The following is a 45,557-nucleotide window of genomic DNA, read 5'->3' as shown; positions in this document are numbered from 1 at the left end:
AAAAAGGCGGTATCCCGCCAGATTTCAGATGCTCTGGTCTCTGGTAACTTGTTGCCGAGTAGTTCACAGACTAGCCAATATATGTGTTTGAAACATCTGGTAAATCCAAAAACTTCCCACACCGATATGGTATGGGAAGTTTTTGAATATTATTTCTGGTAAAATTCCTGAATACGATCCATCTGGGATGTCATATTGGAAAAAAGTGCATCCACGACCGCCAGGGCGCACATGGACTCTACAACAACAACGGCTCTCGGCACGATAACAGGATCATGGCGGCCATGGATCTCAAGAGAAGTTTCCTCTCCGCTGTCTGTGACGGTATTCTGTGGCTGGCTGATCGATGGGGTCGGTTTGACCGCAGCGCGGAGGATGATCTCACTTCCGTCACTCATTCCACCCATAATGCCGCCGGCGTGATTGGAATTCTTGGTGATCTGTCCGTTTTCCATATGGAAACCATCGTTGTCCTCGGAGCCTTTCATCGCAGAAACCTGGATTCCATCGCCAATCTCCACCGCTTTGACAGCACCGATCGACATGACTGCCTCGGCAAGAACGGCGTCCAGTTTTTCAAAGACCGGATTTCCGAGACCGGCAGGAACGTTTTTGATTCGGCATTCGATGATACCGCCTGCGCTGTCCTGATTCTTCATGCATTCTTCTAGATAAGCCCCTGCTGCCTCGGCTGCCTTGGCGTCCGGCATATAGAAAGCGTTTTTGCTGATCTCTTCTGCATCAAAACTTTCGATCTTTACAGGTCCAATAGATTTGGTGTAGGTGTAGAAAGAGATCTCGAGAGTTTCAAGAATCTTTGCTGCGATCGCCCCTGCTGCCACACGACCGATCGTCTCACGTCCTGAAGAACGGCCGCCTCCGCGGTAATCACGGAAACCATATTTGGCATCAAACGTAAAATCGGCATGTCCCGGACGATAGGTGTAAGCAATGTTGCCGTAATCCCTGGAACGCTGGTCTGTGTTTCTGACTATGAGTGAGATCGGAGTTCCGGTTGTTTTTCCCTCAAAGACACCAGAGAGGATCTCTACAAGATCGCCTTCCTTACGTGCGGTGGTGTAGCGGCTCTGACCAGGCTTACGGCGGTCAAGGAATTTCTGGATATCTTCTTCGTTGAGAGAAAGACCGGCAGGGCAGCCGTCTACGACAGCTCCGAGAGCCTTGCCATGGGATTCTCCCCAGGTGGTAACGGTAAAATGATTCCCAAAACTTGATTTATTCATAAATATATGATTCCTTCCTGAAATATACTGTCCGATATGGTAAAAACCATGCAGACAACCATATTTTAACACGTTAACCCGTGAAAAACAACAGGATAGACAAGGTTTCCGGTGCTTCTATTAAAATTGTGTAAATCCAAAACGGTTGGAATTGACAAAGAACAACACACAACTTATAATGAAAATTGTGTTTGACCTATGGGTTAACAAAAGTTGCTGTGAATGAAATGAGCGGCAACAGACAAATAAGAGTGGAAGGGGAGTGGAATCGTGGTTAGAATGTTTCGAACATCAGATGGAGCGATCCATGAGATTCAGGAACCGCAGGACGGCTGCTGGGTTGCACTGACAAATCCGACAGCGACAGAGATTTTTGAAATTTCAGAACAGTTCCAGATTGAGGTCGACGACCTGCGAGCTCCTTTGGATGAGGAAGAGCGTTCCCGTATCGAGGTAGAGGACACTTACACACTGATCCTGGTGGATGTCCCGATGATCGAGGAGCGTAATGATAAGGACTGGTATGGTACTATTCCGCTTGGTATCATTGTCACAGACAAAATGATCTTTACGATCTGCCTGGAAGACACACAGGTACTGACGAGATTTATGGAAGGGCGTGTCCGCAATTTCTTTACTTATATGAAGACACGTTTTATCCTGCAGATCTTGTACAGAAATGCAAGTATGTACCTGCGCTATCTGCGTATTATTGACAAGAAGAGTGAACAGGTGGAGGAGAAACTACACTTTTCACCGCGAAATCAGGAGCTGATCGAGCTTCTGGAACTGGAGAAATCACTGGTATACTTTACGACATCTCTTCGTTCCAATGAAGCTGTTCTGGAGAAACTGATCAAGATCGAGAGCATCAAGAAGTATCCGGAGGACACCGAACTTCTTGAGGATGTTATCATCGAGAACACGCAGGCGATCGAGATGGCGAATATCTACAGTGGTATCCTTGCCAACATGATGGATGCGTTTGCGTCAGTTATTTCCAACAACCTGAATGACGTCATGAAGATCCTGTCTGTGATCACGATCGTTATGAGTATCCCGACGATCGTGTTCAGCGCTTATGGAATGAATCTGAATCCCTCAGGTATGCCGTTTTCCAGCATACAGTGGGGATTCCTGATCGTCATACTGCTTTCGATCGTGGCAAGTATCGTGGCGGCGATCTTCCTGTCAAAAAAGAAATATTTCTAACATTTCTAGCAGGGGGATTCATCTTTCCAAACAGTATAATGACTGAAAAGGAGAAAAAGTGATTTTATGAATTGGATTGATAAACTGGAACGTAAGTTTGGACGATTCGGGGTTGAGAACCTGACGATGTATGTGATCATCTGTTATGTGGTGGGGTATTTTCTGACTTACCTGAATCCGAATCTGATGGATATGATGAGCCTTGATGTGGCAAAGATCCTTCACGGACAGGTTTGGAGACTTGTGACCTGGGTGATCTACCCGCCAAGCACAGGAAATTTCCTGCTGTTTGTGATCTCTATCCTGTTTTTCTATTATCCGATTGGAACTTCTCTGGAACGTACCTGGGGTGCTTTTCGATATACCCTGTATATTTTTTCCGGACTGTTCTTTGTGCTGATCGCCGCTTTTCTGACTTATTTTATAACAGGTGGTTATGTTACGATCGGTGGAGTGAGCTACATGATTGGCGGCGGAGTGTTTACGACATATTACGTCAGCCTTTCTGTATTTCTTGCTTATGCGATGTCATGCCCGGATATGCAGATCCTTTTGTGGTTTGTGATCCCGATCAAGATGAAATGGATGGCGATCGTCTATGGTGCGATCATTCTTTATGATATGATCACTTATCTGAGAATGGGACTCTGGGTATATGTGGTTCCGATCATTGCCTCTCTTCTGAACTTCGTGCTGTTCTTCTTCAGCACAAGAAACATGCAGCGATATAATCCTAAGGAAGTTCACAGAAGAAGAGAGTTCAAGAAAGCGGTCGCACAGAGCAGGGTCAATCCGGCAACAGGCGGTATCACCAAGCACAAATGCGCAATCTGCGGCAGAACAGAGAAGGACGATCCGAACCTGGAATTCAGATTCTGTTCCAAATGCAATGGAAATTATGAGTATTGTCAGGATCATCTGTTTACGCATCAGCATGTGAAATAACAGGTAATAATAAAAACGAGGAGATATACATTATGAAAAAAGAGCCGTTTGTAACATTAGACAAGCTGAAAGAGATTACAGCACAGTATCCGACACCGTTTCATCTCTACGATGAAAAAGGAATCCGCGAGAATGCAAAAGCATTAAAAGAAGCATTCGCATGGAACAAAGGCTTCAAAGAATTTTTTGCTGTAAAGGCAACTCCGAACCCGTATCTGATCCAGATCCTTCAGGAGTACGGCTGTGGCTGCGACTGCTCTTCCATGACAGAGCTGATGCTTTCCAAGGCGATCGGATGCAAAAAAGGTGATATCATGTTCTCTTCCAACGATACTCCGGAAGCAGAATTCCGTTATGCAGATGAGATCGGCGGAATCATCAACCTGGATGATATCACACATATCGAAGCAGTAGAGCGTGCTGTAGGCAAGATACCGGAGACGATCAGTTGCCGTTACAATCCGGGCGGTGTGTTCAAGATCAGCAATGATATCATGGACAACCCTGGAGATGCAAAATACGGAATGACAACAGAGCAGATCTTTGATGCTTTCCGTATCCTCAAATCCAAAGGAGCCAAGAATTTCGGTATCCATGCATTCCTTGCCAGCAATACCGTAACAAATGAGTATTATCCGATGCTTGCAAAAGTAATGTTCGAACTGGCAGTAAAACTTCACGAAGAGACAGGAGCAGACATCAAGTTCATCAATCTTTCCGGTGGAATCGGAATCCCGTACAGACCAGATCAGACTCCGAATGATATCCGAGTGATCGGTGAAGGTGTCCGCAAGGTATATGAGGAAGTTCTTGTTCCGGCTGGAATGGACGACATTGCGATCTATACAGAACTTGGACGTTTCATGATGGGACCGTATGGCTGCCTGGTAACAAAAGCCATCCATGAGAAACACACCCACAAAGAATATGTCGGTGTAGATGCCTGCGCAGTAAACCTGATGCGTCCGGCTATGTATGGTGCATACCATCATATCACCGTTATGGGCAAAGAGGACAAACCATGCGATCATCTCTACGACATCACAGGATCTCTCTGCGAGAATAACGACAAATTTGCGATCGACCGTTACCTTCCGGAGATCGAGATGGGCGACCTGCTTGTAATCCACGATACAGGAGCACACGGATTTGCAATGGGTTACAATTACAATGGTAAACTCAAATCCGCAGAGATCCTTCTCCATGAGGATGGAAGCTTCGAGATGATCCGAAGAGCAGAGACACCGAAGGATTATTTTGCAACTTTCGACAGCTTCCCGATCTATGAGAAACTTCTTGAGGACGAAGATAAACTTTACAAATAATTTTTGTTATTATTACAGATAATTCCAAAAAACACTTGCAGGGAACCGGAAATTATGATAATATAATTTTCGGTTCTTGTGCCGCTGTGGCGGAATTGGCAGACGCACTTGACTCAAAATCAAGCGGGAAACCGTGCCGGTTCGAGTCCGGCCAGCGGCACTTTAAAAGCCTTGAGTTTTCAAGGCTTTTTTCTTTTGTGAGAACTTTCGTGAGAACCACCTGACAACAAATCTTCGAAATGCTCATTTGCGAGTTTGTTCATTTCCTGTGCTTTGTCTGATAGAGCATGTCTGTAAACTGCTTTAAGTGTTCCATCATTTCCCCAACCGCCGCGTTGCATGATATAAACATCTGGAATTCCCAACGCATGAAGAATAGACGCTGAGTAGTGTCTTAGATCATGGAAGCGGAAATGAGGTAAGTTACATTTCTTTAGGCACTTTTCGAATTTGTCGGTAAGCTGTCCTGGATTCAGACTGACAACCCTTCCTGGTCGGCCTGGTAATTTCCTGATCACGTCATCTGGAAAATCGATATATCGATCGCCAGCAAAAGATTTCGGTGTTTTTATGATCCACCGGTTGTCAATCGTGCGGACCATGTTCTTGCAGACATGAATGACATTGCCGTTTATGTCTGAATGTTCCAGAGCACAGATTTCACCGCGCCTCATTGGTCCGAAAGCAGCAAGAAGCACTGGAATTTCCAATTCAGTTCCCTGTACTGCGTTCATAAGAATCTTTACCTCTGCATCAGAAGGAATATACAGCTCAACACGTTTCTTCTTTGGTAAGGCTGTATTTAGCGCCATAGACGGTCTGTATATCCGTAGTACGGCGGATATTAGGCCATGTATGTTACGAACAGTTTTAGGGGATAATTTGACGGCCTCAAGGTTAATTGCTTTTTGAATATCATCTTGAGTGATGTCGTCAATCTTTATATCCATAAGGGATGGAATGTAATTTCGCTGAATTCCCCTGTAATCTCTGATTGTGCAGGGAGAAAGAATATTTTCCCGCGAGGAAATATAATCTTCAAGTGCTTCTCCGAATTTAAGAGTTCCGGCAGTAATTGAGCTTTGCTCCTTACTTGCGGCCCATTCAGCAGCCATCTGTTCACAGATACGTTTTCCTCTCTTGGTTGGATCATCACAAGTGAAAGACTTCCGAATTTTTCTTTTGCCAATAGTTCCGTCGGGTTTAGTGTATTCTTCGGTATGAGAGAGAACCTGACACCTCCATGATCCGGATGGTAATTTCTTTGCAGTTGCCATAATATCATCTTCCTTTCCTAAAATTGGGTACAAAAATAACAGACACACAAACGTTCTGGTTGTATGTCTGTTCCGAAGATGATACAATATGTTTGCAAAAAGAGCATCTCTTCGGAGATCTGAGCCGGTTCCTGTTGGCGTGGGAGCCGGTTTCTTTTTTATTTGTTTTCTGATGGATTTTCTTTATAATAATTCTCACAAAGTGCATTAAGAATATCTCTATTCCATAAAAAAATTTGTGTCTTTTCTGCTAGTTCTTTAGCTGATTGCGTAAAGTATCTGTTGGTTAGAACGACACCAACATGGCAGTTGTAGTATGATTTTCCTGCAAAAACTTCTTGAACAGCTTTATTTCCTACATCTGAAGAATATCTCTTGCATTGAATTGCATACTTGACTCCAAGTTTTTCGGCTAAAATATCAATTCCCTGGTCGTTGCTTCCTGGGGTCACATAGACATTGGAAAAACCATTTGCTTTAAGGAGCTTTGCGCAGAATTGTTCAAAATCATGCCCTTCCATGTAATCATATTTTCCGTTATACATTCGAATCCTATCATCAATTGGATTGGGGAGAGAGGAAAAGCTTAAATTTGAATCAGAAACTGTATTTTCACTCGAAATGGAATCTATAAGTTCTACAGTCTTTAAAAAATCTTCGAATTGTTCCATCGACATAAGAACTTTTCTTGGTTTAACGCCATCTTCTGGACCAACTACACCAGCATCGCTAAGCTGATCTATAATCCTTGCCGCTCTGTTAAAACCGATTTTAAATAAACGCTGTAGCATACCAATAGATGCTCTGTTTTTTTCTATTATGAATTTTCCTGCTTCTACAAAATAACGGTCAACTTCTAATTTATTTTTGAATTTTGGAGTAGATTCAATATCCAAATTATTTTGGCCTTGAATTTCAGTGTCTTCTTTTGATGAATATTTTTGCGTTGCTTCAAGTGTGAAATCAGAATTATCTGAGATTTGCGTTTCAGCCTCTTTTATTCGCCGCTCCAAGAAATCAATACTTGCTTGCTTCTCTGCGTTAATTTCCATTAAATTTACAGACGGTAATTTGCCAGAAAAATCAACTACTCCTTCAAGTTCAGATAAAGACCTTAAAGTACTATTAAGTTCGTCGAATGATGTATAAAATTCTTCCCGGTCTATCGTTGTATTTAGAATATCAGCCAAGTGATGCGCCTTTTTTAACAAAAAAGCTGCACGATCAGATGGAGAAGGCTTAGGAACTAAATAATTGTCAGGTGGAGTATCTGTTTGTTTTATATCAGGTTGTAATGAAGTATTCTCTTTCTTCTTTTTGCGTTTAAAGAATATACAAAACAAAATTATGAATGCAATAATTCCTAATATAATGCATATTGTTGTATAATTTTCTTCTATAAATTGTCCGGTGGCGCATAGTACAGCAAATAATATAAAGCGTGTTCCACAACCGCCGGTATCCTTTTGTTTTGCCACTTTCTTTTCTCCTAGGATATAGCTTTTATGCTGAAGTTTAATCAGCAGTAATCATTCGCATAACAGCAAACGGTTCAAAATAAATAACATAATTATCAATAGCGGTACACACGCCGTATTTAGATCTGTAGCACTGGATAGCTTCTTTCAGATATTCTTCTGTAGCATCCAGAAAATCTACCATTTCATACAGATTCCTGCACCCAGCTTCATAAGCCCGGATCAGACCGGTTAATCCAATCTTGAGGTTATAACCATATAATCTGGCACGATATTCCTGTTTTTGTTTCATAATATTATCCTGATCCAAAATATCCCCGGAACTGGTGTAATGGTGACCAAGTTCTTCAGCCAGAACACAGGATTTCTCGGCTTGTGTTTCTATATCTTTTCGGATTGCTATCCGTTTTCCTTTAAGCAGACCGTCATGATCTGTCAGAGGATGTTCTTTTACTGCCAGACCATTCTGATCGGCAGCAGTCAGTAACTGTTCGTAATTCAACGGGATCACCCCTTTTAAAATCAAATTGCGGATTTTAAGGATGGGTAGGCATAGCTGTGTTCATACATATATTCTGGGGCACAGTCAATCTCCTCGTCCATCCACGTAACAACTCCATGGACAATCTTGAAATTGCTAAAAATATCAGGATCATTTAAAGGAGTAAATACTTCCTCTTTTAAAACAGTAGCATCAAATACTCTTTTCTCACCGGAAGAGAAAGTAAGAAGTAACATTTTCTCTCCTGTAACCTTTGCATCCTGTATTTTCAATAATTCTTTTGTAGAACCTGCATACAAAATTCCATTTACTTCAAACATGATTCCTCCTTATAATAAAACTCTCTTTTCAAAGTTCATAAATAAAATATGGTTTGACAAATATTTTGAACATTTGTATAATATACTTAACAAGACAACTGGAACGATAGCTGAAACCTATCCGTTTCTGGTGTAATAAGAGTTATAGAAATAGCATCCTACTTGACCAGAGCGGGGATGCTATTTCTTATTTTTCAGATTCAGAATAGCTACGATTAAAAGTCCTGTGTTCAGGATAATCATAAATTCTTCATATGTACTCATAAGCCCCACTCCTTTCTGCAAGACTCAGAAACGGAGTGGTACCGCATCCTCCCAGTTGCCCTGGTAAGTATATTATATTGTCAAAGTATCTGCGTATTCGGTCGAATACAATCTAATCCCACATAGAATCATCATTCATAATATCAAGATCATGCTGAACACCCTCCGGTGTCTGCTCAACGTCTGTGCGGGCATGGGCGGCTAGAACGTCTTCCTCCATCTGCTGAGCGGAGAGAAGACTTTTTGAATAGGTGAGGACCTTACCTTGATTATGCGGGGATAATTGTTCATATACTGCAGTGAGTTCCCGCGTTTTTGAATAGGCACCTATAGTTTCTGGCAATAAAGTTGTTTGGCTGGTTCGACCAAGTAAAAAATCTGTATCTACATTGAAATAGTCAGCTATCTTTTCGAGAGTTTCAAAATCAGGTTCCCTTGCACCGGTTTCATACATTCCGATAGTACTGCGAGAAATACCTATCTTTTCAGCCATTTCATTTTGCGTCAGGTTAGATGAAAGACGTAACTGACGGAATACGTTTTGGAAGTTTCCCATAATGCCCCTCCTGTGTAGTTTCTAAAATCATGTTATCACAGAACGTGATAAAAGTAAATACAAAAATGTCACGAATAGTGATTGACAAAAGACACAGATGGTGATATATTTCAATTAGTCACAAAACGTGACAGAAAGGAGGGGTAATGGTGATTCCATACGGAAAAAGGTTGATAGAATTACGGGGGAATAAAAGCCAGGCGGAAGTGGCAAAGGGCATAGGAATTGCTACATCTACGCTTGGAATGTATGAAACACAGCAAAGAACTCCTAGAGATTCTATTAAAATTGCAATTGCAAATTATTATGGAAAAACTGTGCAAGATATTTTTTTTACTCCGTAATGTCACGAAAAAGGACAAATAAATTTAATACCAGAAAGGAGTGAACAAAATGGACAGAGCAACACTGCGGGTTTCTGCGTATATAAGACAAAAAGGATTTAATTTGTCGGATATATCACGGAAAACGAAAATTCCGTATATGGCATTATATGACAGCCTTTTTAATGAAAAAAGAAATCGCGATTTACGAGTGGACGAATTTCTGACACTGTGCAAACATCTTGATGTCAATCCGATAAGTTTTGCGGATAATTCGTACGAAAGAAGGGCAGTTTAGATGGACAATACGAAGAAAGAAATAGATCACCTGCGTAAGCAAATAAGAAGTTTGGGGACTGCTTTAGTGCTTACACAGGTGACTATGATAACTTTACTTATTATTTGGAGCCGTCAGTATCTTCAGCTTCTTCGGAACTATCAAGATCTTTTGCAGTCGATGCAGTTGTGTCTTGAATCTGTGAAAACTGTTTATTCTGTTCTTCAACAGCTTCTTTTAACTCCTTGATGGATTCGGCTTCACTGGAAGAAGAAACATCTACATTATGGAGAAGCTGCTGTAATAACTCGTTCTGGGAGCGTTGAAGCTGAAGCTGGGCTTCTTCGATTTGCATTTGCTTAGTCTGCGTTGCTTGTGATGACTTTGATTGGATAATAGAAAGCGAAATCGAGACCATTGCACTGAGGATTATTCCTATAATAGCAACGAAAGTGGATGTAGGAATTTTTATTCTATGATTTCCAAGAGGAATGTAAACAGAATCGGGTAATTCATATGTTTTGATGACAGATTCATCGGCGATTACAAAATCGTCTTCGGATAAATCGCTAAAATTATCAGGGCAGTTTGATTTCGGTGCGCTGTCTGCAAGCTGTTGTTGAAGATCTTGGAGTGAAATTATAGCTTTTAGAGATTCATTCAAACTGTTGTACATACCGGCTGTTATATTATCGCGTACACTGGCCGTTATAGCTTCGGACATTTGGGAAAGAGAGTCGGCAAGTGATGAAAACATAGCAGGCGTGTACGACTGAAGAAATTGCTTGTAAGGTTTGACTATTTCTTCTTGAAGCTGTTGTATTTGAGCAGTTAACACTTCAGGAGAAAAAACAGTTTGCAAATATTCAGAATATACACTTGAAAGTCTGTTCAAAGAATCTTGTAGTTCTGAACATATGAAAGGGTTGAATTTTTGAGAGTTTCCCATAGATACCTCCTAGAGTAAATATTCAGGCATGCCAGTGCCTGTGATTAAAAGATAGGAGATAAGCAAGAAAAAGTCAATGGTTTAAGACCAGAAAGGAGATATATGTTAGATTATTTCGTCAGTGAAAATATTCTTGGTCAGGTTTCAATTCAGCTCGAAATGACGAGCCACGATTGGTCGAGATTAAAAGCGTCTGCCGCGTGGACGCAGGTGGAGCAGATTCTAATGGAATCTGAAAAACAAAATAGCCACTGCTTTCGCCATAACCAGACAAGCAAATCGGAAAAGCAGGGAGAGGGTGAGAAAAGAATGAAGAAAACAGCAGTACCCAAATTAATGATCGCAGCAGTTGGAACAGCAACATATGTTTTCCTTGATGGAAAATGTATCAGTGACGGACTGGAGGACTTGAAGTATTCGTCAGTGGATAAGGATGGAAAACTCAGTCCTATCTTAGACATGAAAATTAACGTTAGCAGTTTCTCTTTTGAGTCAGGAATGACCATTGAGGAATTTCTGGAAAAAAGTACAGAGATCAAAAGAATGTTCCAGCAGTCCGATCAGGAAAAGAAGGAACTGCTGGAACCAAAGGAAGAGGTTTAATCTTCTTCTTTCAGGACATCAAGGTTAATGGTTATAGTGCCGAGGATATTCTGAAAATCATCTTTCCAGGACACATATCCTTTAGCCATCAATTCTTCGAGCGCAGCTGAGTGATTAGGAACGCTCATGTATTCAATAAAATCGAAAGAATTGTTGCCGGTTGTTTTATACAATTCGGCAAGATGTTTCATGAAAGCCATAGCATCTGGACTTAACATACGTATTCTCCTTTCATATGTACTTGGGTATGCCAGTACCCTGTATTTATAGGATAGAAGCAATGAAGAGGAGAGTCAATAAAACTCATTCGACAATCTAATTAAAACTTTATAAACAAAACGAAAGGAGTGAGAAAAATGGCAATACGTTACACCACGGAAGCCAAGAAATATATTCTGCTCAAAGGAAATATTGCAAAGCGGATGGAAGCCGAGCGCGTTTCCGATGAGCAGATGGCGGCCGCAACAGGTATGAAAGTCAGAACATACAAAGAAAAGAAAAATTATCCTGAGAAATTCACATATCCGGAACTCCGAAAGGTATTCATCAGATTGAAGTTTCCAGAGGATGAGATTTTGGAGGCATTGACATGAAGGACTTTATTGATTCCGCTCTGATCGGAAGTTTAGCTACATACTTGCCGTTCTGGATCATCGACAGCACCGTCCAGAGAATCGTTTTGGCAATAGGATTATCCATTATGGTTTATGCCGGCAAGCTGTGGCTGATGGAACAGGCAGAAAAGTAATAATAGAAAAGGATCCTCAGAGCAGCAACTCATAAGGATCCAAAAAGTAATAGTTTATCACCCTTTCATTGTAAAGGGGAAAAGGAGAAAATGCAAGTATGAGTATGAAAATTAATAAGCTGGAAATCGAAAATGTTAAGCGTATCAAGGCTGTAAAGGTAGAGCCTAAGGCAAATGGCCTCACAGTAATCGGTGGAAACAATAATCAGGGGAAGACTTCTGTTCTTGATTCTATTGCATGGGCACTGGGAGGAGAACGCTATAAGCCGTCCCAGGCGACCAGAGAAGGATCCGTAGTTCCGCCTGTGTTACATATTGTCATGAACAATGGTCTTGTCGTAGAGCGTAAAGGAAAGAACAGTGCGCTGAAGGTCACAGATCCGAACGGCCAGAAAGCAGGACAGCAGCTTTTGAATGAGTTTGTGGAACAGCTGGCACTAGATCTTCCGAGGTTTATGGAAGCTTCTGGTGCGGAGAAAGCAAGAGTGCTTTTGCAGATCATTGGTATTGGTCCTCAGCTGACACAGTTGGATCAGAAAGAAAAAGAACTTTACCAGGAACGTTTATATGTTGGACGTACAGCAGACCAGAAAGAGAAGTTTGCCAGAGAACAGACCTATTATCCGGATGCTCCAAAAGATCTTATTTCTGTATCGGAGCTGATCAGACAGCAGCAGGAGATTCTTGCCAGAAATGGAGAGAACCAGAGAAAGAGAGAACAGTTACATCAGTTGGAACAGAAGTATCAGAGCATCAATGATCAGATGGCTGCTCTTTTGGCAGAACAGAAACAGGTAGAAAAAGATTTGGAGACTGCAAGATGTTCTGCAGCAGATCTTCACGATGAATCCACAGAAGAGCTGGAGCAGAACATCTCCAATATTGAGGAGATCAACCGTAAAGTAAGAGCAAATCTGGACAAAGAAAAGGCAGAAGATGATGCCAGGAGTTATCGTGATCAATATAATCTGCTCACAAATAATATCGAAGAAACCAGAGAGGAAAGAATCAAACTCCTGAGCACGGCAAAGCTTCCACTTCAGGAATTGTCCGTAGAAGAGGGAGAGCTGATCTACAAAGGGCAGAAATGGGACAACATGTCAGGATCTGACCGGTTAAAGGTATCAACTGCGATCGTAAGAAAGCTGAACCCGAACTGTGGTTTTGTCCTTCTGGATAAGTTGGAACAGATGGACGTGCAGTCTCTGCAGGAATTCGGAGAATGGCTGGAAGTGGAAGGGCTTCAGGCAATTGCCACACGTGTAAGTACTGGTGATGAATGCTCAATCATTATCGAAGATGGATATGTAGTTGGCCAGGAACATCCGGAAGAACCGAAAAAGAAAGAATGGAAGGCAGGTACGTTTTAAATGGAGATTACCAGAGGAAAGATTCCATGTGCAAAAAAAGTTGTTATTTACGGGCCAGAAGGGATTGGCAAGTCTACATTCGCCAGTCAGTTTCCAGATCCGGTATTCATTGATACGGAAGGAAGTACTAATTCGATGGATGTGGCGAGACTGCCAAAGCCTACAAGCTGGCAGATGCTCCTGGAAGAAGTCCAGTATGTAAAAATGCATTCAAATGTCTGCAGGACACTGATCATTGATACCATTGACTGGGCAGAATCCATGTGCATCCAGAGTATTTGCGATAAATACCAGAAAACAGGCATTGAAGATTTTGGCTACGGAAATGGTTATGTCTATACGAAGGAAGAGATAGGAAGGTTCCTGAATAATCTTTCTGAAATTGTAGAGGCAGGAGTGAATATTGTCCTTACTGCACATGCCCAGATCCGGAAGTTTGAACAGCCGGACGAACTGGGTGCCTATGACCGATGGGAGTTAAAGCTTGGAAAGAAAACAGCTTCCCAAACCTCTCCGTTGATCAAAGAATGGGCAGACATGCTGTTGTTTGCAAACTATAAAACATTTTCAGTTGCGGTAGATGATAAAGGTCAAAAGAGAAAAGCCCAAGGCGGGGAACGTGTTATGTACACGTCCCATCATGCCTGCTGGGATGCGAAAAACCGCTATGGGCTTCCAGATCAGGTACCATTCAGCTTTTCATCAATTGCACATATCATTGAAAGTAAATCGGCAGAACAGCCGAAATCAGAGCCGCAGCCTGAATATCAGGTGCAGCAGCCCAAAGCTGCCCCGCCTGCACCGGAATCAACTCAGCCAGCATATACCGCAGGAGAACAGATGAACCTGCCTTTAGAGAAACCGAAAGAACCAGAACCTAAGGGAAACTTCCCCCCGGCAGACCCTGCGATTCCAAAAGCTTTGCGTGATCTGATGGAAACGAATCATGTAGATGAATGGGATATTCAGAATGTTGTGGCTGCAAGAGGATATTATCCTTCGGACGTAAAGATCAGAGATTATGACAGAGACTTTATCGATGGATGTCTGGTGGGAGCATGGCCACGGGTTTATGCGATGATCAGAGAGATGAAAGAAAAACAGGAAATACCGTTTAACAATTAAGGAGGGCAAGTGATATGGCAATAGAAGGAAGAGAATTCGGATGGGATGATACCATCAAAGCAGATGCACAGGAGTTTGAGCCGCTTCCGGAAGGTGATTACAATGTAACGATCGAAAAATTTGACCGGAGCAGATCATCAGGAAGCGGAAAGCTTCCAGCCTGCAATATGGCAGTTGTGTACTTTGTTGTGCATGCTCCAGAAAGAAACGTAACAATCCGCGAGAACTATATACTGCATAGCAGTCTTGAATGGAAACTGTCCGAATTGTTTCGTGGCGTTGGTCTTAAAAAGGAAGGTGAAGAGCTCCGTATGGACTGGAATGCGCTTCCTGGTAAGACTGCACGTGCAAAGATCAAGCTGGAACCAGGGAAAAAAGATCCAACTAAAAAATATAATGTTATTGACAAGCTTTATCCAAAAGAAGTGTCAAAACCGGCATTTACACCAGGAGGATTTTAAATGGAACTGCGACCTTATCAGCAGGAAGCAAAGGAAGCAATCTTTGAACAGTGGGACAATGGAGTATTAAAGACTCTGCTGGTGCTTCCTACAGGATGCGGCAAAACGGTTGTGTTTGCAAAAGTTACGGAAGACTGTGTGCGGCAGGGAGACAGAGTACTGATCCTTGCCCACAGAGGTGAACTGTTGGAGCAGGCTGCTGATAAATTAAAGAAGACAACGGGATTGGGATGTGCGATGGAAAAAGCTGGTTCTTCTTGTCAGGGGAGCTGGTTCCGTGTGGTCGTTGGATCTGTGCAGACACTTATGAGGGAGAAACGGTTGAGTAGCTTTGAACCGGATTATTTTGATACGATCATCATTGATGAAGCACATCACTGCATTTCTGGCAGTTATCAGCGTGTACTGCAGCATTTTTCACATGCACATGTACTGGGAGTTACTGCTACACCGGATCGAGGCGATATGAGAAATCTTGGTACATATTTTGAATCCCTGGCTTATGAGTATACCCTTCCAAAAGCAATTAAGGAAGGGTACCTTTCTCCTATCAAGGCATTGACAATCCCATTAAAGATCGATATGAGCGGAGTGTCTGTGCAGGCGGGAGATTTTAAGGTGAGTGAGATCGGGACAGCCCTGGATCCTTACCTGCAGGGAATCGCAGAAGAGATGCAGAAATACTGTAAGGATAAAAAAACAGTTGTGTTTCTTCCATTGGTAAAGACCAGTCAGAAGTTTCGCGACCTGCTGAACGAATATGGTTTTCAGGCGGCAGAAGTAAATGGGGGCAGTCAGGACAGAGCGGAGATCCTCAGGGATTTTGACCAGGGGAAGTACAATGTGCTGTGCAATTCCATGCTTTTAACGGAGGGCTGGGACTGTCCGTCTGTTGATTGCATTGTCGTGCTCCGACCAACAAAGGTAAGGAGCCTTTATTGTCAGATGGTAGGACGAGGCACCAGATTATCCCCGGAAACAGGAAAAGACCATTTGTTGCTGCTGGATTTCCTATGGCATACGGAGCGGCATGAACTGTGTCATCCTGCAAGCCTGATCTGTGAAAACGAAGAGGTTGCACAGAAAATGACAGAGAACCTGGAAAAGGAAGCCGGCATGCCGGTTGACATTGAAGAAGCAGAGAAAAAGGCATCAGAAGATGTTGTGGCACAGCGCGAGGAAGCTCTGGCGAAACAGCTTGCGGAAATGAAACGAAGAAAAAAGAAACTTGTGGACCCGCTGCAGTTTGAGATGTCGATTCAGGCAGAAGACCTGACAAATTATGTACCTTCTTTTGGGTATGCGATGCAGCCGCCTTCTGAAGAACAGAAGAAAAAGCTGGAAAAACTGCAGATCGATCCAGAGGGGATAGATAATGCAGGAAAGGCAGATCTTCTCATCGATCGGTTACAGCAGAGGGTCAAAAATAATATGGCATCACCCAGACAGATCCGGCAGCTTGAAGGCAGGGGATTCCAGCATGTTGGAACCTGGACATTTGAGCAGGCAAAGAATGTAATTGACAGGATTGCAGCCAACGGATGGAGAACACCTTCAGGCATTCATCCGCAAAGTTATACACCACAGGAACATAAAGGAGCATAAACATGGAGCAGAGGACAAGTCTGACAGAAATAATTGAATACATTGATCCAGGCTCTTTGAATTATCAGGAATGGGTAAATGTCGGCATGGCCCTGAAACAGGAAGGTTATTCTGTCACTGTATGGGACCAGTGGAGCCGGAGGGACTTTGGCAGATATCATTCTGGAGAATGTGAGCGAAAATGGAAAAGTTTCTCTGGTTCTTCTTCTCCGGTAACAGGAGGCACGATCGTTCAGATGGCAATGGAGCATGGTTGGGTTCCGGAAAAAGGACATGAACTGGACTGGAACGACAGCATACAGGCAGACAGTGATCGTGTTGTAGTGGATAAGAACTGGCTGGAGGGTCAGGAGATTCAGGAACCACAGGACTGGAATCCGGCAGAACAGCTGATCTGTTATCTGGAGACTTTGTTTGAAGCCGGAGAAAACGTTGGTTATGTAACAGGCAGCTGGGAAAAGACCGATGAAAAAGGGACACGGTGGCTGCCACAAAAAGGCAGCTGGGATCGCACTGCAGGACAGCTCATTGAGCAGCTGAATGGCTGTAATGGAGATATTGGTGCTGTACTTGGTGATTACAATCCGGAAGCCGGAGCGTGGATCCGTTTTAATCCATTGGATGGAAATGGCTGTAAAAATGAAAATGTAACAGAATACAGATATGCACTTGTGGAATCTGATCGCATGGATCTGGAGAAACAGAATGCCATTTTGCGGGAACTGGAGCTTCCGATCGCCTGCCTGGTGTATTCCGGAAAGAAAAGCCTTCACGCGATCGTGCGCGTAGATGCAGCAGATTATAACGAATACAGGAAACGTGTAGATTATCTCTATGAGGTCTGCCAGAAGAATGGAATTGATGTAGATACGCAGAACAGAAATCCTTCCAGGTTGTCCAGAATGCCTGGCGTACAGCGTGGGGAAAAGAAACAGTTCATTGTAGATACGAATCTGGGGAAATCTTCCTGGAACGAATGGTATGAGTGGATTGAGGGTATCAATGATGATCTTCCGGAACCAGAAGGGCTGGAGGAGGTCTGGGAAAACCTTCCGGAACTGTCACCGTGCCTGATTGAAGGAATCCTCAGGAAAGGTCATAAGATGCTAATCGCCGGTCCTTCCAAAGCCGGTAAGTCATTCCTGCAGATAGAACTGTGTATTGCCATAGCTGAAGGCAAGAAATGGCTGCAGTGGTACTGTGCGCAGGGACGTGTTATGTATGTCAACCTGGAACTGGATAGAGCGAGCTGCCTGCACCGATTTAAAGATGTTTATACAGCAATGGGAATCTCTCCGGAGAATCTGAAAAATATTGATATATGGAATTTAAGAGGTAAGTCGGTACCGATGGATAAGCTGGCACCAAAGCTGATCAGAAGGGCTGCAAAAAAAGACTATGTAGCGATCATTATCGACCCGATTTATAAAGTCATCACCGGTGATGAGAACAGTGCCGATCAGATGGCAAACTTCTGTAATCAGTTCGATAAAGTCTGCACAGAACTCGGATGTGCCGTGATCTACTGCCACCATCACAGCAAAGGCAGTCAGGGCGGTAAGAAATCCATGGACCGTGCGTCTGGCTCTGGCGTATTTGCCCGTGATCCGGATGCACTGCTGGATCTGATTGAACTGGAACCAAGCGAAGCCCTGATGAAGCAGGAAGAGAATAAAGCTGTCTGCGGAGCCTGCAAGAGCTATCTGGATGCGCATTTTAAGTGGCAAGATGACCTTTCACAGGATGATTTGCTGAGCAGTGTACAAATGCTGGACTATTGCAGGGAACACCTGGATAAATGGCAGATGAAGGCCTTGGAGCGACAGATAGAGGCTGCAAAAGATACCGTAAAAGCAAAGACTGCCTGGAGAATAGAGGGAACGCTCAGAGAGTTTCCAAAGTTTGAACCGGTCAATTTGTGGTTCGATTACCCGGTACACCGCATTGATCAAGTTGGAAGCCTTAAGGATCTGCAGCTGGAAGTAGAGAAACCAATGTGGCAAAAAGGAAAAGAGATGCGCAAGAAACAAAGTGAACAGGTACGCAAGGCTAAAAAAGAAAAATACAAGATGGCAATAGAGAATTTTCGTTTTGAACATGAAGACAAATATCCGACTGTAAAAGAATTATACGAAGTCCTGAAATCAGACGCAGAGGCAACCGGAGAGAAACATCCGGAAGAAAAAACAATCCGAAATTCGTTAAAAGAAATCGGATTTATGGTAGATAAAAATACACATTGTCTTTGCCCGTTACCTTAATTACGGGAATCGGGAATACTTGCCCGTAACCTAGGTTATGGGAATAGCGGGAAAATTCCTGCAACCTTGATTACGGGAACGGGAATGTTCCTGCCCTTTACTTAGGTTACGGGAACGCGGGAACTTGCCTGCCCGGCACCTATATATAAATATATACACGGGAATCGGGCAAGCCCTCTGTACGGGTTATTCCCACCCTAAGTGTGGGGCGATTGAGGACGCCCCCACAACGGGTTAGGAGAATACCCGCCCAGTACAGTCGCGCAGGAAAGGAAGAAAAGAAAAAAATGACAAGTGAGAAAATGACGATAACAATTCCAATTATGTTTTTTGATCATTGGATGAAAGATATGCCAGAAATTAAAACAAGAGAAAGAAAAGGGAAGATTCGATCACGGGATGCTGATGTTCTGTCTTGGATGGATAAGCCAGAAAATTCAGCTGTCATTACCGTCATGGTTCTTCGAGAAATCTTACAAGAATGCATTCGAAGGGGGATTATAATTTATAATCCAACAAAAAGGACGTGGAGAGGAGTTGATTATGATGGCGACTGAATTTTTCCTGGCGATGAATCCGCCGACAGTAACACATCAGGAACACAAAGTAGCTGTTGTGAAAGGCAGACCGGTCTTTTATGATCCACCAGAATTGAAAGCAGCCAGACAGAAGCTGATGGCACATCTTGGTGGAGAAGTTCCGGAAGAACCGTATAGAAAAGGTGTCAGGCTGATCACAAAGTGGTGCTTTCCTGATGATGGCAAACATGGGAACGGTACCTACCGGATCACGAAGCCTGATACAGATAATCTCCAGAAGTTGTTAAAGGACTGCATGACCAGAGTTGGATTCTGGGAGGATGATGCATTGGTGGCATCCGAGATAGTTGAGAAGTTCTGGGCGCAGATTCCAGGGATCTATATCAGGATTGAAGAATTATGACAGGAAAAGAATTACTAAAGCTCTGGGAGCTGTATCCGGAAGCCAGGAGCTTATATGAACAGTACAACGACATCCTGTTGGAAGATGATGCTGCCTGGAAAGAACTTGTAGATACAGCAGAAGAACTGATACAAAACAACAGTTCCGATTTATCCCAGGAAGTAATTCTGGAAACAGTCAGACAATTGGAGTATTTGGCGAAGAGGAGAAGATCTGGATGGAGAAGATAAAATTAAAACCGTGCCCGTTTTGTGGTGGCAAAGCAAGTCTGATCAAAAATGAATGTCCTGATACGGGGTATGTAGGATGGTTCGTATATCATGATTGCCGAAAGTTCGGACCTCACGGAATTAAGACAAGACTTGATAGAGATCCGAAGTGTGCTGCGCAGGCATGGAACAAGAGGAAGGAATGAACCAGTCAATGCTGATCTTGGACACCCCGGCGAATTGCGAATGCTGTTTATGTTTGAGCGGGATTACGCTTGCGTGTACTGTATGCAGGGCCAAGGGAAAGATTATCGAGGATCCTTTCAACAAGCTGTGGTGGTGTCCACTTATACCATTAAATCCAGAGAAAGAAGGTAAATAAATGAGTAGTGTAAAAATGATCAAACTTGAAGACGGGGATTATGTCCCGGAAGAGTGCTGCACATTTGTCAGGAACTTTGAAACGGGCGAAATGGAAATAGATGATGTCATCCTGCCGTGTGGTTGCGACTGCTCGCGTGGTGGCACCCTTGATATTTCATGCGAAAGCTGTGTGATTCAGAAGATAATGAATGAGTATGGTGAACAGGAAGAGAACAGATGGATTCCAGTCAGCGAGCGGCTGCCAGATCCGGATGAATATATTCTGGTATCATTTGAGAACTTTTCTGTTCCGATGATTAGCAGATACACAGTAGATGATGAAGATAACGGTACATTTAGAATAGGCGATGAAGTTGACAGTTTTGTTGATAATGACTTGTTTGTCAATGCATGGATGCCGCTTCCGAAACCATACAAGGAGAAAATGAACGATGATTAATTTAGCAAATATATGTGTTCTGATCAGAACGCAAGAGGAATACGAGAAGATTTTGGAAGAGGCAAGAAAACAGGGATATAAATGGTATGGAGAAAAAGGCGTGTTTGTGCTTGGAGATCAGCAACTTCCAGATATATTAAAGTTTTATTCAGATAAAACTGTTGTAAGGCAAGCATGCCCTGACCATACATATAAGTTGTATGAAGCATCTGAACTGCTTGGAACAAAAGAACTGACCGCCAGAGAATTTATCGACTGGATGGTAAGGTTTTCAGGTTGCAGCTGTAATAATTACAGAAAATGTGTTCTTGGAAATGAGAATACAAAATGCAAGAAAATGTTGTGCGATACAGATACATGGAAAGGCAACGAGGATGAATTGCTTGAACTTGCTAAGGCAGGCGAAACAGATATCATGTCAATGAAAGAAAAAAGCGTTTCAATAATCGAAAATTTTATTGAAGCACCTGACCGCTCTAAAATAACTGATGAGTTCGTTGATTGTTTGAAATTTGCGGTTGATAAGCTGAAAGAGGTGAGCAAATGACAATAGGCGAAAGAATTAAGCGGGTACGCCGCGCAAATAAAATGAGCCTCAAAGCATTCGGTTCTGAGCTGGGTGTGGCTGATAGAACCGTGATGAACTGGGAGAAGAACAACAGCGGAGTGCCATTTGAGATGGCAATACAGATTTGCCAGAAGTTCGGGTGTACGTTGAACTGGTTGGCGGGAATTAAAGAAGAAGCTCAGGAGAAACAGATTCCGAAGAAGCCGGAAAACATGAAAACTATTTTTGATTTTTCTGGCAGATATTATGCAACAAATGGTGAATGCCCTGTATGTGGTGCAGAGGTATTGAGCAGTTCGAGTGTGTATTGTAATAAGTGTGGGCAGAAACTTGACTGGAGAGAGGAGATAAGAAGATGACATACAGAAATCATGAGGGTTACCCGGACCCGACTTCTGGACGGGCTATAAACGGAGTACGATGGGAAGAATTGCAGCGTCTGAGAGAAAAAGAACATAATCTGAAACGCGGGCAGCGGGTTACGTTATATGTAAAATGCCAATCAGAAGAGGCGAGAGATCGTGGACGTGCGAAGAATTCAGAAAAAATCAGAAAGCCATATTGGGTAGTAGAATTGTACAGATATTGTGTGCTTTTGGAGGATGAGAAAGGCTATCGAACAGCACCTTCATACATACAGCTGCAGTCATTAATGAGAGGTGGGGATTGATGGAAATTAAGGTCACAAGAGATCTGCTGGACCATTACCGGAAAATGAAGCAGGAAATACCGGTACTGGAGCTGGAACTTCAGATGATGAAGAACACAGATACTGGGTTAGGAAATAGTGTTATATTGGACGGCAGAACCGGCTATCCTAGACCGCAGAGCGTTGTCGGATTTGATCAGAAGAAATATGATCGCCGGAGAAAGACTCTGGAACACAAAAAAGAGAAGGTTAAAGCTATGGACCAGTGGATAGACGATATCAAGGATGGCCAGACGAGATGTGTGTTCCGGATGTTTTATAGGCAGGGAATGACCTGGAAGACGATTGCGAAGCAGATCGGCATGCCGCACAATGAAGATTATCCGAGATTACATATCCGAGATGCGTATTTAAAAAAATGTGGGATAAAATGAAAAAGGTCGGAAAAGTCGGAAATGTCGTTGTATGATGAGAATGTAGCCAAAGGCTTAGAGGCCGGCGGCTCTTTTCTCCTCATTTCGTAAATAGAAATGTGAAAATATTCTACCCCAAGAATATAATTTTCAAAAGGGACCTCGTAGAAATTACGGGGTTCTTTTTGTGTAGTTTTCCGATATGGACATTTGCAAACAAATGTTCTATAATGCAAGTACATGTAAAAAGAAAAAATGATTTATAACATGGCACCCTTCGGGGTGCTTTTCTAATGCCATTTTTCATACAGCGTGCACAGCACCAGCGTAGTCTTCGACGTAAGACCTCCTTTCTGACGGTGGCAATCGGCTGTTGTTTTATGGTGCTGGCAGGACTGTATTTCATAATATCCAAAACCGACGAATGAGAGGTGGTGAGGCTTGGCAAGAGTACCAGATCAGAGAGTAGAGCAGGCCAAGGCATTATATGACAAAGGCTTGAAATTAATAGACATTGCCAATCAGTTAGGAATTCCAGAAGGAACAGTCCGAAGCTGGAAGAATAGATACAAATGGGATTGCAACGTTGCAAAAGAAAAACGCAACGTTGCGAGAAAAAAAAGAGGTGCTCAAACTGGAAACAAAAATGGTTCTGGTGGACCGCCTGGAAATAAAAAAGCAGAGAAGTACGGATTCTTCTCAAAGTATCTCCCCGAAGAAACCAGGGAGATACTTTCTGCCATTGATCATGCTGATCCGCTGGATCTTCTGTGGCATCAGATACGGCTTGCTTATGCTGCTATCATCCGAGCACAGCGCATTGCTTACGTGAAAGACCAGCAGGATAAGACCATTGAGAAGATTGAAGAGAAAGATGGAAATGTCATTGGCGAGAAATGGGAAGTGCAGCAGGCATGGGATAAGCAGAATAACTTCCTGAAGGCTCAGGCCAGAGCTCAGGGCGAACTCAGGAACATGATCAAGCAGTATGACGAGATGCTTCACAAGAATTGGGAAGCTGCTTCTGAGGAACAGCGCGCCCGAATCGCACAGATGAAGGCACAGACGGATAAACTTACCGGCAATAACCAGGAGATTGAGGACCTGGACGATATAGAAGGCGAGATCTATGGCAGCAGTGAATAAATTTACCAAAAAGAAAACTATTTTATATCGTTTTTCTGAGAAACACAAAGAATACATCCGCAGATGCAGGGAATGTTCTTACAATGTGGCAGAGGGTGCCGTTCGTGCTGGTAAGACAGTTGATAATGTCTTTGCTTTTGCACATGAGCTGAAGACCACCCCAGACAAGATCCATCTTGCAACTGGATCTACAATGGCGAATGCCAAAATGAACATTGGTGACTGCAATGGGATGGGGCTTGAATGGATCTTTCGCGGACAGAGCCATTGGGGAAAGTACAAAGACAATGAAGCGTTATTTATCAAAGGTCCGGCAACCCATAACAGGCAGAAGATCGTAATCTTTGCAGGTGGAGCCAAAGAGGACAGCTACAAGAAAATCCGTGGTAACTCCTATGGCATGTGGATCGCGACCGAGATCAACCTTCATCACGATAACACCATCAAAGAAGCATTTAACCGACAGCTTGCGGCAAAGAGATTAAAAGTATTCTGGGATCTTAACCCGGATAATCCGAGAGCTGCTATTTATTCTGAATATATCGACAGATACCAGAAACAGCAGGAAGAGAATAATTTTCCGGGCGGTTACAACTATATGCACTGTACCATTTATGACAATATCAACATTACCACAGAACGTTTGCGAGAGATTGAGAGCAGATATGATGTTAACTCAATCTGGTATATGCGGGACATCAAAGGAATGCGCGTTGTTGCAAATGGTCTGATCTATCGCAGATTTGCAGATGACATCAGCACCAGGAAGTTTGGTTTTGCTATGAAAGAGAAACCGAAGGATATCATGGAGATCAATCTAGGCATTGACTTTGGAGGATCTGGCTCAGGTCATTCTTTTACAGCCACAGCGATCACAAGGGGATTTCAGATGGTTATCCCTCTGGCATCTGAGTGGATCAGCTGTAAAGATGAAAGCGGAAATCCGATAGAGATCGATCCGGATATGCTGGGTAGAATGTTTTGCAACTTTGTTCAGAAGATTTTGAGTCGGCATGGATATGTGACAGTGGTCTATGCGGACAGTGCAGAACAGACTTTGATCGCAGGAATACGCAGCAGTCTAAGAAAGAATGGTCTTGGCTGGATCAGAGTAGAGAATGCATTGAAGACGGAAATCAATGACCGTATTAATGCAACTTCGATTTTGATGGCGCAGGGGCGTTTTGCATATATGGATGGGGAATGCGACAGCCTGGTAAATGCTCTGTGTACTGCAGTCTGGGATCCGAAAGAATTGACAAAGAATGTAAGACTTGATGATGGAACCAGTGACATTGACTCACTGGATAGCTTTGAATATACGATTGAGCGGCAGATCAGTCAGCTCATCAGGTATGGGTGATTAACATGAATTATACAAAAATGTATCAGGCATTGCGGAAGATCCTGGATAAGGATGAGCAGATTGATTATGCCATGAGTAACAGGACTGCAGCACATATAGAACTGTGGTCAAAAATGTACGAAGATATGTCGCCGTGGCTTAATAAAAATATACAGAGCGCAGGAATTGCGGCAACGGTATCGGGAGAGATTGCCAGGCTGACAGTACTGGAAGTGAAGAGTGAAGTATCAGGAAGTGCAAAGGCGACATACATCAATAAGTTTTATCAGAAGGTGATTGAGAAGCTGAGAACACAAGTCGAGTATGCAAATGCAAAAGGCGGCCTTGTTTTTAAACCGTATGTAAATGCAGACGGTATATCAATTCAGTACATCCAGGCGGATAACTTCTTCCCACTGGAATTTGATACGGAAACGATTACAAAATGCGCGTTTCTTGATCAGTTTCGGAAAAACAATGAAATTTATTCCAGAATAGAAATACATTCCCTGAAAGATGGGATGCTGAACATTCGAAACAGAGCGTTTGTTTCTAAAACAGAGGGAATGATCGGAACAGAAATTCCTGTAGGATCTGTTGCACGATGGTCTGAACTGGCGCAGGAGATTACTTTTTCAGGAACAGATAAACTGCCATTTGGCTATTTCAGAGTACCGCTTGGAAATAATAAAGATGCAAACAGTCCTTTGGGAGCATCAGTATTTTCAAGAGGAGTGGAACATATCCAGGAAGCTGACAACCGATATTCTCAGATCAACTGGGAGTATGGAAGTAAGGAAACAGCCATTCATATCGCACAGAGTCTGCTGAAATATCGGAAGGACACAGATAGTTTTGAATATCCTGCCGGAAAGCAAAGGCTATACAGGGCAGTTGAATACAATACAGGACCGGTTGATAAGCCTTTTATGGAAGTGTTTTCACCAGAGATTCGGGACGAATCTTATTTTAATGGATGGAACCATCTCATGAGGCTGATAGAATTTGACTGTAATCTGGCTTATGGAACAATTTCGGATCCAAACAATACAGATAAGACTGCAGAAGAGATAAAAGCCAGTAAACAGCGTTCCTATTCTTTTGTACAGAGCTGTCAGACAGCACTGCAGCATGCCTTGGAAGATCTGGTGGATGCAATTTCATTCTGGTGTGATCTGTACCATCTCTGTCCTTCAGGAAACTACCAGACATCCTTTGACTGGGATGATTCTATTGTAACAGATGTGGAATCAGAAAGGCAGTCAGACAGGTTAGATGTTGCTATGGGAGCAATGTCCCTTGTGGAATACAGAATGAAATGGTACGGGGAAACAGAAGAGCAGGCAAAGGCAGCAGTACAGCAGCCAGAGGATACGGTGATTGAATGACCCAGGGGGAAATCGAACAGCTGACTGTAAAGACCGAGAATATCTTTTCCGAACTGGAAATCCGGATCATGTCAGATATTGCCCGGAGGATAAAAGAAAACGGCGTATCCACAGCATCGGCAGACTGGCAGATTAGTAGACTGCAGCAATTGGGAATGTCTGAGAAGCAGATCCGTACATGGATCCAGAAAGCCCTGGAAGCGTCAGACAAGGAAATGGATCACATATTCTCTGATGAGGCATACAGAGAATATTACGGTCATGCACGGGCATATAAGCTGGCAGATCTGGAGCAGATTCCTTTCGAACAGAATACATTTCTCCAACAGTTGCTTGAAGTAACAAAACAGCGGCTGAAAAGTGAATACAGGAACATCGCCGGTTCTATGGGCTTTGCAATCAGGGATCCTGCAACTGGAAAGATACGATCGGCTCCATTGATGGAGTATTACAGATCTACGCTGGACAATGCAGTGATGGACATTCATTCAGGAGCTTTTGACTACAATACAGTCCTGAGACGGACAATCAACCAGATGACTGCGTCCGGGATTCGGTACATAGAATATGATTCCGGACACCGTGACAGGGTAAATGTGGCAGTCAGAAGGGCTGTACTGACAGGGTTCCGGCAGATACAGGGGAAGATCAATGAGCAGGTGGCAGCAGATCTTGGTACAGATCAGTACGAGGTAAGCTATCACGTAGGTGCACGTCCGACACACCAGCCCTGGCAGGGTAAAGTTTGGAGTATGCAGCAGTTAAAAGAAGTGTGCGGCCTGGGCGAGATAACAGGGTTGAAAGGAATAAACTGTTATCATGATTACAGGCCATTTCCACCAGGATCTGTAAGGACTTATACAGATAAAGAACTCACACAGAAGCTCAAGGAGGAAAATACCCCAAGGGAATATAACGGAAAACAGTACACCACTTACGAAGCCCTTCAACAGCAGAGAAAGATGGAAAGGGGAATGCGAGCACAGCGTCAGAAGATCAAACTTCTTCAGGAAGGTGGTGCAGATCCAAACGATATCATTCTTGCGAAAGCAAAATATCAGGGACAGATGCAGACTTACAAAGATTTCTCTGAAAAGATGAAGCTTCCAGAGCAGAAAGAACGGATCATGCAGGATGGACTGAGGGGACATTTCATGCCGACAAAGGCAGAGCTTGAGAAAATAACCCCTTCGACATTGAAAAATGCGGCTGGGCAGGATATAATTGAAGTTAAGAAAACTACTCTAACTGGAAATCCTAATAGTATCACTCAGTTAACTGGTAAGAAAGGTGGAATTGAGAGAAATTATTATGATGAAAATGGTAGACAGTATAAGCAGATTAGCAATAATAATCATGGAAATGCTAAAATGCATCCATACGGTAAAAACGGAGAACATGCCCATGATTATAAGTATGAAGACGGAAAATTAATTGGTCGTCCAACCAGGGAATTGACAGAAAATGAGAGAAAGGAGAATGAAGATATATTATGACTGCAAAAGATTTAAGAGATAGAATTAACAGTATATGCACGCATGTTCTGTTTGACTATAATGGAAAAGAGTGTGGCGTGGATCCGTTTAATGAGAAACATTTTGATATGTGGTGTGGAGATGATTTTATGGAAGCTCACAGTATTGATGAAGTAATGAAAGCTCCATTCTTTGAGGGAAAGGCTCTGGAGGACATTGTTAATCAGCTTGAAAATGTGGAGGGTATGTAAAAATGCATGGTCCTAACTTTGTTTTGTGCCCTTTGGTGGATGAGAATATAGAGCCTATTGACTGTATTGAAAATTCGGATGCAGTAGATGGGATCATTAAGAAAGAAACAGTTCCGAAGAGGTTTAAAAAGAAACCGAATTGGGAAGTGATATGTGAAAAGTGTAAATGGCATGGGTATTGATACCACCACCAGCAGTGGCAGGTGGTATTTTTGTACCCATTTTAAGCAGTTGCGCTGGCGCAACAGGGAGATGACCAAACTTCTCGGGGCTGTCCGTTAAACAGCAGGTAAGCACACAGAGAAATCTGAGGTGCTATTTTTATGCTTTTCGTCAGCTGATCAGACGTAAAATAGTCGGATGATCGTGGCTCACACACGTAAACCAAGAGTAGAAAGAGAGATAAAAGAATGAAAAGAGAAGATTTAACAGCAAAAGGACTTACAACAGAACAGATTGATTTTGTTATGGCGGAATATGGAAAGGAAATCAATCCTTTAAAGGCAGAGAGAGATTCTTACAAGAATCAGTTGGACACAGCACAGGCTTCTTTGAAGGCTATGGAGGGAATTGATGCAGCGGCTCTTCAGACGAAGGTTACTAACCTGACAGCACAGCTTCAGGGCAAGGATACTGAGATTGCAAAGATCAAAGCTGATTATGAGTTTGATGCCTCTGTGAAAGAAGCCATCCGCAAGGCATCTGGCCGAAACGAAAAGGCGATCATGGCTCTTTTAGATACAGATACCCTGAAAGCGTCCAAAAACCAGGCTCAGGATATCGAGACAGCAATTGCAGATCTGAAGAAGGAGAATGATTATCTGTTCCAGCAGCCGTCCACGATTCCGCGGGTGGTATCTTCAACCACAGGAATCAATAACGATGCACAGACTAAAAAAGAGCAGGCAAATGAGGCACTGAGAAGTCTGCTCGGAAAAGGAGAGTAAAGAATGGCAGTAAATATTACAAACAGAGCTGACGCAGAGGCGATCATCCGTGAACAGATTGTATCCAATATTTTTCAGGATGCACCGAAAAACTCTGTATTTATGGGGATGGCAAAAAAACTTCCGAACATGACCAGTAACCAGACCAGAATCCGTGTGTTGGATTTCCTTCCAACCGCATACTGGGTAGATGGTGATACCGGAATGAAACAGACTACCAGACAGGCCTGGGATAATGTGTACCTCACAGCAGGAGAACTTGCAGTTATCGTACCTATTCCGGATGCAGTTATTTCCGATGCGGAATTTGATATTTTTGGTGAGATCACACCACGTATCATGGAAGCAATCGGGCAGAAAGTAGATGCAGCAGTTATTTTTGGTGACAATCGCCCAAGAGAATGGCAGGCAGATCTTATCACCCTGGCGAGACAGGCAGGAAATAATGTATCACCTGCAGCCGGAAAAGATTATTATGATCTGATCCTTGGTGAAAATGGTGTATTTGCCAAAGTGGAAGATGATGGATTTGGCGTATCTGGAGCAATTGCGGCAATGACCTTTAAATCAAAACTCCGTGGACTGCGCGATACTACAGGTCAGCCGATCTTCAAGAATAATATGCAGGAAGTGTCAAGATATACATTAGATGGAGCACCGATTACATTTCCTGAGAACGGTGGATTTTATCCGGATATCGCACAGCTGGTAGTTGGCGATTTTAGCCAGGCGGTATATTCCATCAGACAGGATGTTACGGTGAAAATCTTGGATCAGGGTGTAATTCAGGACCCGGCCACAAAAGAGATCGTATATAACCTTGCACAGCAGGATATGACCGCAATCCGAATTGTATTCCGTATGGGATGGGCACTTCCAAACCCGGCAACACGTATGAATGAAGACCGTACAGGATGTGCGTTTGCTTACCTGGAACCAGGAACACCACTTATAACCCAGAAAGTTACATTTACAGTGACTGAGGGAAGTGATGCAAGTAAAGGAACCCGCATCAATGTGGATGGAGCAATCCTTATTACTGATGATAACGGAAAGGCAGAGTTTAATCTCCGTGCGGGATCATACACTGCGAAGATTACCAAAAAAGGATTTGCTTCAATGACAGAAACAATTGTTGTAGAGAAGACAGCAGTAACCAAAGAGATTACACTTGTGGCTCAGAAATGACAAAGGAGTGAAACCTGATGTATGTGAACTACGGATATTACGAATCAAAATATCTTCTGGGCAGGGAACCGACTGTCCCGGAAGATGATTTTATGTTCTGGGAAAAACAAACAGAAAGGGTTCTGAATCAGTATACGTTCGGCCGTCTGACCGCTGATACAGAGCTTTTGACCGATGAGGTGAAAGATTGTGCCTGTGAACTTGCAGAGCTCTTATATCAGGCGGATAGGAGTGCACAGCAGGCAGCAGTACAGGGCGGTGTTCTTCAGTCGTACTCCAATGACGGGGAATCCGGAACTTTTGATCTGTCACAGTCTACTTTCACAGAAGAGGGCAAGGCAAAGAAGATCAGCGAAATCATTCATCGGTATCTTGGGAACACAGGGCTTTTGTACCGGGGAGTGTGATCATGAATCAGAATTACATCCACACAATCACTCTGTATAACCGGATCCAGGCGGCAGACAGCGAAGACAAAAGGGAACACTGGCAGAGAACTGTGCTCCATAACTGTTTCTGGAAGTCTGAGGTAAAGACCAGTTTCAGCGGAACGCAGGCAAGTGTACAGAATACTTACGTGGTCAGGATCCCGGAGGATGAAAGGTATCGTCCATATGCAGAATATGTCAAAGATTCGGAAGGACATTTCACCATGTCTCAGGGAGATATCGTGATCTACGGCGAATGTACAGAGGAAATCACAGGAGCATCCGGACAGACCGCCGCCCAGATCATGAACCACCACAAGCCGGATGCTTTTAAAGTGACTGCATCTGCAGATAACACGAAGTTTCCTGTTGCAAAGCATTACCGCCTGGGAGGATAAGCCATGGATGTAAAACTTGAGTGGAAGAAATCTCCGAAAGAGATTGCCAAGGAAAAAGTCGGCGGTCGGGACAATATGCTGTTTCTTGCGAATCAGGCAGCAGAACTCATGGATCCGTATGTTCCAGCAGATAACCTGGCGCTTGCACAGAATATCGTTATTACTGCAGATGATGATTGTGGACACATCACATACGTCAGCCCTTACGCCCATTACCAGTGGGAAGGCGAGCTGTACGGACCAAACTATCCGATCACGGACGGGGGAGAAATTGTTGGTTTCTACTCCCCGCCACACAAAACACCGACAGGAAAAAGGCTGCAGTACAGCGATTTCCGGCATCCGCTGGCAACAGATCACTGGGACAAGGCAATGATGACAGCGAGAAAAGGTGATCTTGCAAGAGCCTATGAGAATCATCTGAAAGGAAAAATGTAATGACAAAACATGAGGCAGTAAAAGCATACTTTGAGCCTAAAGTGGAAGAACTGGCAGGAACCCTGTTAAACTTCAATTTTTCCCCGGAGGCTCGGGACAGTATTTCACTGATCACAAATTATTCCGACAAGGTCAGAAAGAAGTACATCACTGGAAACGTACAGAAAGAATATGGATTTTCCATCATTATCGTAAAACCGTACTCTTCTGAACAGGATGATCTGAATCTGGAGGCTATGAATTTTGCCCAGGCATTCATGGACTGGATGGATGAGCAGAATGAGAAGAAAGAATATCCGGATCTTGGAGAAAACTGCACGGTAGAGAGAATGGAAAACCTTCAGAACATGCCAAACCTGTCTGGAGTAAATTGCGAGGCAGGATTGGCACGTTACATGATACAGGCAAGAATTATTTACAGAGAAAGGAACGTGAACGTATGAAATTACAGAGAAAAGCACTGAGGCATTATCTTGATTATACATTCAAGAGAGAATTAAAATCAGCAGCCTGGGAAGTTCTGGGCGATGACATCGAAGATATGTCTGTAGAATTGAATCCGGATACTGACCAGAAGGAGAATATTCTCGGACGGATCAGAACCTCCGACAAAGGATATAAACCATCTATAAGCGCAGACCCGTATTATGCAGATCCGGAGAAAAAGATTTATCCAAAGATCAGAGAAATTGCTATGGATCGTCTGAGAGGGGATAAGTGCAAGACTTACATGCTGGAAGTGATCGTGGAAGATACCAGTGCGGCCAAACAGTTGGCATATGTACAGGAAGTTATGGTAAAACCGCAGTCTTACGGTGGAGATACGGAAGGGGTAGACTTCCCGTTTAATATACTGGAGGATGGAGAAAGAATCAAAGGCTATGTTACTTCTGAGTCACTGAATACAGATTCTCCGGTATTTACGGAAGGAGCAATTGAAGCAGCGTAAACAGACATAAAACTGAATAGGGGTGTCAGAGATGGCACCCCGTCCTTTTTTATGCCCAAATTTAAGGTTTAAGGTGTCCGATTCGGACACCCAAGGAGGAATAGAATGGCTTCATTAGAGAAAAAAACAAACGAGATCATCATCGAGGATGGCAGTAAAACCTATGAGATCAAGAACAGGCAGGGCAAGAAACTGGCAGAGTTCTGTTTCCGCCCGGCAGATACCAATATTCTTTCCAGATACGAGGATGTCAGAAAATTCTTCAATGAATTTAAGCTCCAGGATGAAGACGATATCACAGAATGTCAGCAGAAAGTAATCGAACAGCTGGATTATCTGGTAGATGCAGACACGGGAAACACATTCTTCAGCATCATGGGTCCGTTCTCGCCGATGACAGATGGAACACTGTTTTACGAGGTATGCCTGAATACGGTATGCAGCGTCATTAACGAAGAATTTGATGCGCGCCTGGAGAAAATAAAAAGCCGCGTAAACAAATACACGGCAAAGTACCGTTCTTCCGGAAGAAGATACACCAAGAAGAAACGTCATCATGGATGATCAGTGGAGACTTCCGGAAAACATTGAGTTAGGCGGCGAAGAATATGACATCCGGACAGATTTCAGGGCGATTCTGGATATTTTAAAGGCTATGGCAGATCCGGAACTGTCAGATCAGGAAAAGTCACAGGTGATGCTCGAGATCTTGTATTGGGATCCGGAAGAAATCCCAGTCGAATATTTGAACGAAGCCCTTGAAAAAGGGAAAGAGTTCATTGACTGCGGAATCACCGGAGAAGGTAAAAGCAAAGTCCGGTTAATGGACTGGGAGCAGGATTCACCTATCATTGCACCAGCAGTCAATAAAAATATCGGAAAGGACATCCGTTCCCTGGAATATGTGCACTGGTGGACTTTCCTTGGAGCCTATATGGAGATTGCAGATGGACTGTTCAGCCAGGTGCTTTATATCCGCCAGAAGAAAGCCAAGGGCAAGAAGCTGGAGAAATGGGAGATGGAGTTTTACAGGAACAACAAGAAGTTGATCGACCTGAAACAGACAGTGAAGAAGCGGTCAGCAGAGGAAGAGGCAGCTCTGAATGAGCTGTTTGGAATTAAGAAGTAGTGAGGTGGTTGCGTGGCAGATGGAACAGTAACGATCGATACAGAAGTAAATGAAAAAGGTGTCGAAGTCGGAGCGAGAGATATCGAGGCTTCCATGAAGCGCATGACCTCCACCATTGGAAAAGCCAGCGAAAAAACAAGGATCGCTATCCAGAAGCAGGTAGATTCCGTTTCAAAATTAAACAATCAGTACAGCCAGCAGGCAAAGAAAGTAGTTTCCTTAAAGCAGAGATTAAAAGAAATCTCCGGACAGAAAGTAGAAACGGACGAATACAAGCGCCTTGGTAAAGAACTGGACGATATTTACGAAAAGTCTGCAAAACTCGAAGGTGAACTGAGAGAATGGAGCAAGCTTGGGTTTTCAGATGATTCAGGCGGCTTCAAGGAGAAAGAAAAAGAACTCCAGAAAATGCTTGAAACGATAGAAAGCCTTGAAGAAAAACAGAAAGAAATGAGAAAATCCGGTACAGCTTATGTTGATCCAAGGAGTCTTTCTGAATATCAGAGCACAGCATACAGGCTCACGACGGAAGAAATCCGGTTGGATGATATGAATAATCGTCTGGTAACGTCTTTTGCATCCGTAAAGGAAAAAGTGCGTGAATGCGGAGGAGTTGTCGATGAAGTCGGGAACAAGGCACCTGCATTACAAAAACTGCAGAATGCATTGGAAAAGCTTTCGCCGAAACTGGCACAAAACGGTATGAAACAGCTTAAATCCAGTATGAAGAGCCTGATCCGTACAGTGGAGAAGCTGAGTATGAAGCTCCTGAAACTGTCGGCAAGTTCCGTTGCAGGCGGCATCAGGAAGATATCTTCAGGTATCTTCAGCATCCACAAGTCGGCCAACAAGAGCACCTCGTCGCTTGGTACGATGACCAAGGCGATACGGACGTTGCTGAAATACAGCATCGGTATCCGCAGTCTGTATGTTCTGATGAACAAGCTGCGGAGTGCAGCAGTCGAAGGATTCCAGAATCTTGCACAGTACAGCGGCACGACAAACAACAGCATCTCCATGCTACAGTCATCCCTGACACAGCTGAAGAATGCCCTTGCGACAGCATTTGCTCCGATCTTGACAGTGGCTGCCCCGATTCTGGTGCAGTTTATCAACCTGCTTTCCCAGGCACTTACCTATGTGGGGATGTTCTTTACGGCCTTAACCGGTCAGAAGACATTCACGAAAGCAGCATCTGTCCAGCAGGATTACGCGGCCAGTCTTGACAAGACAGCGGACAGCGCCAAGAAAGCGGCGAAAGCCCTGGAAGGCTACCTGAGCCCGCTTGATGAGATCAACAATTACGATGATGGCAGCGACAGCTCTTCGTCAGATGGAACCGGCGGCGGTTACACAGGTCCGACACCGGATCAGATGTTTGAAGAGGTTCCGATCAAGAACTCCATCAAGGGCATCGCCGACAAGATCCGCAAGCTGATCAAACAGGAAGACTGGGGGGGACTTGGAAAGTACTTAGCCCAGTGCATCAACAAGGGACTGAAATATGTCTATGATGTGATCAGCTGGAAAAACGTCGGTCCGAAGGTCACAGAGTTCTGTGATGCATTCACCAGGACCTTCAACAGCCTGGTCGATAACATCGATTGGGATATTATGGGACGTACTGTCGGAGCAGGGATCACAACGCTGATCCGGACGTTCAACCGTCTTACCGATCCAGCCACAGGCATCAATTTCGAGAGGATTGGAAGCGGCATCTCACAGGGACTGCGGGGAATGATCGATGAGATCCCGTGGAGAGAGTTTGGAAATGCTCTTGGGAACAAATTTATGATCGCATGGCGGATGTTCGATGGCTTTGTACAGGACATGGCCAGAAAGAACAATGCAGGGATCACAGGCTGGCAGGAACTTGGCAATGCAGTAGCAGAAGCCCTGAATGGCATGTCTGACAAGGTAGACTTCTCAGATATCGCAGAATCCCTGACGACAGGAATCAACGGTGCATTTGAGAGCCTGGCACAGTTCACAGAAAATTTTGACTGGGACGAAGTAGCAGAAAATATCGGCAACGGAATCGCGACCTTCATACAGGACTTCAAATGGAAAGAGAATGGAGAAGCACTTGGAGATTTCCTTTCCCACTTGTGCACGGCACTTACAGATGCCATTACACCAGATACTTTTTATAATCTGGGCAAAGGGATCGGAGATTTTCTTGGACAGTTACCATGGATCCAGATCCTTAAAACAGCAGGAAAAATGATAATCCTTGGAATCGCCGGAGCATTAGAAGGAATGTGGGAAAGTGAAGGGTTACCGGGGAAAATCGCAGCTGTGATAGCAGCAGCTTTTCTTGCAGTAGAGTTTAGCAAGACGGGCATCGCTTCTTTTGCAGGTAGCCTTATCGCAAAATTGGGGGCGAAATTACTTGCAACAGAATCTGTTTCAGCCTTAGCAGGAAGCCTTTCCGGTCTTGTGAGCGGTGGATTAAGCGGTGTAACAGGAGCGCTTGATACCCTTGTTTCTTCTGCGCTTCCGGTTATCGGCACAGCAGGACTGATTGCTGTAGCAACAGCAGGCACTGTGGAGCTGACAAAGAAGATTGCGGAACTGGTAGAAACAGCACAGGGAGGAAACGGCATTCTTTCACAGACAGGAGGCTATCTTCATGATTACACAGGCGCAATGAGCGAAGCACACGCAATCACACAGGAGCAGGCAGAAGATCTCTGGAAGCTGATTGAGGCGGATGAATCTGCCGGAAAAGCAAACAATGAGATGTACGACGATATGATCCAGAAGCTCACAGAGTATGGCGTATCTGCAGATAAAGCCAGAGGAATCCTGGAGCAGTACGGGGCACAGGCAGGAGTTTCCACAGAATTTGTAGAAGACATGACTGCAAAAGTAGAAGCTCTTGGAACTGGATTTTCCGAGACGACAGGCAAGATCGATACCTCTTCTATCACAGTGAAGGACGCGATCAAGGGAGTTCGGGATGTTTTGTATGATCTGAGCATGACTTCAAGTGATTATGCCGGTACTTATCAGGGCATCCTGAGCAGCTTTAATAACACAAGTGGTTCAGCAGCGACAGCGCAGGAAGCATTTGACATGGTATACAATTCCCTGAAAGACGCAGGCGTGCCGCTGGATGAGCTGAATCAGGCACTGGCAGAGAGATTTCCAAGTGCCACTGTAGCAGTAAAAACCAGTGTAGACAAGAATATTGTCGGAGCACAGGAGACAGTGACCAGTGCAACCGGTAAGATGAAGACAGATGCGGAATCAAACCTCTCAGATGTACAGAAGGCAGCAGAAGACGCAACCAGCGGCGTAAATACCGCTACTGTTACGAACTGGGGAAGTTCTGCGAAAGAGGTTTCAAAAAATCTGGATCAGATGAAACAGACGGCAAATCTGAAGCTTGGAGAGATGCAGAGGACTGTAAACTCTCATTTCAGCAGTCAGTACAACACTATGACCTTCAAATGGAAGAAAGCCAGCGAACGGATCAGTCAGATCATAGCAGATATGATTGGGATGGTGAATCAGAAGATGAACAGCCTGACTTCCTCTATGGAACGAGCAGGAACCAGAATGGGAAATGGACTGGCACAGGGAGTTGCCAACGGCACAACAGGAATCACGAGAACGCTCAACAACATGATTTCAGAGGTGAACCGTACTATCGGGAATATCAACAATGCAATTTCCGGAGTAGAGCATGCCTTTACATTTTCTTATGATGTCACAGGCCCTACAGGGGAACGCCGATGGGGCAATTACTGGATGAATCTTCCGCGGGTAAGCTCAGTTCCATACCTTGCAAGCGGAGCCGTCATTCCGCCACGATCGGAGTTCCTGGCAGTTCTGGGTGACCAGAAAGTAGGAAACAACATTGAAGCTCCGGAGAACCTCCTGAGAAAGATCGTCCGGGAGGAATCACCACAGAAGCAGGATGGCAACACCTACAATATATCGGTGACGGCTTCCGGAAGAAAATTATTAAACATTATCTTGGAAGAAGGAGAGCTTCAGAGAAGCAGGAATGGCGGTAAGAATCCGTTTAAACTGGGAGAGGAGTGGTGAGATGGCTGATCTGAAAAAAGAAGGTTTTACGGTGGACGGGGTTGCAATCGCACCCCCAACTACTTATAAGCCGGTATTTGCAACTACAAGTACCAAAAGCTCTAAAAGAGACCAGGAGCTGACGATGCACAACAGCCCGATGGGAACGATTGGAGGATATGATCTTACCTGGGATACTTTAACCTGGAAAGAAATCGCGGCGATTCTAAATGGAATGATAAACAAATCTGAGTTTTCCTTCCACCACAAGGATCCTACGATCCCGGGTGAATGGATCGACCGGACGTTCTACGCATCGAATTTCAACATGGCAGCTCAGACTCTGGAAGACAACGAAGAAAAATGGACAGACCTGGCTATCAACATAAGGAGGATAGAAAAGAATTGATCAACGTTTCGGAACAGTTAAAAGAAGAATCAAAAAAGAACCACAATTATTATGTGACAGCAAATGTGACCCTGGCAGACGGGACGAAACTTTCTCTTGAAAAGAAAGACTTTTATCTGGACGGGAACGGGATCATCGATGCTGCAGATAGCAGCGATTTTCCGGTCGGAGTGGCGATCGAGAAGACAGCTACACTTTCCCTTGTCAATGATAAAGGACAGTTTGACAAGTACAGCTTCAATAAAGCAGTATTCGTCATTTTTATGAATTTACAGTTGTCTGACCGTTTGGAAACCTTTAAAAGAGGCAGTTTCATCGTATGCAGAAAGCCGGCAATCGATGATGAGATCAACCTGACACTGCTTGATTATATGAGCAAGGCAGATCTTACTTACAAGACGAATCTCAGTTTTCCGTGTACTGCAGGCGAAGTCCTTCGGGATGCCTGCCAGCAGTGCGGACTTGTATTAGGAGATGCTGATTTTAAAAATTCTGACTTTCAGGTACAGAAAGCTCCGGAAGGCACGACTTATCGTGCGGTGATCGGCATGGTTGCGGCGCTGGCAGGCGGTAATGCAAGGATAGATGAGAATGACCTGCTGAGGATCATCACGTTTGGCCAGGAAGGTAATGTGGTCCTGATGGAAGAAATTCCATGGCCGGATGTCAGCGGGCAGTCGATTCTGGATACAGAGGATGAAGAGATCATCACTGTGTATGAGAGAACCGTGGCGGGACATGAGCCGCCGGTAATCGGTGATGCAGAAAATGATGTAGATCCGATTGTAGTAACTGGCGTGAAGTATACGGACGGAGATGATGAATATTTATACGGAACGGAAGGGTATGTTATTGACATCAGCAGCAATCAGCTTTTAGCAGGAAATGAGGAAGAAGGAGTGAATCGTATCGGGCAGATCCTGGAGGGATTCGAACTTCTTCCGTTTTCCCTGAGCAGCGTCCCGATAGGCTACGCTGTTTTTGGCGATTCCATACAGTTTAAAGACAGCAGGGGCAATCTGCACAGATCTTATGCCACGGACATAGAATTTAATTTTGCAGACGGTACAGAGTTCTCCTGCAAGGCAAAGAGCATGGAAACACAGAGTTTGGAATATCCCAGTGGGACAAAAGCGCTGGTAGAGCAGGCTCTTAAGAAAACAGAAGAAAAGATATCTGCATATAACGCAAAGCTGAAACAGATGAATGATATGGCGGCAAATACCCTGGGCTTTTACTACACAGAAGTCGTGCAGCCGGACGGATCTGTGATTACATACCGGCATAATAAGCTGCGCCTGTCAGAATCGAAGATCGTATATAAAACTGCAGCTGACGGTTTCTTTGTGACCTCTGATTATCAGGGAACGGATGAAGCAACAACGGCAGCAGGAAAGTGGACTTCCGGATTCGATAGTAATGGTGATGCAGTCCTGAATATCCTGTATGCGATCGGGATTCAGGCGAAATGGATCAATACCAGAGGATTTACTGCAGAAGACAATGACGGAAAGGTTACGTTCCGGATAAATGCAGATACAGGAGAAGTTGAAATAGATCCGAATAGCTTTATGCTTGGGAAGAAAAAGCTGCAGGAGAAATTTGACGAAATAGATGAGTCCATTACATCCTCCCGAAACATGACCTTACAGCTCGACAACGAATACCAGAGCATCCCGGTACATAATGACGGCAGTATCATAGGGGAGTTTCCGTCAGTAACCACAACAGCGACTGCATTATACAATTCTACAGATGTCACAGATGACTGCTCTTTCACAGTGACCACATCCGACAGCATCACCGGTTCCTGGGACAAAACAACACATACTTATACGGTAAAATCTCTGTCCGCACACAGTGGATGGGTGAGCATCCGTGCAGTATATCTGGATACTATGGTGCTGACGAAGAAATTTACGGTTGCGAAATTATATGCCGGTGATGATGGAAAGATGTATTATCTGGACTGTCCGGCTGCGATCGTAAAAAGAATGGCAGACGGAACGATGTCTCCGGAGGAACTTATGTTTTCAGGATTCTACAGAGAAGGCGATTCTGTTGGAAGAACTGCATACAAGGGCAGATTCAAGATCGAAGAAACCTCCGATGGAAAAACCTGGACGACAGTCTACAACAGTCCGGCAAGCGGTGAGAATTCCATAACATGGTCCATGATGTCCTCCGGAAGCCCAAAGGAGATCTCAGCGGTACGCTGTACCTTATACGCCCTGGATGGATCGACTGCGATCGATTATCAGACAGTAGAAGTTGTTCTGGATGCGGAAGCACTGACCCAGGAACAGGTAGTGAATATCCTGACCAATAATGGTGCATGGAAAGGTCTCCGTTATCTGAACGGACATCTGTATTTCTCGTTTGATGCTGCAAGAGGAGGGACATTATTGTTGGGCGGAGAAAATAATGAAAATGGAACCCAGAAAGTTTTTGACAAAAATGGAGTGCTTGTATCAACACAGGATATTAATGGGTATACCTTATATAACGAGGATGGATTAATTGCAGCTATTTTCGATAAAGATTCAATTAGATTGTTCAGTGTGCCACTGGATCCAAATGATCCGTCAGCAGATTTTAAAGCTATTCAATTAAAAGGTGACAGTTTTTCCAGGATCAGTGGAACGTATACGATTCAGGACGGAGAAATTGATATAGAAATAGAAGATGATGCTCTTACGAATGGAGCGTTTATATCTTTTGTGGAACTAGATGGCAGTGACTGGGTTAGAGGGGGCTTTGATGAAATAAATGCAGGGGAACTCAATTGCGGTGCAGGAGAAGCGACACTAAATAGACTTAAAATCCCCGGTATAGCAACCATGTCGGATACTCCTGATAAATCAGGTGTATATTTGGAATTCCAAAAAGAAATATATTGCAGGGGCGGCATCCGGACCTACAAGTATCCAACAGTTACGAGTGGATACAACTGCTATATTAACCAGAATAACTATCAATTGTCCAAATTTAGTTCCTCTTCTGAAAGGTATAAAGTTTTGGGTGACAAGCTGCCGAAGGAATTTATTGACCAACTGTATGGCATAGAGCCGATCATGGCTAAGTACAAAGATGGTTATCTTGATAAGAGCGATGAGCGCGTAGGCGTGGAATTCCCGATGTTTACGGTTGAAAATATCGCAGAGTATTTTCCGCTGGCGGTCGATCACGTAGATGGTAAAGCCGAAAACTGGAACGAGCGTATTATGATCCCGGCAATGTTCGCCATGCTGAAAGAACAGCATGAAGAGATCCAGGATCTCAAACAAACAGTTAAGGAGATGATGAAATGTTGATTGCAAATTTCTCCCGGAAGGGAGAAGAAATCGAAATAAATGAGGAACTTTGGCAGTGGGACTATGGACAGAAGATTCAGATTACTGGTTTAGATCTTCCAGAAATTTTCGAAGTACATTTCTCATGGAAAGACCTGGAGACTGCCAAAGTAGTAACCGGTACCACTGTTGATGGAATATCTACCGTAGACATTCCAAATGCGGCATTGCGGCAGAAAAGGATGATCACGGCTTACATCTACATCTCGAATCCAGAAGGAGGAGAAACAGCAAACGTCATCTACATGATGGTAAACAGCCGAAAAGCCCCAGAAGGATTCGAGACCCCGGAGGATGTAGATTTATTTCATCACACCCTTGCGGCGACCGCGGAATATCAGAGACGGACGGAGAAAGCAAAAAACCAGGCAGAAGCAAAAGCAGAGGAAGCGGAATCGTGGGCTCATGGAAGGGAAGATCATCCGGAGCAGAAAGAAGACAATGCAAAATATTATGCTGGCGAAGCGCGGAAGGCGGCAGAATCCGTCCAAGGAAGGGTGGAAGAGGGAAAGAGAAACATTGATAATTACGTCAGACAGAAGGAAACCGAACTCAAGGGCGATACCGGAAACGTCTACTTTCCTTCGTTCCGGGTAGCGGCCGGGCGGCTCATGATGTACTCAGACCCTAAAGTAGACAGAATCCGTTTCTACCGAAAAGGCAGCCGGCTGATGTACCAGCTTAAAAACTGAGAAAGGAGAAAACGATGAACAATACAGAAAACGACTATCTTCCAACCGATTTGGGAAATGTCTCCTTGAATCCCAGAGGGGAATACGATCCAGAAACAGCCTATGAATATCTTGATACGGTGAGCTATCAGGGTGGATCCTATGTGTGCAGGATAGAGAATGGAACCACCATCACCGGCACAGCTCCGGAGCCGGGACGCAACACAGACATCTGGCAGATGCTTACCCTTCCAGGGAACCTCAGACCAGACTATATAGCCATGCATGACGATGTAGTTAACAAGGCGGCACAGGTAGAAATCTCCAGGGCAGCAGTAGAACAGGCACAGCAGGAAGTAGAAGCAGCTCAGGCAGATGTGCAACAGTTGCATGAAGACACTGTACAGACCGCACAAGAAGCAGAAAACAGCCGCGACAGTGCCGCCGGCTATGCCCAGTCTGCTGAGGCATCCAGAAAAGCGGCCGCCGAATCCGAACAGAACATCAACGCCCAGATGACCGGCCTGGACCAGAAAGTGTCCGAGTCGGTCATCTGGGCAACAGGAGACATCGCCACTGCAAGACAGCAGGCGATCGATACAATCACCACTCAGGAGGCTAAATCCACAGCAGAAGTAAAAAGAGTTGGAACTGCAGCACTTGATTCAGCGAAGCAGGCATCGCAGGACATCAAGACAGCAGGCCAACAGGCAGTTCGGGCAATCACGGATCAGCAGAATATTTCCGTACAGGCTGTAAAAGATGAAACGAAAAACTACATAGAAGAAAAGAAGCAGGAGATCTCCGACAAGACCAATGAAGTAACCCAGGCAGTCAAGCAGGCGGGAGAAAAGCAGCTTCAGGACATTGCCAACAGCCTGGACAACACCCTTACAGAAAGCGGTAAAGCAGCAGATTCCAAGGCGGTTGGGGATGCTATTGCATTAATTGAAGAGAATAAGGCAAACAAGTCTGCTCTGGCAACAACAGACCGAAAACTGGACGCACTCTGGAAGTTGAATCAGGGAATTAGCTATGAGTTCCAGACAGATAATACCGAAGCTTACCAGAAAGAGATTCCAACAGGCGCAAAGATGGCAAGTGTCAAAAGCATTGGTGGGAAGACTATTGTTTGGAATCAGCTGTTAAAATTAAGTCTCACTAGCCAAATGGAAAATGGATGTACAGTTGAAGTAGACGAAAACAAACATATAAAAATTAGTGGAATTCCTTCAAATGATCTTTATCTTGAAATCGGGAGAATTAGTTTTATCAAAGATCATATATACTTCATAAATGTTGATGGGAAATATACAGATGAGAATAAAAAATCACAAGTATACATTGCAGAAATGAAGTTGTATAAAATACAGAAAACATTCGTTTTATGTGATGAAACAAAAGATGCAAGGATACAAATTGCAGTATACACGGCAGATACATCAGTAGATTATGATGTTACGGTAACTGTTTTTGATCTTACAAAAATGTTTGGTGCAGGAAATGAGCCATCCACAGTTAAGGAATTCGAAGCTATGTTCCCGGCAGAATATTATCCACGCAATGAAGGAACCCTCCTGAGTATGTCCGTAAATGAAGTTGTAGAGCAGGGAAACAACTTATTTGATCTTTCTAAATTTACCTTACTGCCCGGAACTATTAAATTTATTGATGATGTTTTGATTGCTAATGATGTTAATTATGAATGGTTTAGTACTGGGATTAACGGAACTGCGAAAGCAGGTGATGTAATAAGCTATGAAGTAAAAACCGGGACAGCCGTAAACGTTAGGTTTAAATCGTTGACACCAGATGGATATAAAGATATCACGCCTAGCATTACATCAAGTGAATGGAAAGAAGTTAGAGTTGAGTTGCCATGTGATATTTCTAGATTATGCTTAAATTGGAAAACGGGCGGTTCGTTTTCAATCCGAAACTTTCGGATAAATGGTGAAAAATATAAAGATCCAATATCTTATCAGATTCCACAAACAATCCTCGATCTTCCTGGATACGGTTGGTCTGCTGGTAATGTGACCAATGAAGTAGATTGGGAGAACAAGAAATATATTCAAAGAGTTGCAGCAGTGGATTTGGGCAGTTTGAACTATAACAGCGGCGAGTATGAAAACCATAAGTATTTCAATACAATGGACATTGCGAAATTGATCAGTCCAAATACAATGAATACTTTATGTAAGAGATATTCACACGCAACAGCAAATGCAGTGATAAGACAAGAGAATATGGAAATTGTTGTAGATGCCAATGGGCAGTTATTTTTGAGAGATGATTCTATGAATCAAGATGCTACATTGTTAAAAGAAGATTTGAAGGACACAGTCTTATATTACGAACTTGCAGAACCAATTGTCACTAATATTGCGGAGATTATCCCGGAAGGATTCCTAGAAGCAATTGAAGTCGAACCAGGTGGATCACTGACATTTCAAAACAGCAACGGTGATGGTTATAAAGTCCCAGTTCCCAATACAGTAGAATATGTAGTTAAGCTATCAGAAGTAGGAGGTACAACAGAATGACAGAATCCCAGGAAAAGATGATGCAGAAACTTGGTTTGACAGAATCAGATTTCAAGCCCAAAGCAACCCAGGAAGAACGATTATCTACATTAGAATCAACAGCAGATGACATTATCTTAATGATGGCAGATTTAATAGGAGGAAATTAATATGAAAACACTCAACACACTGAAATTAAAAATTATGGTAAGAGCATTTAAGATTCGGATCAAAAACGGAGAAGCATTTGAAGACATTGCAGCAGATTATCCGGCATTAACTACAGATGATCTGGAAGCAATCCGCGAAGCACTGAATGTGGAATAAGGTTAAAATATATGGAGAAGATCAGAGCAGAGCCATAAGGCTCTATTTCTTTTGGGAAAAAATTGCGCCGGCGCAACCGGAGAAAGGAAAAACTTATGACAGAAAATCATATCAAAGTAATTTTAACAGCAGTCTTTGCATTCATCAGCTCCATTCTGGGAGTGCTGGCAGTGCCGGTTCTTCTGATGGTAGCCTGCAACATTCTCGACTACGCAACCGGACTCATGGCATCTACATACCGTTCTGAGGACATCAACTCCTATAAGAGTATCCGCGGTATTATGAAAAAAGTATGCATGTGGCTTCTGGTAGTAGTTGGAGCTGTGATTGATCAGCTGCTCCTGTATGCATCCCAGACCGTAGGCATCGCCTTACCATTCACATTCCTGGTGGCATGTATTGTAGCAATCTGGATCATCTGCAACGAGATTATCAGCATCCTGGAAAACATCAAGGATATGGGAGTAACAATCCCGGCATTCCTGATTCCGTTGGTAACTCATGTGAAATCACAGGTCGAAGACAAAGTAAATTTAGATAAGGATCCGGGGGACGAGTGATCGTTCCTTTCCTATTTATAAAGCAGGAGGTAAACATGGAAATTAAAGGTATTGATGTATCAAGTTATCAGGGGAAGCCCGACTGGGCGAAAGTAAAGAAGGCGGGCATAAATTTTGCAATTCTTCGAATCCATCAGAAAAACGGA

The 45,557-nt window shown here is 43.8% G+C and carries 50 protein-coding genes, 1 tRNA gene and 1 pseudogene; 43 read left to right on the top strand and 9 right to left on the bottom strand.

The annotated features are described in order from the left end of the window. Positions 1 to 149: 149 nt before the first annotated feature. Positions 150 to 1,244 (bottom strand): chorismate synthase, encoded by a 1,095-nt coding sequence (aroC, locus tag QZL69_RS07665; protein ID WP_022214635.1) that lies wholly within the window; start codon positions 1,242 to 1,244, stop codon positions 150 to 152. 270 nt (positions 1,245 to 1,514) lie between these two features. Between aroC and QZL69_RS07660 the strand changes: the two genes are divergently transcribed. From QZL69_RS07660 to QZL69_RS07645, 4 genes are all read left to right on the top strand, one after another. Beyond that, a complete protein-coding gene (locus QZL69_RS07660; protein ID WP_022214634.1) occupies positions 1,515 to 2,456 on the top strand; it encodes a magnesium transporter CorA family protein in 942 nt (313 codons plus the stop codon). A gap of 66 nt (positions 2,457 to 2,522) precedes the next feature. Further along, positions 2,523 to 3,401 (top strand): hypothetical protein, encoded by an 879-nt coding sequence (locus QZL69_RS07655; RefSeq protein WP_022214633.1) that lies wholly within the window; start codon positions 2,523 to 2,525, stop codon positions 3,399 to 3,401. A gap of 32 nt (positions 3,402 to 3,433) precedes the next feature. Beyond that, a complete protein-coding gene (locus QZL69_RS07650) occupies positions 3,434 to 4,726 on the top strand; it encodes a diaminopimelate decarboxylase family protein (RefSeq protein ID WP_022214632.1) in 1,293 nt (430 codons plus the stop codon). Positions 4,727 to 4,806: 80 nt separating this feature from the next. Next, positions 4,807 to 4,886, top strand: a tRNA-Leu gene (locus QZL69_RS07645). A 19-nt stretch (positions 4,887 to 4,905) separates the two neighbouring features. Here the strand turns inward: QZL69_RS07645 and QZL69_RS07640 are convergent. The 6 genes and pseudogenes from QZL69_RS07640 to QZL69_RS07615 all read right to left on the bottom strand — a co-directional run bounded on the left by QZL69_RS07640 (position 4,906) and on the right by QZL69_RS07615 (position 9,123). Continuing rightward, complete coding sequence (locus QZL69_RS07640) at positions 4,906 to 6,003, bottom strand: site-specific integrase (RefSeq protein WP_022214631.1); 1,098 nt, start codon at positions 6,001 to 6,003, stop codon at positions 4,906 to 4,908. A 158-nt stretch (positions 6,004 to 6,161) separates the two neighbouring features. Beyond that, complete coding sequence (locus QZL69_RS13990) at positions 6,162 to 6,674, bottom strand: restriction endonuclease (protein ID WP_442852505.1); 513 nt, start codon at positions 6,672 to 6,674, stop codon at positions 6,162 to 6,164. Then, positions 6,648 to 6,854, bottom strand: a pseudogene (locus QZL69_RS13985) (DNA translocase FtsK); the annotation flags it as partial. The gene QZL69_RS13990 and the pseudogene QZL69_RS13985, both read right to left, overlap by 27 nt. Positions 6,855 to 7,518: 664 nt before the next feature. Then, entirely contained in the window at positions 7,519 to 7,983 is a 465-nt protein-coding gene (locus tag QZL69_RS07625; RefSeq protein ID WP_291518896.1) for a hypothetical protein, read from the bottom strand. A gap of 20 nt (positions 7,984 to 8,003) precedes the next feature. After that, entirely contained in the window at positions 8,004 to 8,303 is a 300-nt protein-coding gene (locus QZL69_RS07620) for a DUF2442 domain-containing protein (RefSeq protein WP_022214628.1), read from the bottom strand. A 376-nt stretch (positions 8,304 to 8,679) separates the two neighbouring features. After that, positions 8,680 to 9,123, bottom strand: a complete 444-nt coding sequence (locus QZL69_RS07615; protein WP_022214627.1) for a helix-turn-helix domain-containing protein — start codon at positions 9,121 to 9,123, stop codon at positions 8,680 to 8,682. Between the two features lie 146 nt (positions 9,124 to 9,269). On the opposite strand from QZL69_RS07615, the gene QZL69_RS07610 reads away from it, so the two are divergent. Further along, positions 9,270 to 9,467 carry a helix-turn-helix transcriptional regulator gene (locus QZL69_RS07610; protein ID WP_022214626.1) on the top strand — a complete coding sequence of 66 codons (198 nt, stop codon included), beginning with the start codon at positions 9,270 to 9,272 and terminating at the stop codon, positions 9,465 to 9,467. 377 nt (positions 9,468 to 9,844) lie between these two features. Here the strand turns inward: QZL69_RS07610 and QZL69_RS07605 are convergent, their stop codons facing one another. Continuing rightward, on the bottom strand, positions 9,845 to 10,672 hold the full coding sequence (locus QZL69_RS07605; RefSeq protein ID WP_022214624.1) for a hypothetical protein: 828 nt from the start codon (positions 10,670 to 10,672) through the stop codon (positions 9,845 to 9,847). 102 nt (positions 10,673 to 10,774) lie between these two features. Here QZL69_RS07605 and QZL69_RS07600 point away from each other — a divergent pair, with 102 nt between their 5' ends. Next, on the top strand, positions 10,775 to 11,275 hold the full coding sequence (locus QZL69_RS07600; RefSeq protein WP_022214623.1) for a hypothetical protein: 501 nt from the start codon (positions 10,775 to 10,777) through the stop codon (positions 11,273 to 11,275). On the opposite strand, the gene QZL69_RS07595 is transcribed toward QZL69_RS07600, so the two are convergent. After that, entirely contained in the window at positions 11,272 to 11,493 is a 222-nt protein-coding gene (locus QZL69_RS07595; protein WP_022214622.1) for a hypothetical protein, read from the bottom strand. The genes QZL69_RS07600 and QZL69_RS07595 overlap by 4 nt on opposite strands. A gap of 138 nt (positions 11,494 to 11,631) precedes the next feature. Between QZL69_RS07595 and QZL69_RS07590 the strand changes: the two genes are divergently transcribed. From QZL69_RS07590 to QZL69_RS07410, 37 genes are all read left to right on the top strand, one after another. Then, positions 11,632 to 11,868 carry a hypothetical protein gene (locus QZL69_RS07590; RefSeq protein ID WP_022214621.1) on the top strand — a complete coding sequence of 79 codons (237 nt, stop codon included), beginning with the start codon at positions 11,632 to 11,634 and terminating at the stop codon, positions 11,866 to 11,868. Then, on the top strand, positions 11,865 to 12,023 hold the full coding sequence (locus QZL69_RS07585; protein ID WP_022214620.1) for a hypothetical protein: 159 nt from the start codon (positions 11,865 to 11,867) through the stop codon (positions 12,021 to 12,023). The genes QZL69_RS07590 and QZL69_RS07585 overlap by 4 nt, the downstream gene beginning before the upstream one ends. 98 nt (positions 12,024 to 12,121) lie before the next feature. After that, complete coding sequence (locus QZL69_RS07580) at positions 12,122 to 13,393, top strand: AAA family ATPase (protein ID WP_022214619.1); 1,272 nt, start codon at positions 12,122 to 12,124, stop codon at positions 13,391 to 13,393. Continuing rightward, positions 13,394 to 14,518, top strand: coding sequence for an ATP-binding protein (locus QZL69_RS07575; protein WP_022214618.1), 1,125 nt, complete (start codon positions 13,394 to 13,396; stop codon positions 14,516 to 14,518). It begins immediately after the preceding gene. A 14-nt stretch (positions 14,519 to 14,532) separates the two neighbouring features. Continuing rightward, positions 14,533 to 14,979 (top strand): DUF669 domain-containing protein, encoded by a 447-nt coding sequence (locus tag QZL69_RS07570; RefSeq protein WP_022214617.1) that lies wholly within the window; start codon positions 14,533 to 14,535, stop codon positions 14,977 to 14,979. After that, positions 14,980 to 16,584, top strand: coding sequence for a DEAD/DEAH box helicase (locus QZL69_RS07565; protein ID WP_022214616.1), 1,605 nt, complete (start codon positions 14,980 to 14,982; stop codon positions 16,582 to 16,584). It begins immediately after the preceding gene. Positions 16,585 to 16,586: 2 nt separating this feature from the next. After that, positions 16,587 to 18,845 carry an AAA family ATPase gene (locus tag QZL69_RS07560; RefSeq protein WP_022214615.1) on the top strand — a complete coding sequence of 753 codons (2,259 nt, stop codon included), beginning with the start codon at positions 16,587 to 16,589 and terminating at the stop codon, positions 18,843 to 18,845. Positions 18,846 to 19,132: 287 nt separating this feature from the next. Further along, positions 19,133 to 19,402, top strand: a complete 270-nt coding sequence (locus tag QZL69_RS07555; protein ID WP_291518888.1) for a hypothetical protein — start codon at positions 19,133 to 19,135, stop codon at positions 19,400 to 19,402. Then, positions 19,392 to 19,787, top strand: coding sequence for a RusA family crossover junction endodeoxyribonuclease (locus tag QZL69_RS07550; protein WP_291518900.1), 396 nt, complete (start codon positions 19,392 to 19,394; stop codon positions 19,785 to 19,787). The genes QZL69_RS07555 and QZL69_RS07550 overlap by 11 nt, the downstream gene beginning before the upstream one ends. Then, complete coding sequence (locus tag QZL69_RS07545; protein WP_022214613.1) at positions 19,784 to 20,017, top strand: hypothetical protein; 234 nt, start codon at positions 19,784 to 19,786, stop codon at positions 20,015 to 20,017. Before QZL69_RS07550 ends, QZL69_RS07545 begins: the two co-directional genes overlap by 4 nt. Further along, entirely contained in the window at positions 20,005 to 20,202 is a 198-nt protein-coding gene (locus QZL69_RS07540; RefSeq protein ID WP_022214612.1) for a Lar family restriction alleviation protein, read from the top strand. Before QZL69_RS07545 ends, QZL69_RS07540 begins: the two co-directional genes overlap by 13 nt. Before the next feature lie 176 nt (positions 20,203 to 20,378). After that, positions 20,379 to 20,819 (top strand): DUF551 domain-containing protein, encoded by a 441-nt coding sequence (locus tag QZL69_RS07535; RefSeq protein WP_022214611.1) that lies wholly within the window; start codon positions 20,379 to 20,381, stop codon positions 20,817 to 20,819. Beyond that, complete coding sequence (locus tag QZL69_RS07530; RefSeq protein WP_022214610.1) at positions 20,812 to 21,366, top strand: hypothetical protein; 555 nt, start codon at positions 20,812 to 20,814, stop codon at positions 21,364 to 21,366. The genes QZL69_RS07535 and QZL69_RS07530 overlap by 8 nt, the downstream gene beginning before the upstream one ends. Next, positions 21,363 to 21,746: a helix-turn-helix domain-containing protein gene (locus QZL69_RS07525; RefSeq protein ID WP_022214609.1), complete on the top strand. Its 384-nt coding sequence runs from the start codon at positions 21,363 to 21,365 to the stop codon at positions 21,744 to 21,746. The genes QZL69_RS07530 and QZL69_RS07525 overlap by 4 nt, the downstream gene beginning before the upstream one ends. Before the next feature lie 310 nt (positions 21,747 to 22,056). Next, a complete protein-coding gene (locus QZL69_RS07520; RefSeq protein WP_022214607.1) occupies positions 22,057 to 22,470 on the top strand; it encodes a hypothetical protein in 414 nt (137 codons plus the stop codon). Positions 22,471 to 22,890: 420 nt separating this feature from the next. Next, positions 22,891 to 23,595, top strand: a complete 705-nt coding sequence (gene terS / locus QZL69_RS07515; RefSeq protein ID WP_022214606.1) for a phage terminase small subunit — start codon at positions 22,891 to 22,893, stop codon at positions 23,593 to 23,595. After that, positions 23,579 to 24,958 (top strand): hypothetical protein, encoded by a 1,380-nt coding sequence (locus tag QZL69_RS07510; RefSeq protein WP_022214605.1) that lies wholly within the window; start codon positions 23,579 to 23,581, stop codon positions 24,956 to 24,958. Before terS ends, QZL69_RS07510 begins: the two co-directional genes overlap by 17 nt. A 5-nt stretch (positions 24,959 to 24,963) precedes the next feature. Beyond that, positions 24,964 to 26,328, top strand: coding sequence for a phage portal protein (locus QZL69_RS07505; RefSeq protein WP_227222642.1), 1,365 nt, complete (start codon positions 24,964 to 24,966; stop codon positions 26,326 to 26,328). After that, positions 26,325 to 27,824 (top strand): phage minor capsid protein, encoded by a 1,500-nt coding sequence (locus QZL69_RS07500; protein WP_022214603.1) that lies wholly within the window; start codon positions 26,325 to 26,327, stop codon positions 27,822 to 27,824. Before QZL69_RS07505 ends, QZL69_RS07500 begins: the two co-directional genes overlap by 4 nt. Next, positions 27,821 to 28,054, top strand: a complete 234-nt coding sequence (locus QZL69_RS07495) for a hypothetical protein (protein ID WP_022214602.1) — start codon at positions 27,821 to 27,823, stop codon at positions 28,052 to 28,054. Before QZL69_RS07500 ends, QZL69_RS07495 begins: the two co-directional genes overlap by 4 nt. A gap of 410 nt (positions 28,055 to 28,464) precedes the next feature. Then, a complete protein-coding gene (locus QZL69_RS07490) occupies positions 28,465 to 29,001 on the top strand; it encodes a phage scaffolding protein (RefSeq protein ID WP_022214600.1) in 537 nt (178 codons plus the stop codon). A 3-nt stretch (positions 29,002 to 29,004) separates the two neighbouring features. Beyond that, positions 29,005 to 30,189 carry a phage major capsid protein gene (locus QZL69_RS07485; protein ID WP_022214599.1) on the top strand — a complete coding sequence of 395 codons (1,185 nt, stop codon included), beginning with the start codon at positions 29,005 to 29,007 and terminating at the stop codon, positions 30,187 to 30,189. Positions 30,190 to 30,212: 23 nt separating this feature from the next. Beyond that, positions 30,213 to 30,596 (top strand): hypothetical protein, encoded by a 384-nt coding sequence (locus QZL69_RS07480; protein WP_291518878.1) that lies wholly within the window; start codon positions 30,213 to 30,215, stop codon positions 30,594 to 30,596. A 2-nt stretch (positions 30,597 to 30,598) separates the two neighbouring features. Then, on the top strand, positions 30,599 to 31,015 hold the full coding sequence (locus tag QZL69_RS07475; protein ID WP_022214597.1) for a DUF6751 family protein: 417 nt from the start codon (positions 30,599 to 30,601) through the stop codon (positions 31,013 to 31,015). A gap of 3 nt (positions 31,016 to 31,018) precedes the next feature. Continuing rightward, positions 31,019 to 31,453: a minor capsid protein gene (locus tag QZL69_RS07470; RefSeq protein WP_022214596.1), complete on the top strand. Its 435-nt coding sequence runs from the start codon at positions 31,019 to 31,021 to the stop codon at positions 31,451 to 31,453. Then, on the top strand, positions 31,453 to 31,896 hold the full coding sequence (locus QZL69_RS07465; RefSeq protein ID WP_022214595.1) for a hypothetical protein: 444 nt from the start codon (positions 31,453 to 31,455) through the stop codon (positions 31,894 to 31,896). Before QZL69_RS07470 ends, QZL69_RS07465 begins: the two co-directional genes overlap by 1 nt. Next, complete coding sequence (locus QZL69_RS07460; protein ID WP_022214594.1) at positions 31,893 to 32,402, top strand: hypothetical protein; 510 nt, start codon at positions 31,893 to 31,895, stop codon at positions 32,400 to 32,402. Before QZL69_RS07465 ends, QZL69_RS07460 begins: the two co-directional genes overlap by 4 nt. A 105-nt stretch (positions 32,403 to 32,507) precedes the next feature. Then, the gene (locus tag QZL69_RS07455) at positions 32,508 to 32,966 is read left to right on the top strand and encodes a hypothetical protein (RefSeq protein WP_022214593.1); all 459 of its coding nucleotides are present in this window, start codon (positions 32,508 to 32,510) and stop codon (positions 32,964 to 32,966) included. Then, on the top strand, positions 32,959 to 33,531 hold the full coding sequence (locus tag QZL69_RS07450) for a Gp15 family bacteriophage protein (protein ID WP_022214592.1): 573 nt from the start codon (positions 32,959 to 32,961) through the stop codon (positions 33,529 to 33,531). Before QZL69_RS07455 ends, QZL69_RS07450 begins: the two co-directional genes overlap by 8 nt. A 12-nt stretch (positions 33,532 to 33,543) precedes the next feature. Then, positions 33,544 to 37,587 carry a hypothetical protein gene (locus tag QZL69_RS07445; protein WP_022214591.1) on the top strand — a complete coding sequence of 1,348 codons (4,044 nt, stop codon included), beginning with the start codon at positions 33,544 to 33,546 and terminating at the stop codon, positions 37,585 to 37,587. Position 37,588: 1 nt separating this feature from the next. Further along, entirely contained in the window at positions 37,589 to 37,975 is a 387-nt protein-coding gene (locus QZL69_RS07440) for a hypothetical protein (protein WP_022214590.1), read from the top strand. Then, positions 37,972 to 41,289, top strand: a complete 3,318-nt coding sequence (locus QZL69_RS07435; RefSeq protein WP_022214589.1) for a hypothetical protein — start codon at positions 37,972 to 37,974, stop codon at positions 41,287 to 41,289. Before QZL69_RS07440 ends, QZL69_RS07435 begins: the two co-directional genes overlap by 4 nt. Continuing rightward, positions 41,283 to 42,020 (top strand): hypothetical protein, encoded by a 738-nt coding sequence (locus tag QZL69_RS07430; protein WP_022214588.1) that lies wholly within the window; start codon positions 41,283 to 41,285, stop codon positions 42,018 to 42,020. Before QZL69_RS07435 ends, QZL69_RS07430 begins: the two co-directional genes overlap by 7 nt. Before the next feature lie 14 nt (positions 42,021 to 42,034). Continuing rightward, complete coding sequence (locus QZL69_RS07425; RefSeq protein ID WP_022214587.1) at positions 42,035 to 44,545, top strand: hypothetical protein; 2,511 nt, start codon at positions 42,035 to 42,037, stop codon at positions 44,543 to 44,545. After that, positions 44,542 to 44,694, top strand: coding sequence for a hypothetical protein (locus QZL69_RS07420; protein WP_022214586.1), 153 nt, complete (start codon positions 44,542 to 44,544; stop codon positions 44,692 to 44,694). The genes QZL69_RS07425 and QZL69_RS07420 overlap by 4 nt, the downstream gene beginning before the upstream one ends. Position 44,695: 1 nt before the next feature. After that, a complete protein-coding gene (locus tag QZL69_RS07415; RefSeq protein WP_022214585.1) occupies positions 44,696 to 44,851 on the top strand; it encodes a hypothetical protein in 156 nt (51 codons plus the stop codon). Between the two features lie 95 nt (positions 44,852 to 44,946). Continuing rightward, positions 44,947 to 45,411 carry a phage holin family protein gene (locus QZL69_RS07410; protein WP_022214584.1) on the top strand — a complete coding sequence of 155 codons (465 nt, stop codon included), beginning with the start codon at positions 44,947 to 44,949 and terminating at the stop codon, positions 45,409 to 45,411. Positions 45,412 to 45,557 lie beyond the last annotated feature (146 nt).

This window comes from Blautia sp. CAG:237, from assembly GCF_000436615.1.
Taxonomy (GTDB): domain Bacteria; phylum Bacillota; class Clostridia; order Lachnospirales; family Lachnospiraceae; genus Blautia_A; species Blautia_A intestinihominis.
Note: the sequence above shows the minus strand (reverse complement) of the source record. Positions and strands in the feature narration are given on the sequence as shown.

What these genes read in the sequence shown, in the direction of transcription:
- aroC (WP_022214635.1), bottom strand. Translation starts at nt 1,244, where the DNA reads ATGAATAAATCAAGTTTTGGGAATCATTTTACCGTTACCACCTGGGGA.
- QZL69_RS07505 (WP_227222642.1), top strand. Translation starts at nt 24,964, where the DNA reads ATGAATTATACAAAAATGTATCAGGCATTGCGGAAGATCCTGGATAAG.
- QZL69_RS07650 (WP_022214632.1), top strand. Translation starts at nt 3,434, where the DNA reads ATGAAAAAAGAGCCGTTTGTAACATTAGACAAGCTGAAAGAGATTACA.
- QZL69_RS07520 (WP_022214607.1), top strand. Translation starts at nt 22,057, where the DNA reads ATGGAAATTAAGGTCACAAGAGATCTGCTGGACCATTACCGGAAAATG.
- QZL69_RS07555 (WP_291518888.1), top strand. Translation starts at nt 19,133, where the DNA reads ATGACAAGTGAGAAAATGACGATAACAATTCCAATTATGTTTTTTGAT.
- QZL69_RS07560 (WP_022214615.1), top strand. Translation starts at nt 16,587, where the DNA reads ATGGAGCAGAGGACAAGTCTGACAGAAATAATTGAATACATTGATCCA.
- QZL69_RS07610 (WP_022214626.1), top strand. Translation starts at nt 9,270, where the DNA reads ATGGTGATTCCATACGGAAAAAGGTTGATAGAATTACGGGGGAATAAA.
- QZL69_RS07545 (WP_022214613.1), top strand. Translation starts at nt 19,784, where the DNA reads ATGACAGGAAAAGAATTACTAAAGCTCTGGGAGCTGTATCCGGAAGCC.
- QZL69_RS07535 (WP_022214611.1), top strand. Translation starts at nt 20,379, where the DNA reads ATGAGTAGTGTAAAAATGATCAAACTTGAAGACGGGGATTATGTCCCG.
- QZL69_RS07620 (WP_022214628.1), bottom strand. Translation starts at nt 8,303, where the DNA reads ATGTTTGAAGTAAATGGAATTTTGTATGCAGGTTCTACAAAAGAATTA.
- QZL69_RS07640 (WP_022214631.1), bottom strand. Translation starts at nt 6,003, where the DNA reads ATGGCAACTGCAAAGAAATTACCATCCGGATCATGGAGGTGTCAGGTT.
- QZL69_RS07655 (WP_022214633.1), top strand. Translation starts at nt 2,523, where the DNA reads ATGAATTGGATTGATAAACTGGAACGTAAGTTTGGACGATTCGGGGTT.
- QZL69_RS07510 (WP_022214605.1), top strand. Translation starts at nt 23,579, where the DNA reads ATGGCAGCAGTGAATAAATTTACCAAAAAGAAAACTATTTTATATCGT.
- QZL69_RS07615 (WP_022214627.1), bottom strand. Translation starts at nt 9,123, where the DNA reads ATGGGAAACTTCCAAAACGTATTCCGTCAGTTACGTCTTTCATCTAAC.
- QZL69_RS07595 (WP_022214622.1), bottom strand. Translation starts at nt 11,493, where the DNA reads ATGTTAAGTCCAGATGCTATGGCTTTCATGAAACATCTTGCCGAATTG.
- QZL69_RS07420 (WP_022214586.1), top strand. Translation starts at nt 44,542, where the DNA reads ATGACAGAATCCCAGGAAAAGATGATGCAGAAACTTGGTTTGACAGAA.
- QZL69_RS07525 (WP_022214609.1), top strand. Translation starts at nt 21,363, where the DNA reads ATGACAATAGGCGAAAGAATTAAGCGGGTACGCCGCGCAAATAAAATG.
- QZL69_RS07415 (WP_022214585.1), top strand. Translation starts at nt 44,696, where the DNA reads ATGAAAACACTCAACACACTGAAATTAAAAATTATGGTAAGAGCATTT.
- QZL69_RS07490 (WP_022214600.1), top strand. Translation starts at nt 28,465, where the DNA reads ATGAAAAGAGAAGATTTAACAGCAAAAGGACTTACAACAGAACAGATT.
- QZL69_RS07600 (WP_022214623.1), top strand. Translation starts at nt 10,775, where the DNA reads ATGTTAGATTATTTCGTCAGTGAAAATATTCTTGGTCAGGTTTCAATT.
- QZL69_RS07455 (WP_022214593.1), top strand. Translation starts at nt 32,508, where the DNA reads ATGGCTTCATTAGAGAAAAAAACAAACGAGATCATCATCGAGGATGGC.
- QZL69_RS07410 (WP_022214584.1), top strand. Translation starts at nt 44,947, where the DNA reads ATGACAGAAAATCATATCAAAGTAATTTTAACAGCAGTCTTTGCATTC.
- QZL69_RS13990 (WP_442852505.1), bottom strand. Translation starts at nt 6,674, where the DNA reads ATGGAACAATTCGAAGATTTTTTAAAGACTGTAGAACTTATAGATTCC.
- QZL69_RS07565 (WP_022214616.1), top strand. Translation starts at nt 14,980, where the DNA reads ATGGAACTGCGACCTTATCAGCAGGAAGCAAAGGAAGCAATCTTTGAA.
- QZL69_RS07570 (WP_022214617.1), top strand. Translation starts at nt 14,533, where the DNA reads ATGGCAATAGAAGGAAGAGAATTCGGATGGGATGATACCATCAAAGCA.
- QZL69_RS07465 (WP_022214595.1), top strand. Translation starts at nt 31,453, where the DNA reads ATGACAAAACATGAGGCAGTAAAAGCATACTTTGAGCCTAAAGTGGAA.
- QZL69_RS07605 (WP_022214624.1), bottom strand. Translation starts at nt 10,672, where the DNA reads ATGGGAAACTCTCAAAAATTCAACCCTTTCATATGTTCAGAACTACAA.
- QZL69_RS07550 (WP_291518900.1), top strand. Translation starts at nt 19,392, where the DNA reads ATGGCGACTGAATTTTTCCTGGCGATGAATCCGCCGACAGTAACACAT.
- QZL69_RS07470 (WP_022214596.1), top strand. Translation starts at nt 31,019, where the DNA reads ATGGATGTAAAACTTGAGTGGAAGAAATCTCCGAAAGAGATTGCCAAG.
- QZL69_RS07580 (WP_022214619.1), top strand. Translation starts at nt 12,122, where the DNA reads ATGAGTATGAAAATTAATAAGCTGGAAATCGAAAATGTTAAGCGTATC.
- QZL69_RS07430 (WP_022214588.1), top strand. Translation starts at nt 41,283, where the DNA reads ATGTTGATTGCAAATTTCTCCCGGAAGGGAGAAGAAATCGAAATAAAT.
- QZL69_RS07530 (WP_022214610.1), top strand. Translation starts at nt 20,812, where the DNA reads ATGATTAATTTAGCAAATATATGTGTTCTGATCAGAACGCAAGAGGAA.
- QZL69_RS07590 (WP_022214621.1), top strand. Translation starts at nt 11,632, where the DNA reads ATGGCAATACGTTACACCACGGAAGCCAAGAAATATATTCTGCTCAAA.
- QZL69_RS07540 (WP_022214612.1), top strand. Translation starts at nt 20,005, where the DNA reads ATGGAGAAGATAAAATTAAAACCGTGCCCGTTTTGTGGTGGCAAAGCA.
- QZL69_RS07475 (WP_022214597.1), top strand. Translation starts at nt 30,599, where the DNA reads ATGAATCAGAATTACATCCACACAATCACTCTGTATAACCGGATCCAG.
- QZL69_RS07575 (WP_022214618.1), top strand. Translation starts at nt 13,394, where the DNA reads ATGGAGATTACCAGAGGAAAGATTCCATGTGCAAAAAAAGTTGTTATT.
- QZL69_RS07450 (WP_022214592.1), top strand. Translation starts at nt 32,959, where the DNA reads ATGGATGATCAGTGGAGACTTCCGGAAAACATTGAGTTAGGCGGCGAA.
- QZL69_RS07500 (WP_022214603.1), top strand. Translation starts at nt 26,325, where the DNA reads ATGACCCAGGGGGAAATCGAACAGCTGACTGTAAAGACCGAGAATATC.
- QZL69_RS07425 (WP_022214587.1), top strand. Translation starts at nt 42,035, where the DNA reads ATGAACAATACAGAAAACGACTATCTTCCAACCGATTTGGGAAATGTC.
- QZL69_RS07460 (WP_022214594.1), top strand. Translation starts at nt 31,893, where the DNA reads ATGAAATTACAGAGAAAAGCACTGAGGCATTATCTTGATTATACATTC.
- QZL69_RS07485 (WP_022214599.1), top strand. Translation starts at nt 29,005, where the DNA reads ATGGCAGTAAATATTACAAACAGAGCTGACGCAGAGGCGATCATCCGT.
- QZL69_RS07440 (WP_022214590.1), top strand. Translation starts at nt 37,589, where the DNA reads ATGGCTGATCTGAAAAAAGAAGGTTTTACGGTGGACGGGGTTGCAATC.
- QZL69_RS07495 (WP_022214602.1), top strand. Translation starts at nt 27,821, where the DNA reads ATGACTGCAAAAGATTTAAGAGATAGAATTAACAGTATATGCACGCAT.
- QZL69_RS07585 (WP_022214620.1), top strand. Translation starts at nt 11,865, where the DNA reads ATGAAGGACTTTATTGATTCCGCTCTGATCGGAAGTTTAGCTACATAC.